We start from the raw sequence: 56174 nt of genomic DNA on the forward strand, positions 1-56174 counted from the left end.
CGCGTGACCTCGTCGACCTCTGGGCCGATTCCGGTGCCGAGAAACGATGTCGCGGCGAGATCGAGCGTCAGTTGCTTCATCGCCGGATAGAACAGCATCGGGCCCGGATTTTCGCGCCACTGGTCCACACGCGCGGCGATGCCGGTGTCGAGCTGCGCAAGATAGTTTTTCATCGGGCCGGCCTTGAACGCCACCGACATGGCGCGCCGATGCAGGCGATGTTCATCGAAATCGAGCAGCATCAGTCCGCGCGGAAACAGCCGTCCAAGAATCGTTTCCCAGCCGTTGGTCGACGAGAACAGCTTGGTCTGGTCCATCAGCATGAACTCGTTGGCTTCCGGGCCGAGCAACGAGACGCTGGTTTCGCCGAGAACCCGCGAGCGATAGATCAGCCCGTATTTGCGGGCCATGGCATCCACTTCGCCTTTCGGATCGGCAAGCACGCTGAGCGTGCGCCCGATCACCGGCCAGCCCTCATCGCCGGGGATATGTGCGAGTTTTGTGCGGTCCACCATGAGAGGCGCTTTGACCGCGGCCGGTGATGTCAGGCTCTGAAGTGACATGAAGTGCTCCCCGGATTTGTCGGAGGACTTGGACGAACCTGCGGCATCATCAATGGTCGGATGAACCGCTGTTTTAAGAATTATCGTCGAGATGGCGAAGGCCGACAACCCTTGAATACCTCTTGTCTCGCCCCGCGCCGATTGTGCAGTGCGGCCAGGCGAGTTTGTCCGGTTTGGACCCGCCAATCCTGTATGTCGTGTTTGAAAACGCTAGCGTTCGCGTGATTTCAAAGTTTTACTGTCGCCACCAAGAAGCCGGCAAACGGCATCCACCAGGGAGAGTGACGATGAACACCAAGGCAACGCTGCTTGGATTTGCGGTTGGGCTGTGCGCGGTCGCAGGCGCCGCATCCGCGGCCGACATGAAAATGATGACCGGTCCGCAAGGCGGCTCGTGGATTCCGCTCGGCGGCCAGCTCAAGGACATGTGGGAGAAGGCCATTCCCGGCCTGAATGTCCAGGCGTTGCCGGGTGCGGGTATCGCCAATGTTCGCGGTGTCGATGAAGGCAAGGCCGATGTCGGCTTTGGCAATTCGATATCGACGGTCGATGGCCTCGCGGGCCGGGCTCCGTTCCCGAAGGCCACCACCAATGTCTGCAACCTCGCGACGCTTTATCCGCAATACTATCAGCTCGTGGTGAATGCCGACGCCGGCGTCTCCAAGATCGCCGACCTCAAGGGCAAGGCGGTCACCACCCAGCAGCGCGGCAACACCGGCGAGTTGATCACCCGGCAACTGCTCGAGGTCAACGGCATCACCTACAACGATGTGAAAGTGTCGTTCGTCGGCTACACCGATTCAGTGAACCAGATGAAGGACGGCAACGCCACGGCGTTCGGCCTCGGTACCCAAATTCCGGCTGGCTCCATCATGGATCTTGCTGCCGCGCGCGACATCAAGATGGTCGATCAGTCCGACAGCTACGAGAAAATGAAGAAGCTCAATCCGGGCTACACCCTGATGACGATTCCAAAGGCGACCTATCCGAAGCAGGATGCCGACGTGAAAGTGATCGGCTATGCGACGCATCTGGTAGTGTCTTGCAAGCTTCCGGCGGACGAAGTCTACACCATGGTCAAGACGCTTGCTGCCAACACCAAGACCATGGCGACCGTAGCGAAAGACATGGCCACGCTGACGCCAGCCGGAATGGCGGTCGACATCGGCATCCCGTTCCATCCCGGTGCAGCCAAGTTCTACAAGGAAGCCGGCATCACCGTGAAGACGAACTGACCGGACTGCCGCCGGCGGCGTGAACGCTGCCGGCGGTTCGCGGCAAGGCATTTCCGGACAGGGCGGACAGGACATGAAACTGGATTTCAGTTACGGCGGCGTCGTGCGCATGGCCACGACTCTCATCTCCGTTGCCATGGTGATCTTCCACGTCTGGGCGATCGTCAACGGCGCGCCGGAGGCGATCGTCTTCCGCGGCACGCATCTGCTGTTCGCGTTGACGCTGCTGTTTCTGATTTACCGCAGTTCAGGAAATGCCAACGGGACGCCGAGCGTGCTCGATCTGCTCCTGCTTGCGCTTGCGATTGCGCCGATCATCTATCTGTTCGCCAATTACGACTACGTCATTAACCGCATCTTCTATGTCGACGATCTGACCACCGCCGACATGGTGATGGGGACGATCATGACGGTGATGGTGCTGGAGGCGGCGCGCCGCGTGATCGGGCTGGCGCTGCCGATCACGGCCGTGGTGTTCATCGTCTATGGGCTGTTCGTCGCCAAGCTCGATCCGATGCGGCTGCTCGACCAGCTTTACATGACGACTGAAGGCATCTTTGGCATTCCGCTCTCGGTCTCGGCGTCCTACGTGCTGATCTTCGTGCTGTTCGGCAGTTTTATGGAGCGCACCGGCACCGGACAGCTATTCATGGATTTTGCCATGAGCCTCACCGGCCACACGGCGGGCGGCCCGGGTAAGGTGTCCTGTGTCAGTTCGGCGCTGTTCGGCACGATCTCCGGCAGCGCGGTCGCCAATGTCATGGTCGATGGACCGATCACCATTCCCCTGATGAAGCGTTCGGGCTTCCCGCCGCATTTCGCGGCGGGTGTCGAGGCCGTTGCCTCAACCGGCGGACAGATCATGCCGCCGATCATGGGCGCCGCCGCGTTCGTGATGGCGGAGTTTCTCGGCGTTTCCTATGGACAGGTGGTGCTCTGGGCGATCATCCCGGCCGTGCTTTATTATGTCGCGTGCTTCTCGGCCGTGCATTTCGAGGCCAAGCGGCGCGGCCTCGTTGGCGTGCCACGCAGCGAATTGCCAAAGCTTGGCGATGTGATGCGTGAGCGCGGGCATCTGTTCCTGCCGGTTCTGGCTATTCTCGTCGTTATGTATTCCGGCTTCAGTTCGCCGCTCGCTGCGCTGGCCGGTACCTTGGCCTGCTTCCCGGTCGCAGCATTGCGCAAATCGACCCGCCATTATGTGACGTTCGAGAACCTGATCGGCGCATGTGTCGATGGCGCACGCAACGCTTTGCCGGTGGCGCTGGCCTGCGCCGCGGCCGGTGTTGTGATTGCGGTGGTGACGCTGTCGGGTCTGGGAATCGTGTTCACCCAGTTTGTCGTGCATTTGTCGCAGAACTATCTGCTGCTCGCGCTGGTCTTCACCATGATTGCAGGCATTGTGCTGGGCATGGGCATGCCCACCACGCCGGCCTACATCATCATGACCGCGCTGCTGGTGCCGGCCATCGTCAAGTTCGGCATTCCGGTCCCCGCCGCGCATATGTTCGCGTTCTATTTCGCAGTGCTGTCGGCGATCACTCCGCCGGTGGCGCTGGCCGTATTCGCTGCCGCCGGGATCGCGCGATCCGATCTCTGGAAGACCGGTCTCGCGGCGGTGCGCATCGCGGCCACCAGCTTCATCGTGCCGTTCATGTTCGTCTATGAGCCCGCGCTGCTGATGATCGGCGACTGGCCGACGATCATCTGGAGCAGCATCACCGCGGGCGTCGGCGTCCTGCTGTTCGCGGCCGGACTGCATGGCTATTTCCTGACACATTCAAAGTACTGGCAAAGCGCGGCGCTGGCGGTGGGAGGTCTCCTGCTGATCGAGCCGGGCCTTGTCACCGACGTCATCGGCGCAACCATCGCCTTGGCGGTGGCTGCAACTCAGCACTATTCCCGCCGCAATGCGCTGGCTCCCGCGCCTGAACTGTCGGCCAGCAAGGTGTCGGACTGAACTATCGCGCGCGGCCGCTCAGGCAAGGCCGATGGTCTTGCCGATCGGCCGCAGGCTTCGCTTGCGCCATCACTCGGAATTCGCCGCGGCTTTCGCCATAGCCCTGACACGGTTACGGAACGATCGCGGTGTTTCCGCAAATACCCGTGCGGCGAGCGCTTGCGCGCGGCCGCGATGAAACTGCTGCCGGGTCTCGATATGCGGTGTCAGGCGTGAGCGCCAGCGGGCCAGCGGCTGGTTCGGCTGTATCAGCAGGCTGAAAGCGACGAGATCGTTGCTCCTGCCAAGCTGGGTGCGAAGTTTCTGCACTTCACCGATGAAGCTATTCCACACCTTCGGCCACAGTGGCGCGATCAGGTCCAGTTGATAACGGAAGGCGACCACGGCTTTGCGGAAGTCATGAATGTCTTCCGGATCGGCGCCGTTCCAGTCGCGCGGGAGACGGCGGCGGGCGCGGCGATATGACCGCGCCAATGCGCCAACGACCTCGTCAAACGGAATCTGCTCGAGCCGCCAGGTCATCGCGCAAGCGGACGCCCGGTCGAGGCCCTCGCGCAGATGTTGAAGAGCCTGCGCATGCAGCCGCTCGGCCTCCGCTGCCCTGCGCGCGTTCTCAAGCCGCTGCGTGAGGGTGGCCCTGGTGCGGTTCGACAGCGGCGGCATCTCGGCCTGTCCCGGCTTTGCGATATCAGCCAGGGCATCGAGAGCGGTCTGCGCGTCGCGGCTGTGGCCGAACTCGCGCGCGAGAAGGCGCGCTTCGTGGCGCAAAGTCACGGTCTCGTCGCCAATCGAATCCTCCAGCAGCCGCAGCAGCGCGCGCCAGCGCTTGAGCGCGACGCGCAATTCGTGGATGGCCGTGCTCGGATTCTCGCCCGTCAGCTTGTCCTGCGCCGCGCGGGCCATGGCCAGGGTGTCATCCGCGATCTGGCGCAGCGGGTGGACCGCCGGCGGCGGTTGCGGGCCATGCATCATCGGCGTCTGTCCGCAACGTATACGCCCACGTTCGGGTCTTCTCCGCTGCACTTCCCTACGCGGGAACGATGGTCTTGCCGATCGGCCACAGCGCGATGGCTCCGAGTTTCAGGTGGGCCCATGCGAACGGAATGCCGATAATTGTAATGGCGAGCAGGAACGCCGTGATCAGATGGCCGATCGCCAGCCACCATCCGGCAAGGATCAGCCAGATCACATTGCCAAGGAATCCGAAAATGCCGGTGCCGAAATCACCCTTCCCGATATAGATTTCGCGAGAGACGGCTTTCTGGCCGAACGGAAACAGGGTGTAGACGGCGATGTTCCAGGCGCCGCGCGCCCATGGAATGCCGATGATGGTGATCGCCATAATGACGGCGGCGACCGCCCAGCCCAGCGCCATCCAGAAACCGCCAAGCACCACCCACAGAACATTGAGCATGAAGGAGACGGGAGACATCAGAACTCCTGTGACGAAACCAGCTTTTGAAAGTATAGCACCTTTGCGGCGACACAGCGGTGAAAACGCCTTGCGCTATATTTACAATAGCCAATCGGATGACGGTGCCCATATAGAGAGGCATCAAGGAGATTCGACATGCTGAAACTGGATTTCGCGGCCGGCCTCGCCGCAGCCGCCATCGCCGCGCTGGCGGTTACCCTCGGCTCCGCGACCCCCGCCCGGGCGGACGCGCCGTTCTGCTCGGAAAATTACAGCCGCACGGGTCTGGGACGGGTCTGCGCCTTTTACACCTATGAACAGTGCCGGATCGCCACCAGCGGGGTCGGCGGCTCGTGCAGCGCGAATGCCTGGTATCAGCCTCGCGAGTATTATGACCCCGCACCGCGCCGTCATCGCAGGCACCGGCATCATCGCTGAGACGGGGTCGGGCGGACGGCTGACGGGTGTGTATGATCGGCGCGGGGGCTCTCCGCGCCGATTTGTTTGTGGCGGCGTTGAACCTGTCTTGCTGACGGCCCGTATTTTTGGAACGCTGGACGGATCGCGCGCTTCCATTGGAGGGCGCCGGAGCACTGGTCATGGACTCTTCGGGACATCAGGTCACAGCGGAGCGGGAGCGCGGGGCGTTCTATAGCGCCATGCCGGTGTTTCGTGGCTTCGCCAATCTGATGGACCCGTTGTTGTACCGGCCGGTGCCCCAGGGCTGGCTGATCGGTGTCGCCGATATCGTCAAGTCCACCGAAGCGATCGCCAACAACCGCTACAAGGCGGTGAACATGGCGGGCGCGGCGGTGATCGCGTCGGTCACCAATGCGCTGGAGAATCGCGATTTTCCGTTCGCCTTCGGCGGCGACGGCGCAAGTTTTGCCGTGTCGCCGCAGGACGCAGAGCTTGCCCGTGACGCGCTGGCGGCGACCGCGACATGGGTGAAGGAAGATCTCGATCTGTCGCTGCGTGTCGCGCTGGTGCCGATCGAGGCGATCCGCGCGCAGGGCCTCGATGTCAAGGTGGCGCGCTATGCGGCCTCGCCGCATGTGTCTTACGCGATGTTTTCCGGCGGCGGGCTGGCCTGGGCGGAGGCTGCGATGAAGCGCGGCGAGTTCACCGTGCCGATGGCCGCGCCGGGCGCGCATCCCGATCTGAGCGGCCTGTCGTGCCGCTTTTCCGAAATGCCGGCGGAGCGCGGGTTGATCCTGTCGCTGCTGATCGTGCCGGGTGCGTCGGCAGACAACGCAGGCTTTCGCCGCCTGATCGAGGAGATCCTTGCGCTGGTCGAGCGAAGTCCAGGTGCGGGACGGCCGGTGCCGTCATCCGGCCCGCGCATGCGCTGGCCCACGCCGGGCGCGGATTTCGAGGCGCTGGCGCAGCGCGGCAAACCGCTGTTCGTCCGCCGTCTCAGAGTACATGCCTTCACGCTGTTTGCGTATCTGCTGTTCCGTCTCAACATTTCCGCAGGCGGCTTCGTGCCTCAGGCCTACATGCAGCAGGTGGTGGAGAATTCGGATTTCCGGAAATACGACGACGGCCTGCGCATGGTGCTCGACTGCAGTCCGGAACTCGCCGATGTGCTGGAAGTCCGTCTGGCGGTCGCGGCTGGCGCGGGCATCGCGCGTTACGGGCTGCACCGGCAGGACGCAGCGATGATGACATGCTTTACCCTCTCGGCGTCGCGGCCGGATCATTTCCATTTTGTCGATGGCGCGCGGGGCGGCTATGCTTCCGCCGCCACGGCGTTGAAAGCCACATTGAACTGAGCAGATCGCGATGCGGCGGATGAGGGCCAGGGGCGGGCGGTTGCGGTATGCCATGCCGCTTGCTGTTGGCATGCTCGCGGCATTGGTATGCCTTGATTCCGCAAGCGCCAGCGACGACGATGATGATGAGCCGGCCAAGCCGAAGCAGCCGAATATCTATCTCGATTATTCCACGGCCTATCTGTCCGTGCCGCCGAACACGCTCGCGATCGGAGTCAGGAGCTTTGTTTCGCCGGTTCCGGTCGCGGCGCAGAGCATTCTTTTGAATGCGCCGCTGACGGTGGACGTCACCGAGCGGCTTTCGATCTACGGCGGCATCAGCGCCAGCACCACGCGCACCGAACTGTCGCCCTGGTCGTCTCTCGCGGTCGATAGCTGGAATGTCGGCTTCAATGCCGATGTGATCCAGCAGAACAGCACCACGGTTACAGTGATCTCGACCCTGACACGCTCGGTCAACAGCGCGCCGGGACTGGCGTCCACCTCGAACCAGACCGTTGTCGAACTGGATTACGGGCTCAACGAGGACCAGACACGAGGCCTGCTCGCGGGAACGCGGCTGACCGCGGTGTGGGTGGATTCGGCGCTTGCGAAAGTCGAGCCGGTCTTCGTCGCCTATCTCGGCGGTTACTATCAATGGGACAATAACTGGAAACTGTCGGGCCGTTTCGGTGTCCAGACCTTTGGCGGCGCCGAGATTGCCGGCGGTCTTATCAGGGCCAAGGCCTTCACCCAGCCAACCATCAGGCTCGATCTCGACCGCATGGACGACAACGACAACCGGCTGTTCGGCGCGTCGCTCGAGGTCGGCTGGACGCCGCAGCCGCTGGTGCAGTTTACGTTACGCACGCCGCTCTATGCGGTACGGAACTAATCGAGGGCTGTGGAGGAAGAAACATGGATATTCACGCAACAAAGCAGCGCCTCGACGTCAAGAATTCGGACGTTTCGGGTTCGGTCTTCGATGATGTCAACATGTCGGGCTGCACGATGCACAACATCAATCTCAGCGGGTTGCGGATCGACTATGCCAATCTGGCCGGTCTGCACGTCAACAACGCGAATATGGCGGGAGCCTCCCTGACGGACTGCCGCATCGAAGGCATGACCATCAACGGCATCAAGGTGGAGGATATGCTGGCAGCCTACAACAAGCAGGCCTGATGCGGCAGGTTGCGGTGACCTGTCCCGCTCTCGACATGCGGTCGCCGCCGGGCGTATTCTTGCTCAATGAGCGGACACAATCACGACGACCATCATCACGACCATGGCGGCCATTCTCATGGTCATGATCATCACCACGATCACGACCATTCCGACCTGTCGGAAACCGAGCTGCGGGTTCGCGCGCTGGAATCCGTGCTGACCGAAAAGGGCTATGTCGATCCCGCCGCGCTCGATGTTCTGATCGAGACCTATGAGACCAAGGTCGGCCCGCGCAACGGCGCGCGGGTGATCGCAAAGGCGTGGTCCGACCCGGCCTACCGTGCACGTCTGCTGAAAGATGCCACGCCCGCCATCGCCGAACTCGGCTATGCCGGACGGCAGGGCGAGCATATCGTCGCGGTCGAGAACACCGCGCAGCGGCACAACATGGTCGTCTGCACCCTGTGCTCCTGCTATCCGTGGTCGGTGCTCGGGTTGCCGCCGGTCTGGTACAAGGCGGCGCCGTACCGGTCGCGCGCGGTGATCGACCCGCGCAGCGTGCTGCGCGATTTCGGTTTCGAGCTTCCGGCCGAGACCGAAATTCGGGTGTGGGATTCCACCGCCGAAATCCGCTATCTCGTGGTGCCGCAGCGGCCCGCCGGCACCGAGGGCTGGAGCGAGGAACAACTCGCCGATCTCGTGACACGCGACAGCATGATCGGCACGGGCTTTCCAAAATCACCGGAAGGCAAGGACGCATGAACGGCGCGCACGACATGGGCGGCGTCGATGGCTTCGGCCCGGTGATCCCGGAGCCGAACGAGCCAGTATTTCATGGCGAATGGGAGCGGCGCGTGCTGGCGGTCACGCTGGCGATGGCGCGGCCCGGCGGCTGGAATATCGACATGTCGCGCTTCGCGCGCGAAGACCGTTCGGCCGCCGATTATCTCAGCAAGAGCTACTACCAGATCTGGCTTGCGGGCCTTGAGCGGCTGATGCAGGAGCGCGGTCTGGTGATGCCCGATGAAATCGAGGCAGGGCATATGTTGCATCCGCCGAAAGCGGGCCTGCCGGTTCTGGCATCCGGCGATGTCGAGGCGATGTTGCGCCGGGGCGCGCCGACCGAACGTGCGGCGGCATCGAGACCATTGTTCGCCATTGGCGAGCGCGTGCGCGCCAGGAATCTGAACCCGCAAGGTCATATCCGCCTGCCGCGTTATGTGCGCGGCCGTGTCGGCGTCGTTGAGCTGCTGCATGGCGCGCATGTCTTCGCCGACAGCAACGCGCGCGGCGAGGGCGAGAATCCGCAGCAGCTTTACACGGTGCGGTTCAGTGCGCGCGAGTTGTGGGGTGACCGCGCCGATCCGACGAGTTCAGTTTCGGTGGATGCCTGGGAATCCTATCTGGAGCGCGCTGAATGACCATCGACCGGCAGGCTGCCTTGCAGGCGACAGCCAGCATTCCAGGGATTCCGCGTGACGGTGAAGGGCCGGTGTTCCGTGAGCCATGGGAAGCGCGTGCTTTCGCCATGGCGCTGGCGCTCCATGCGCGCGGCCTGTTCACCTGGCCGGAATGGGCGGACGCGCTGGCAAACGAGATCAAGCGTGCGCAGGCTGCGGGCGATGCCGATACCGGCGAGACCTATTACCGGCACTGGCTCGCGGCGCTCGAGCATCTGGTGGCGGCAAAGAAAGTCGCGCCCGAAGGCGAGCTTCATCGCTACCGCGATGCATGGGATCGCGCCGCCGACCGCACGCCGCACGGCCAGCCGATCGAGCTCGCCCCTGAGGATTTCGGCTAGCCGAGTCCGCCGTTGAGAAACGGATTGGTGGCCCGCTCATGGCCGAAGTTCGAGCCGGGCCCGTGGCCGCAGATGAAGCCGACATCGTCGCCAAGCGGAAGCAGCTTCTCGTTGATCGAGCGGATCAGCGTGGCGTGATCGCCGCCGGGCAGATCGGTGCGTCCCACCGAGCCGTTGAACAGCACGTCGCCGACAACGGCAAAGCGCATGTCCTTGTTAAAAAACGTCACGCTGCCCGGGGAGTGGCCCGGCGTATGATAGACGTCGAACACGAGGTCGCCGATCCTGAGCTGATCGCCTTCGTTGAGCCAGCGGTCCGGCGCGAAATTGCGCACACCGGTCATGCCGAAATTGGCGCCGCTCGCGACCACATTGTCGAGCAGATACTTGTCGGCTGCATGCGGGCCGACAATCGGCACCTTCAGTTCGTCGCGCAGTTCCGCCGCGCCGCCGACATGGTCGATATGGCCGTGGGTGATCCAGATTTCGTCGACCGTGATGCCGGCCTGCTTGATCGCGGCCAGGATATCCGGAACATCTCCGCCGGGATCAATCACGACCCCGTGCATGGTGGCGGCGTTCCATAGCAGGGTGCAGTTCTGCTGAAACGGGGAAACCGGCACGATCAGGGCGCCAGCCTTGGGAGCTTGCTGTGAGTTGTCTGTCATGCGGCCACAATGCTGATTTTTCGCGCCGCGCCAAGTGGATTTCGCCGTCGGACAGGCAGGTACGCTGATTGGATCAGGCCACGCGCAGGCTGCGCAGCGTCTTGGGCCCCATCTTTTCAAACGGTTCCGGCCGGCCGATGCCGTAGCCTTGCGCGTAATCGACCCCGATCTCGCGCAACGCCGCGATGGTGGCGTCGTTCTCCACGAATTCAGCGACGGTCTGCTTGCCCATGACCTTGCCGATGCGGCAGATCATCTCGACCATGGCGCGGTCGATCGGATCGTCCAGCATGTCCTTGACGAAGCTGCCGTCGATCTTGAGGTAGTTCACCGGCAAGTGCTTCAGATAGCCAAACGACGACATGCCGCTGCCGAAGTCGTCCAGCGAGAAACGGCATCCCAGTTGCTGCAGCACGCCGATGAATCGGTTGGCGTTGTCGAGGTTGGCGATGGCGCTGGTCTCGGTGATCTCGAAACAGATCATCGACGGCGGAATGCCGTATCGCGTGAGCTGCTCGCGGACGTAGTCGACAAATCCCTCGTCGCTGAAGGTCGCGCCTGACAGATTGATGGCGCAGGTTGCGATGGACGGGGCGCCATGACGGATCCGGCTGGCGATGGTCTCGAAAGCGTGCTTCACCACCCAGCGGTCGATCAGCGGCATCAGCCCGTAACGCTCCGCGGCAGGAATGAAATCCCCCGGAGGCACGAGGTTGCCGTCCTTGTCGCGCAGGCGCAGCAACAGTTCGATATGCGTGCCTTCGCATGAGGTCTCATGCAGGGCCGCGATGTTCTGCGCATAGAGGCAGAAACGCTGTTCTTCGAGCGCGTCATGAATGCGCTGGACCCACGCCATTTCGCCGAAGCGATGCAGCAATTCGGTGTCGCTCGGATTGTGGATCTGAATCCGGTTGCGGCCCTTTTCCTTGGCGAGATAGCAGGCGAGGTCGGCGGTGCGCAGGGTCTCGTCCTTGGTGGCGCGGCCGTGAATCTGCACAAGGCCGATGCTGGCCGTGACCGTGAACGAGCGTCCATTCCAGATGAAGTTCAGGTCTTGCACAGCTTGCCGGAGCTTTTCGGCGACAATGGCCGCGCGTTCCAGGTCGCCGTTTTCCAGCAGGATGGCGAATTCGTCGCCGCCGAGGCGGGCCAGCAAATCGTCGACGCGCAAATGCAACTGGAGCACCTCGGCGACCTCGCACAGCAGCTTGTCGCCAGCGGCATGACCGCAGGTGTCGTTGATGATCTTGAACTGGTCGAGGTCGAGGAACATCAGCGCGCGCGGGCTGGTGTCGCCGTGATCCTGGGCCTGCAGTGCCTTTTCAAGGCGGTGTTCAAACTCGCGGCGATTGGCGAGCTTGGTCAGGCTGTCGTGCGAGGCTTGCCACGACAGGCGTGCGATGAACTTCTTCTCGCTTGTCATGTCGTGCAGGACAAGCACTGCGCCGGCCACCGTGCCGTCCTTGTAGAGTGGGGTGCCGGTCATGGAGATGGCGACAGATGTGGAATCCGGCCGTTGCAACAGTTGCGGCCGTGTCGTGGGCGGAAGGTTGCTGCCCTGCAGGATCTGCCGGAATTGGTTCTCGCGCTGCTGGCCGGTTTCTTCATCGAGAATCCGGAACAGCGAGTCGATCGGCAGTCCCCTGGCCGAGAGAGCGCGGCTGGCCACCAGCCGCTCGGCCGCCGGGTTCATGTAGTCCACACGGCCTTCCGCATCGGTGCTGATGACGGCATCGCCGATCGCGGCCAGGGTAATCTGGGCGCGTTCCTTTTCACTGCGAAGAGCATGCACGAACCGGCGCCGCTGCGCCAGGAAGCGGCGGGTCACCACGAGCAGCAAGGCAACCAGCAGACCGGCTGTGAACAGGTTGACGATGGTCAGTGCAAGTTTCACCTGCCGCGAGCCGTTGCCGAGGCTTTTGGCAAAGCTCATCGCCTCCGGTGCGAAGCGGGCGTTGAAGCCATCAATCCGCTCGCGCAACGAGCTCAGTTCCTGTTGCGAAGCGATGGTCCCGTTCTGCTCAAGCTGGATCTGTTTTGCCAGGTCCATGAGGTCGTCAAGCATCGGATCGGTATTCATCCAGTGCCTGATCGCCGTCTTGAACGGCGGCAGTTGACGGAAATAGCGGTACAGCCAGATCAGGCCGTCAATATCCTCGGGATGGTTGCCGCCTTGCAGGAAGCCTGCGCGGGCGGCTTTGATATCCACGGGCTTTTTGTCGAGCGCGACGCGCGCGGCGCGGTCGCCGAGCGGAGCGGCGATGGATTTCTCATACTGCTCGAAATACCGGTCGTCGCCGGTTTCGCCGTAGAGCGTAAGATAGTGAATGGCGTCCTTCTGGCCTTTCGACCACAGGCTTTCGCCGCCGACATAGGCGCGAACCGAGGACAGGACACTGAGGCTGAGGCCGGCGAGGAAGGCTTGCAGCAGGACAATGGCGACGAACGGCGAGACCAGCCGCAGCAGGCGCATTCTGGCAGAGAGAAAATTGAACTTCATCGGACGCTATACGCCCCCCGGCCTGCTCGACGTGAATTCCCTGTTGCGTTTCCATTACCAGTCGCAACCGATGGTTCTGGGCCACCTTGATGCGCAGGTTCCACACTGACGGCATCTGATTAAGGAGCGGCGAATAGCGCGCCTTGCGGTTGCACAACCGGAAGTTTGCGTGAATCGCGGGTAAATATTTCGGGATGCTTTAGAGAAAGCCGCCCCGCCGGCGATGCCGGGCAGGGCGTTCGATTCCAGCTATTCGATAGAAATATCAGCGTCTTGGCCAATGAACGCTGTGTCCACGGCAGGCCGCGTCCTAGCGCTTGAGCTGTGCTTTCAGGGTTTCCTCAACGGCGCGGTCGAACGATGACGTCCTGGCGGGCGCGGCGGCGCGCCGCTTGTCCGCGACGAACGCATCGCGTTTCTGCACCAGGACGGCGAGTTTCTCGTTCAGGGTCTTGCGGGTTTGCGTCTGCCGGTCGAGTTCGGCCTTGCGCTGTTCGGGCGTGAGCTTGCGCAAGTCATCCGGCAGTTCCTCGTCCTTGACGCTGCCGAGAGTGGTGCGCCCCGAAGCGACCGCGCTGACCAGATCGCCGTCGCCCGTCACCGCTTCCGATGACACTTTCGCGCGTTTGTTGAGATAGCTCGCCATATCGGATGCGGAGGCCGGAGCGGCCGCCGCGACCTGCGACAGTTGCCGGGTCTTTTCCTCGACACGCTTTTGCTGTGTCCGCGGCCCGTAGGGAATGACCGTGCCGTTGATGTCCTTCTGCAGGATGATGATGTCGTCATCGTAAGGTGTCTCGATCACCACAAGCTCGCCGCCGTCCTGCGGAATCGGAATAAAGCGGCCGTCACCGAGCTGCGCGATGTCCTGCCAGACGCGCGCGGTGTCGCGCGCGCTGCCGGCGAGTACGGCATTGACCACGATGTCGCGTTGCTTCGCAACCGCAAGTGTTTTCGGATATTTGTTGTCCTGCGCGTAATCCATGTGCGGCGGTGCGTCGCCGACCAGAAACACGATGCGGCGGACATCGCCGCCCTTGCTCCACTGCAGCTTGTTGACCGCAATATCCAGCGCTTCGTTGACGCTTTCCGGCCAGTCGCCCCCGCCCCGCGCCTTCAGGTCGAGCAGGTTGGCGTAGATGTCCTGAATGTCGGTGGTGAGATCGAACGTCCTGGTGACGTATTCGTCCCCGATATCGCGATAGGCGACGAGGCCGATGCGAATGTCCGCGTCAGGATTGGTATCCACCACGCTGGTTGCAATGGACCAGATCTTCCGCTTGGCGCCTTCGAGCAGTCCGCCCATCGAGCCGGTGGTGTCGAGCACAAAGGCGACCTCGACGGTCGGCTTGGCCACGGCCTGCGAAAGCGCCGCGGTGACGGGCAATGCGAGAATGGCGAGCGCGAGCGCGCGGCCGCCGGATGTAAATCGGCCGGTGATGCGTGATGGCATGTCCCCCTCCAAGGGTAAGCGTTATGGCAATTGTTGTTGCTCCCAGCGGAACCCATGGTTCCCGCGCCTCGCGGCGCCTCGGGGTCCGAATTGTGTCCGGGCGTGTACGCTTTTGGGGGCTGAGAGGCTTTTGCTTTTTTGCTACGGTGCGCGGAATCATGCATTCACCAGTCCGCCCACCCGAACTTGCTTTGCGACCGGATCGCCGGCAGTCCGACACTGCGCTTGCAATTGCCCGCGGCACGACGAGATTCCTGAGATCGCTGGATTTTTCCTGTGTCAGCGAACTGACGCTGCCGTCTGGCCGCCGCGCCGATCTGGTGGCGATGAACGCGCGCGGCGAGATCTGGATCGTGGAAATCAAATCATCGGTGGAGGACCTGCGCGCCGATCAAAAATGGCAGGATTACCGGATGCACTGCGATCGGTTGTTCTTCGCTTTCACACAGGACATGCCGTGCGAGCTGTTTCCGCCGGACACCGGACTGATCGTGGCCGACGCTTATGGCGCGTACCTGCATTGCGAGGCGCCGGAGCATCGGCTGCCCGCGGCGACACGCAAATCAATGATCATCGGTTTTGGATTGCTGGCGGCACAGCGCATCGGCCGCCTTGCCGACCCGCAGGGCTATCCCGGCATTGGCGAGTGATCGCCGTTCCGGCCCGGTCGCGGAACGTTCACCACCAGGCTGTCCATCGGCATCAGCGCGCTTTCAAACATGGCGAACGCGATATTTGCGCCGCACACCACGCCTGCGATGTCGGTCTGTGCGGATGGGTGCGCTTCCAGCACATTCAGGAAACTCGGCCAGAATCGTTTTCCGAATCCATGGCGCAGATAGGCCGTCGCATTCATCGCGTCTGAATCGGGATTTTCCGCAAGCCGCGCCAGCATCACCCGCGAACTCATGCGCGAGGCTTCGAGCACATAGACCGCGCCCAGCATCTCTGCCGCCGATTCAAATGAGGGCACAGCTTGCGGATCGCAGGCGATGTTCAGCGCGTCGAGATCGTTTTGAAGGGCAGGCGTGCGGATACGCTGAGGCCAATCCGACAGGATGGTTTCGATGCCGCCTGTTTCCAGTGCAGCTTCAAGCGGAAACAACGCTTCCGCCTGGCTGCGCAGAAAACCTGCATAGTAGACGGGAAAGGTGAGATCGAGATTTGCCAGCGCGGCATCGAGCCGGCGGTGCGAACTGCATGTCGCTTCGCGGATAATGTCCTGGATGGCGACGGCCATGACGGTTTCGCCTTTGATGCTGCGCGATCCTACATCACCACGATTTCGCGCGAGGGAACGAACGGCTCAAGCAGGGTGGTGACATAGTTGCGGGTCACCTGAACGGGATACGCCTCCCGGCGGCGGACAGTAACGCGCGGCGCGCGCAGGCTCGTGCCTTGCGGCCAGTCGATGCGGTAGTCCTCGACCAGACCGAATTGCTTGGTGACTTCGAGACGGGACGAGATTTCGAGATGTCGCGCTTTTCGCATCGGCTGATTGCGGCAGGTGCCGCTCCCTTTCTGATGGTCCTGCGCGGTCAACGCAGGCCCACTCAAAAAGGTTCCGCCGATGTCCCCGCCGGTTAGCGGGGCGCGCGCTTGGCCAGAATCCGCTGCAGCGTCCGGCGATGCATATTCAGGCGGCGCGCCGTCTCCGAGACGTTGCGGTTGCACATTTCATAGATGCGCTGGATGTGTTCCCAGCGCACCCGGTCCGCGGACATCGGATTCTGCGGAAGCTGCGACTTGTCATTGCCGCTCGCAAGCAGGGCCGCGACCACATCATCGGCATCGGCCGGCTTCGAGAGATAATCGACTGCGCCCATCTTCACCGCGGTCACGGCAGTGGCGATGTTGCCGTAGCCCGTCAGCACGATGGCACGGGCATCCGGCCGCTGACGCTTCAGCGCCGAGACAACATCCAGACCGTTGCCGTCGCCGAGCCGCAGGTCGACCACCGCGAAAGCCGGCGGCGTCTGATTGATATGCTGCAGCCCGTCGGACACATTGTCGCAGGTGCTCACGGCAAAGCCGCGGGTTTCCATGGCGCGCGCCAGTCGGTCGAGAAAAGCCTTGTCGTCCTCGACAATCAGCAGAGAACGGTCGGCAATCTCGGTCAATTCGGCAGTTGCGGTCACGGTTTTTCACCTCCTGATGTGCTGCCACAGATATGGCGTGTTATTCGGGCAAAGCCAAGGCCGGAGGTCTTGGCGGGTTCTCAATCATCCTGTTTCGGCGTTTGGGCTGCTGCGACTTAAGGCAGCACTGCTGACGGAATTTCAGAGCTTTCAAAGCTGCTCCTCGGCCAGACGATGGTCACGACGGCGCCGTGGTCCGGGAAGGTGCGGTTGGTGAACGACACCCGTGCTCCGGTCCGCTCCAGCAGGGTGCGGGCGATGAAAACGCCAAGGCCGAGGCCGCCCCCGCTGTCCCCCGAACGGCGGCGCGTCAGATAAGGTTCGCCGATCCGTTTGAGGATGTCCGGTGCGATCCCCGGCCCATCGTCAGAGATGACGATCTCGACAGTGCTTGCATTCCACCACGCATTGACCTCGACGCGCTCGCGCGCGAAATCGACGGCATTTTCCAGAATGTTGCCGACCCCGTACAGGATCGCCGGATTGCGCATCCCGACCGGCTCGGCCTCCTGTGACAGCGCGATGCGCACCTTGATGGCGATGCCGAAATCGCGGTGCGGCGCGACGGTCTCCTCGATCAGTGTCGAGAGCGGCATCTGGTCGAACGGCGCGCCCTGCGACGACAGTTGCGTGATCTTGGCGAGAATTTCGCGGCAGCGCTGCGCCTGTTCGCGCAAGGTGCGCAGATCGGCGCGGGCATGCTCGTCGAGGCCCTTGGCCTCGATCGCCTGTTCAAGTTCGCGCGAAATCAGAAAGATGGTGGATAGTGGTGTTCCAAGTTCATGCGCCGCGGCTGCAGCAAGGCCGTCGATCTGCGTCAGATGCTGTTCGCGAGTCAGCACAAGCTCGGTTGCCGCCAGCGCATCCGCCAGCTTGCGGGCTTCCTCGGTGACCTGAAACGCATAAAGGCTGGTCACGCCGATCGCCAGAACGATCGAGAGCCAGACCGCGATCATGTAGGTTGCCGGCAGGACCAGAGGCTCGTCGCCATTCCATGGCAGCGGCAGATGATAGAAGCCGAGCAGGGAGGCGCATCCGGCGGCGAAGATGCCGAGCGCCAGGGTGATCCGTGTCGGCAACGCCGTGGCGGAGATCAGGACCGGCGCCAGGAAAAGAAATGAAAACGGATTCTGCAAACCGCCGGTCAAAAACAGCAGGGCGGCAAGTTCGGTGATGTTCAGGGTCAAAAGCGCCGCCGCATAGCGCGGCGCCAGCCGATGGACCGGATTGAACCTGATCTGCAGCACCAGATTTAGCAGCGACGACAGGCCGATGATGACCACGCAAGGGATGATCGGGACCTCGAAATCGAGCCCTTCGGACACGATGAAGATCGTCGCCAGTTGTCCGAGCACGGCCAGCCAGCGCAGGCGCAGGATGGTGTCGAGGCGCACATAGCGGCGCGGATGGCGGAAATCGGGCGCGAGCTCGGTCATGCATCCTTCTTAACGTCCGGCCACGCCGATCACAAACGTGGTCATATCACAGCCTTGCACATTCGAGCCTTGCGGAGACAGCGCTTGCGAAGCGGGCACGGTTGGCCCAATGAACCGGTCATGACCGCTCCGCTGCAAGTCCACGATATGCCGCAGGCCGGCTCGATCGCCGCGATTGAGCTCGACCGGCTGGTGAAGGTCTACAAGACCACGCGCGCCGTGGACGGCATCTCGTTCGCCATCCAGCGCGGTTCGGTCACGGGATTGCTGGGCGGCAACGGCGCGGGCAAGACCACCACCATTTCCATGATCATGGGACTGGTGCTTCCGACCTCCGGCCGCGTCAACGTGCTTGGCCATCCGATGCCGGACGAGAGCGCGCAGGTGCTGGGCCGGATGAATTTCGAGAGTCCTTATGTGGACATGCCGGGACGGCTCACCGTGCGGCAGAACCTGAACGTGTTCGGCCGTCTCTATGGCGTTGCAAACCTAAAGGACCGGATCGCTTCGCTCGCGTCCGATCTCGATCTGAATGAGTTTCTCGACCGCCCCAGCGGCAAGCTCTCCGCAGGTCAGAAAACGCGCGTCGCTCTCGCGAAGGCGCTGATCAACGAGCCGGAACTGCTGCTGCTGGACGAGCCGACCGCCTCGCTCGATCCGGACACCGCCGACTGGATTCGCAGCCATCTCGAAACCTACCGCAAGGAACGCGGCGCGACGATCCTTTTGGCCTCGCACAACATGCTGGAGGTCGAGCGGCTCTGCGACCGCGTCATCATCATGAAGCGCGGGCGTATCGAGGACGACGACAGTCCTGCCGGAATTCTCGCCCGCTACAATCGCACCACGCTGGAAGATGTGTTTCTCGATGTCGCGCGCGGCCGCGTGCAGCAGGTGGCCTCATGACCGACATCCAGCTCCATCGCGGCGCGCAGGGGATTGCTCCGCATCGCATCGGCGCGATGATCCTGCGGCATTGGTATCTGCTCACATCATCGTGGCCGCGGCTGCTTGAATTGATCTACTGGCCGGTGCTGCAACTGATCACATGGGGATTCTCGCAGGCCTACATCTCGCAGAACGCCGGCTTCTTCGCCAAGGCCGGCGGCACCTTCATCGGCGCGGTGATCCTGTGGGACATCCTGTTCCGCGGCCAGCTCGGTTTCTCGATGTCGTTTCTGGAAGAGATGTGGTCGAAGAATCTCGGCAACCTGCTGATGAGCCCGCTCAAGGTCAGCGAGTATCTGATCTCGCTGATGGTGATGAGCGTGGTGCGGCTGGCGGTGGGTGTCATTCCGATGGCGGTGCTCGCCATCGCCTTCTTCGGCTTCAACCTGTTCGGCTTCGGCCTCGCGCTGGTGGCGTTCTTCTGCAATCTCATCTTCACGAGCTGGTCGTTCGGGCTGATCTCGTCAGGCCTCGTGCTGCGCAATGGCATGGGCGCGGAAGGGCTGGCCTGGACGCTGATGTTCGCGCTGTTGCCGCTGACCTGTGTCTACTATCCGGTCTCGGTGCTGCCCGAGTGGCTTCAGGTGGTGGCGTGGATGCTGCCGCCAACTTACGTTTTTGAGGGCATGCGGGCCCTGCTGATCGACAAGGTGTTCCGTACCGACCTGATGCTCGAGGCGCTGGCGATCAATGCGGTTCTGTTTATCGCATCGACTGTTGCATTTTTGCTGCTGTTGAAAAGCGCCCGAAAGCACGGATCGCTGGTCCAAAGCGGCGAATAGTCCAGAAAACCGGGGATGCCCGTTAATTAACCGGGTCGCCGGTAAATTGGGCGGATTGACGCTTTGTCGCAGGCCCGACAGTATGCTGCGCCGCAAACCGGGAGCGAGGAGTTACAATGCCGATTGGTGAATTTGGCAGGCCGCCAGAGCTGCCGTCAGAGGTCAGCCCAGCACTGACCACACCCATGTACTGGATGTACGAGATGGGTCAGGCCTCGCTCAATCCGGCGCGGGCCGCGATGGACATGACCAAGCTCATGTTCGAAAACCCCTTCAATCCATGGTCAGGCACCCAGTTCGGCAAGTCGATTGCCGCCTTCTGCGAACTGTTCGAGCGCACCACGCGCCGCTACGGCAAGCCGGAATGGCGTCTGGACGACACCGAAGTCAACGGCGTGCGCGTTCCCGTCGAGATCAAGACGGTGTGGGAAAAGCCGTTCTGCCGGCTGCTCTACTTTGAACGCAAGCTCACCCAGCCGCTGCGCGCGCCGCAGCCGCGCGTGCTGATCGTCGCGCCGATGTCAGGCCACTATGCGACGCTGCTGCGTGGCACCGTGGAAGCGTTCCTGCCCGGCCACGAAGTCTACATCACCGACTGGGCCGATGCCCGCATGGTGCCTGTGGCGCAGGGCCGTTTCGATCTTGAGGACTATGTCGATTACGTCATCGAGATGCTGCACGCGCTTGGCGGCAATGTGCATGTCGTCGCGGTGTGCCAGCCCTCTGTGCCTGTTCTGGCAGCGGTTTCCGTCATGGAAGCCGAGAACGATCCTTATTTCCCGACCTCGATGACTTTGATGGGCGGTCCGATCGACACCCGGCGCAATCCGACCGGTGTGAACGATCTCGCCGAGCAGAAGGGCATCGACTGGTTCCGCAATAACGTCATCACCAAGGTGCCGTTCCCGCATCCGGGCTTCATGCGCGATGTCTATCCGGGCTTCCTGCAGCTCACCGGCTTTGTCAGCATGAACCTCGACCGCCATGTCGATGCGCACAAGAATCTGTTCAGCAATCTGGTGAAGGGCGATGGCGACCTCGTCGACAAGCATGTCGAGTTCTACGACGAATATCTCGCCGTGATGGATCTGACCGCCGAGTTCTATCTGCAGACCGTCGATCTGGTGTTCGTGAAGCACGCTCTTCCGAAGGGCGAGATGAAGCATCGCGGCAAGCCGGTCGATCCGTCGAAGATCAAGCGCGTCGCACTGATGACGGTTGAGGGCGAGAACGACGATATTTCCGGTCTCGGCCAGACCGAAGCGACCCACGGCCTGTGCAGTTCGATTCCGGACGATCGCCGCGTGCATTATGTGCAGAAGGGCGTCGGTCACTACGGTGTGTTCAACGGCTCGCGCTTCAAGTCGGAGATCGTGCCGCGCATCTCCGACTTCATGAAGTCGTCCGCCCACACCAAGCGGACCCTGGCAGCCGCCGAATAGGGCCGTTTTGGCCTTCCGGGGCGGAAAAGCCTGATTTTGCGGGGATTTCGGGCCTGACAGCCCGAGTCCGCGGTCGTCGCGCCCAAGCCATTGAAATCGTGGAAAATTCCGCTGTTAGGAATTGCGGCGGGCGAGTGAATTGACGCGCCTGGTTTTCGCGGCCGGTTTCGCGTTGAAATGAATCATGATTTCATGTTTCCAGGCCCCGGATGTAGGAGGCTAAGTCCCCAAAACTACGATATATTGGGCAAATGATTTGTTTTTGCGCCGATGAATTTCACTGGCGGCGGATATGGCAGAATCCCGGCGAATTCCTGCTCTCCGGACCCGCTGAAATGGCCTTTCGCGCACTTCTTTACCGTCGCCCGACCGAGCCGCGCACGCTCGCGGTGAAAATTGGCTCATCGACTTACACGATTCAACTCAGACGGCATCGCCGCGCGCGCCGCTACACGCTGCGCATCCATCCGAGCAAGCGTGAAGCCGTTCTCACCATGCCTCCGCGCGGAAATCTGTACGAAGCCAAGGACTTCGCGCAACGTCACGGCGCCTGGATCGCTGCGCGTCTCGGCGGGTTGCCCAAGGCCGCGCCGTTTTCGCACGGAACATCGGTGCCGCTGCGCGGCGTTCCACACAAGATCGTGCATCGGGCAGGTGAGCGCGGAACCGTGTGGATGGACATGCGCGACAGCGGCGACAAGATTCTCTGCGTCGCGGGTGATTCCGAATTCATCGGCCGCCGGGTTCACGATTTTCTCAAGCGTGAAGCGCGCCGTGCGCTGACCGACGCGTCGCATCGCCATGCCGAGGTGCTCGGCGTGAAGGTGAAGCGCATCACCATCCGCGATCAGTCGAGCCGATGGGGATCGTGCACGTCGGCGGGAGTGCTGTCATTCTCGTGGCGATTGATCCTCGCGCCTCCCTATGTGCTTGATTATCTTGCCGCACATGAGGTTGCGCATCTTGTGGAGATGAATCACTCGCCGCGTTTCTGGAAGGTCGTTGCCCGGATTTGCCCCGCGACCGAACGCGCCAAGCGATGGCTCGATACCCACGGCAACGATCTGCATCGTTACGGCATCGAAGAGTAGCCACATTTTCCGAAAGAGAGTTGCGAGTCTGATTCAGTAAATCTGAATCAGATTTCATTTTGCGCGATCAGCGCCGTCCGCCGAACACCCGGTCGATCAGCCAGCCATCAAGACCTGCCGCCGCCTCAGGGCGCGTCGAGGTCTGCGTGACGGACGGCCGCGCCTGTTGTGGCTGCGGGTAGGGCGCAGGCGCATTCGGATAGTCCTGAGTGTTCGATGTCTGCGGATAGCTCGGCTGCTGCGCGCCTGCGCGCGGATTGCCGGGAAGCAGGTTCGACAGGAAGCCGCCCGGCGATGAAATGGACATTGGCAGCGGCGCCGGCGCGACATTCTGGTGCGCGGCCTTCATGAAGCGGGTCCAGACTTCCACCGGTAATCCGCCGCCGGTCGCCTTCCTGGTCGGCGAGTTGTCGTCGTTGCCGAGCCAGACGCCGGTGACGAGATTAGCGGTGTAGCCAATAAACCAGGCATCGCGGAAATCCTGACTGGTGCCGGTCTTGCCCGCAGCCTGCCAGCCGGGAATGTCGGCCTTGCGCGCGGTGCCGCTGACCAGCGTCTCATGCATCATCACATTCATCATGCCGACGACGCTCGCGGCGATCACACGGGCCGGCGGATCATTACGCCGCATGTACAGCACCTTGCCCTCGGGCGTGCGAATCTTGTTGACCACATGCGGCGAGATCGCAAATCCACCATTGGCGAACGGCGCATAGGCGCCCACCAGTTCATTGAGCGAAACTTCCGATGTGCCCAGCGAGATCGTCGCGTTGGGCTCAAGCTTCGAGGCGATGCCGAGGCGATGCGCGGTGCGCACCACATTGGCCGGGCCGACTTCAAGGCCAAGCCGCACGGCGACTGTATTGAGCGACATTGACAGCGCCTGCGTCAGCGTGACGGGGCCGAAATATTCGCGGCTGTAGTTCTCCGGCCGCCAGCCTTTGACATCGAGCGGCGCGTCCTGCCGCACGGTGTCGGGCGTCAATCCCGCCTCGATGGCAGTGAGGTAGACGAACGGCTTGAACGCCGAGCCGGGCTGCCGCTTGGCGGTCACCGCGCGGTTGAACTGGCTTTCCGCATAGTTACGCCCACCGACCATGGCGCGCACCGCGCCGTCGGGCGTCATCGCCACCAGTGCGCCCTGCGAGACATTGAACTTCACGCTCTTGGTGGCCAGTTCATCAATGATTGCGGCTTCCGCCACGCTCTGCAGCTTCGGGTCGATCGAGGTTTCCACCACGATGTTCTGGTCGATCTGGCCGACCAGATCGTCCAGCACTTCGCCGATCCAGTCGGCGACATAATTGATGGTGCCTGCGCCGACCGGCCTGACCGCATAGGACGGCTTTTCGATGGCTGCCTTGGCCTGCGCTTCGGTGATGAAATTCGTGTCCGCCATGGCGTTGAGCACGACCTGTGCGCGCTTCTCCGCGCCTTCCGGATTGCGGTTCGGCGCAAGGCGTGACGGCGACTTGACAAGACCGGCCAGCATCGCGGCTTCCGACAGCGAGACATTCTTTGCGGACTTGCCGAAATATTTCTGCGCGGCGGCCTCGACGCCGTAGGCGCCGGAGCCGAAGTAGACGCGGTTGAGATAGAGTTCGAGAATCTCGTTCTTCGAATATTTGCGCTCCAGCCAGAGCGCCAGTTCGACCTCCTGCAGCTTGCGCTGCATGGTGCGCTCCTGGGTCAGGAACAGGTTCTTGGCGAGCTGCTGGCTGAGGGTCGATCCGCCCTGCGAGACGCCGCGATGCATCAGGTTGGCGACTGCGGCGCGCAGGATGCCGGTCGGATCGACACCGAAATGCGAATAGAAGCGGCGGTCCTCGATGGCGATGAAGGCCTTCGGCAGATAGGGCGGCAAGTCCTTCAGCGCGACATTGGCCCCGGGCATTTCGCCGCGCGTGGCGATCACGCTGCCGTCCATGCCTGTGATCTGGATAGTCGGCGGGCGCTTTGGAATTTCGAGCGACTGGATCGCGGGCAGATGCGCGCCGACCCAGACCACGACACCGGCGGCGGCGATCACGGCCCACAGGCCAAGCACCGCGCCCCAGTAGATGAGGCGGCCAAGGCCGGACCGCGAACGGCCACGCGCTTTCGATTTGCTGTCCTTGCGTCCGGCCGAACGGGATTTGCGCGGGCGCTCGCGCGGCATGTCTTCCTCCTCGTCGTCCTCGACGGGGCGGGTTTTGGAGGCGCGGCGCTTGGGCGGAGCGTCGTCGTCGTTCCGTCCGCCGACGCGATCGCGCGGATTGAGACGGACGCTGTCGAGCGATGCGGCGCCGTCGAATTTCGGCTCCCTGCGACCGCTCTGCTTTTTACGTCCTGACGCCATCCAAACCTGTGCCGAAATGCCGGTTGTATAAGGCGTGCAGGCTAGCGATGGCGGTTTAAAGGCGCGTTACACAAAGGTTAATGGGCGTTTAGATGTTCCGCCGCGGCATGCCAGAAATGCGGGTCCAACGCCGTCTTGACCCGCTGGTCCGATCAACAGACTCTGCGCGGAAATCATACATGGGGAGACGCAAATGACCGGTCACATTGATCCAACCAAGGAAGTGTTCGCCGCTTTCCGCGACAACAACCGTCCCGGCCCGATCCACATGCTCAATCTGGTGCGGCTGCATGAACAGGCGCGCTATCCGGACGGCCGCATGGCGACCGGCGCAGAAGCCTATGCCAGCTACGGCCGCGAAAGCGGGCCGGTGTTTACCCGGCTCGGCGGACGGATCGTCTGGCAGGGCAAGTTCGAGCTGATGCTGATCGGCCCGTCATCGGAGCGGTGGGATCATTGCTTCATCGCTGAATATCCGAGCGTCGCGGCCTTTGTCGAAATGATCCGCGACCCGGTGTACCGGGAGGCGGTCAAGCACCGTCAGGCCGCTGTCGAGGACTCGCGGTTGATCCGCACAGCGCCGATGCAGGTCGGCACGACGTTCGGTGAGATTCCCGACTAGCGCACGAGGCAGAGCAGGATCAGGGCAAGTGCCGCGGGCAGAGCCTGCACCAGGACGATCTTCTTGCTGACCGAATAGCCGCCATACAGTCCGGCGACGATCACGCAGAGCAGGAAGAACACCTTGATCTGAAAGCCGAAGACCGGGTTGGGATGGAGCAGGCCCCAGATCAGCCCGGCGGCGAGGAAGCCATTGTAAAGGCCCTGGTTGGCGGCGAGCACCGCCGAAGCCTGCGCCTTTTCAATGGTGTTGCCGAAGGTCGCCAGACCCTTCGGCTTGGTCCAGAGAAACATCTCCAGCACCAGAAAATAAATGTGCAGCGCCGCCACCAGCGCGACCAAAATATTCGCAATCAGGCTCATTGAAATTCCCCCGTTCGACAGGCCGAAGCTAGCAGCAACCGCAGCGGTTGCCGAGGCCCTGATGTTGTCGGAAAACGGAAAGACTTCGCCGGTGTCCTCCGCCATCATGAGACGGTCAGGAATTCACGGAGTCGGACATGGCTGACAGGCAAATCCAGCGTTTTCAATTCGACCGGTTGGAGACGCCGATCGGCACGGCCTTGCTGGTGACGGACGATGAGGGATTTCTGCGTGCGCTCGACTGGAGCGATTACGAAGCGCGGCTGCATCAGTTGCTGCGGCGGCACTACGGCGACTATGTGCTGGACAGGGCCGCCGCGCCGAAAACGATCACGGCTGCGCTCAAAGGCTATTTCGCCGGCGATCTCGATCAATTGAAAGGCATCAAGTGGCGGACCAACGGCTCGGCTTTCCAGCGCAAGGTGTGGCGCGGATTGCAGAACATCCGCGCCGGCAAGACATCGAGTTATGGCGCGTTTGCGCGGCGGCTGAATGTGCCGAAGGCGGCGCGCGCGGTCGGCCTCGCCAATGGCGCCAATCCTGTCAGCGTGGTCGTCCCGTGTCATCGCCTGATCGGCGCCGACGGATCGCTGACCGGCTATGGCGGCGGCTTGCCGCGCAAGCAGTGGCTGCTGGCGCATGAAGGCGCTGCGTTCAAGCGCCTTCCCGAATGAGCGCGGCACGATCCTGCGTCTGAGGGATCGTGCCGGCCGGTATCCGTCAGCTCTGCGCGTTCAGCAGCTTGCCGACAGTGCGGTCGATCTCGTCATACGCGCCTTCGCCCGCATGGCTGTAAACCACGCGGCCGGACTGATCGACGATGTATTGCGCCGGCCAGTACTGGTTGCGCCAGGCATTCCACGTCGCCGAGTTATTGTCCTGTGCCACCGGATAGGTGATGCCGTGACGCTTCAGCGCGGCCTGCACGTTGCTGGTGGAACGCTCGAACGGAAATTCCGGCGTATGCACACCGACGATCACGAGCCCCTTGTCCTTGTACTTGGCATAGAGCTGCGTGACATGCGGCAGCGTGTTGACGCAGTTGACGCAGCCATAGGTCCAGAAATTCACCAGCACGACCTTGCCGCGCAGACCGGCAATGGTCAGCGGTCCTGAGTTCTGCCAGTTGGTCAGGCCGGTGAATTCGGGCGCGGCGGTCCTGGCATCCGCAACCTGGATGGATTGAGCTGTCGGCGATGTGTCATCGCTGCGGCCGGGCAAAGTGGATGCGGCCAGCGCAAGCGCGACAACCGGAAGCGTTGTGAGGAACCGTCGCATGGAAATCTCCTTGTGCGTTACAGGCCGGTCTGGCCATTCGGATAGAACTGGGTGAGCCACGCCACGGCGAGCGTGTCGTACTGGAAGTAGGTCGCGGCGGCGAAGGCGATCACGATCACGCCGAAACCCTGCTGCAGACGCGGTGCGATCCGCGCGAGGCTGCGCACGCGGGCCGTCACCGCCTGGCCGCCATAGGCGATGATGAGCATCGGAATCGCAGCGCCGACGGCATAGGTCACCAGCAGCAGCGAGGCCCACGCGGTGTCCTTCGATGTCGCGATCACGGTAAGGATCGAGCCCAGCACCGGCCCCGCGCAGGGCGTCCACACAAGGCCAAGCGTTGTGCCGAGGATGAAGCCGCCGAGCAGCCCCTGACGATCGCGCGCGGTTGTCTCCTGCGATGTCAAACCGGAAAGCCGGACCGACAGCCACTCAAACGGTGCGGGCCAGATCATCAGCAGGCCGAACACGGCGAGCAGAACGGCGGCGGCATCGCGCAGCACGCTCGGATCGAAATCAAACACGCGCGTGAGCGCGCTCAGTGCCAGCGCAACGATGGAGAATGCGGCGACGAAACCGGCGGCAATAAAGGCCGGACGCAATCGGCTGGTCTGCCCGATGGAGGCGCCGAGCAGGATCGGCAGCACCGGCAGGGTGCAGGGGGCCGCGATGGTGACGACGCCGGCCAGTGCCGCGAGAACAAGATTGAACACGATATCCGTCCGCCGAAATCCTGAAGGTGGCGCGCGCAAGTGCGGCCGCCATTAATGGGTTCGGGAACTGTTCGGAACCGGCTGCGGTGTTGTTACGGGTGACGGCGTCACGAATCCGTGACGCCGCGGCGACCCATCAGAGAGGCCCTAACGAATGAAAAAGCGCACCGGCACGGTGAAGCTGGCGGAGCTTTGCGTCATTTCCGGCGGAAACGATGGCAACGGCTGCGCACGGCGGATCATGGCCATGGTCTCGCCGTCCAGCGCCGCCGAGCCGGACGATTTGGACAGCCGCGCACTCAGCACGCTGCCGGACCGGCTCACCGTGAAGCTCAACATCGCGACGCCTTGCTCACCGGCGGCCTTGGCGCCGGACGGATACTGCTTGAAGCGCTGCAGATGGGCCGAGAGGATGCCGTTATAGCTGGCGCGCGCGGCCTGCGCGGCGCGCGGCGTCGCGGTGGTGCGCGGTGCCGGGTTCTCGGTCGGCTTCTTCGGCTTCTCGACAACCGGCTTCGGCTTTTTCTTCACCGGCTCCGGCTTGGGCTTCGGCTTTTCCGGAGGCGCGACGACCTCCGCCTTTTCCTGCACTGGGGTCGGCGCGATCTGCTCCTCGACCACCTCGGGCTGCTTTTCAGGTTCGGGCGCGGGCGGCTCCGCTTCCTGCATCGTCGGGCCAGGTGCGATGTCCTGCTGCACCGGCTCGGGTGTCTCGGGCGCGGATTCGAGGTCCAGCATGATCGGCTCGGACGCGGTGCCGATCGCGTCCGGCGGCGGCGGCGTGTACAGCACGAAGCCCGCGATCAGCGCCACATGCGTCGCGACGACGATCGCCGCCGCGAGACCCCAGCGGCGGATGTCGGCTTTGTCGGGCGGTCCGTGCAGGACGAGAGTGTTCACGCGAATTCCGTCGGTTCTTGCGTCAGTTTCTTCGTCAGTTTCTTGCGTCGAGCCCGACCAGCGCGACCTTGAGATAGCCCGCGTTGCGCAACAGGTTCATCACATCCATCAGTTCGCCGTAAGGCACGGTCTTGTCGGCGCGCAGAAACACCGGGTCGGATTTCTTGCCGCTGGTGGCGGCATCGAGCGCACCGGCGAGGCCGGTGCGCGGAACGATGTCCTCGCCCACTGCGACCGAGAGGTCCGGCTTCACGGTGATGAACACCGGCTTGTCGGGGCGCGGCGGCGGTGTCGCGGTGGAGGCCGGAAGCTCGACGCCGATATCGACGGTGGCGAGCGGCGCTGCGACCATGAAGATGATGAGAAGAACCAGCATCACGTCGATGAACGGCGTGACATTGATTTCGTGTGTCTCGGCCAGATCGTTATCCGTGCCGATATTTCCACCCAGACGTGCGCCCATGACTTACTCCGCAGCGCGCGCGATGCGCAGTGAGCGGCGACCCTGGTCGCGGCTGATCAGCAGCATTACCTGCGCGGTGGCGTCACCGAGCAGCGCGCGATAGGCGGTGATCATGCGCACGAGATGATTGTAGATCACCACTGCGGGAATGGCGGCGATCAGGCCCATCGCGGTGGCGAGCAGCGCTTCTGCGATGCCGGGGGCGACCACGGCGAGATTGGTGGTGTGCGCTTCGGAAATGCCGATGAACGAATTCATGATGCCCCACACCGTGCCGAACAGGCCGACGAACGGCGCGGTCGCACCGATGGTGGCCAGCATGCCGGTGCCGCGCGAAATCCGGCGTGACATGGCCGCTTCGACGCGGCTGAGGCGCAATTCAACGCGCTCCTTGAAGCCGTCGTCATTGACCGTGTCCGACAGTGCGGCTTCGGCGGCGGCTGACTGCACCAGCTTCGAGACGGCGTCCTTGCCGCTGCGCGCGTCACGCTCGGCTTCCATCAGCGAGATATCGTTGCCGAGCACCTTGATGCGCTTCTTGGCGCGCTTGGTTTCGTGACGCAGCTCCAGCAGTTTGGCGACGCAGATCGTCCAGGTGACCAGCGAAGCGAAGGCGAGGCCGATCATCACGAGTTTGACGACGATGTCGGCGCCCATGAACATGCCCCACGGCGACAGGTTGTGCGGCAGGGCGGGATTTTTCGCAGTCTGTCCGATCACCGAGGGCTGGGCGCTGGAAGATTGGGCTGCGGGTGTCTGAACGGCCGGCTGTTGAGCGACAGGCGCCGGGTTTGCGGGTGTTGCTGCCGATGGCGTTGTTGCTGTCGGCGCGGGAGTTGCCGGCGTCGCAGCAGCGGTCGGCGCTGACGGAGTTGACGTTGGCGGAGTTGGCGCCGGCGAAGCGGGTGCGGTGATGGCGGGCGCCGGTGCGGCGGACGGAGCAGGCGCGGCGGTCTGCGCGAATGCCTGCGCGACCATCAGGGATGTTGCTGCGGCAAGCAAGACCAGTGATCCGGCAGCCTTGTTGGAATTGGTCATGTGCTCTCCGCTTCTTCAAATCGCATGTGCAGCCGACATTGGATCAACGCCGGATGGCTTGCAGTTTTGGCAATGTGGTCGTCGTGCAGTTCGCCCGAGGTTGGCCCGAGATTTAACCTGAAGCGCTCGCCGGCAAGTTCGCGGCGAGGCGCCGCGGCCATCGTTACCAGTCATGGCCTTTGCCGGGAGGCAGGATTGAGCTTCAGAATAGTGCACTGCGAAGTCCTTGTCGCCATCGGGAGACTGGATTTGGCCAAAACTGGAACGATTCCAGATTGATCGGCTCCCGTTCGTTCAGTGCAGCCGATGCTCTGGAACACACTGAAAAACGGCATGAAACACCGAGCCGGTCACTAGAACCTCACATTCGTGAACAGGCGCACGCCGAGACCGGGCTGAAGAACCTCGGCTTTTTTGAATGAAATGTGGTTGCGGATTTGCTCGTTGAGCAGATTGTCGCCGGCGAGGCCGATGGTCATCTCGCGCGGCCCGAAGTCCGCTTTGCTGAACGTATGCGTATAGCTCACCTCTGCCTTGAGCAGATTGTACCCGTCTGTCGGTGTCTCGTTGAGGGCGACGTCGTTCTGCGTGAAGGCATGGAGCAGACCGACGCGCGCATACCATTCGGCGCTGCGCCACCACACGCCGCCGCCCGCGCGCATCGGCGCGATGCGCGGCACATTGGTTCCATCGGTGAAGGTCGCACGCACAATGTCATATTGCCCGTCGACGCCGAACATGCCGTCACCCAGCGGTGTGACATCGAGCTGGGCAAGAACTTCCACGCCCCGGAAAATCGCATCGCGCTGGCCATAGGCGACCTGCGTCAGCGGACCCGCCGCGCCGCATGAGGCAAACGTGTCAGTGCAGAAATTTCCGGTCACCTGCTTGAAGATGAAATCCTGGTAGCGCGTGTAGTACAGGCTGGTCTCGAACCGCAATTGTCCCTTCGCGCGCTTGAGTCCGATCTCCGCCGTCTGCGCGGTCTCGATCTTGAGATTGGGATTGCCGATCACGAAAGTGCCCGATGCGCCATCGGAGCCGCGCGAGAACAATTCGGGTGCCGCGGGCGCGCGCTGCACATATTGCGCGTTGAGTGTCGCGACCATCTCCCACGGCAAATTCTTCAGCAGGCCGAGGCTTGCGCTTTTCGGCGCGAAGGTGCGGCGCGCGGGCTCCTCGGAAAATGTGTTCGGCGGCGGCAGGAAATCGGCGGGGAATGTCGGCGCGAGACCCTTGACGATATGGTTCTCGATGCGCCCCGCGGCCTGCATGCGCAGCGTATCGGTGAACTGGATCTGCTCGAACGCGAAGACCGCCGCGGTGTTGGTGTTGGTCTGGGCCAGCAGGCCGCCGAGACTGCCGTCGGTGCCGAGTTCGCGGTGACCGAACTGCGCGCCCCATGTGCCGCTCAGCGCGCCGAAGCCGGTGGCGACCGCGGCGTGGTCAAGCTCGAAGCGGCCCTCGATCTCGCGGTTCTTGATGATGTTCTTCACCGCATCAACACCGTTGGCATCGAGGCCAAGCTCATTATGCTTGTAGTTGCTCATGCCGAGCGTGAAGCGCACAGCGTCGATTCCGTTGGTCGGTGCGCGCCATTCGCCCTTGCTGGTCCATTTGGTCTGTTCCATGTCGATGCGCGAATTCTGCTGCGCATCGGCCACCCCGGGGATGTGATAGAGACTCGTGATGTGCTGGATCGCGGTGCCGATGAAACCGCCGTCGAAAATGTACGAGCCGCCGACGGATTGCCCTTCGGTGTTGAGCCGTGTGTTGGCCTGAACGCCGCCGGGAATCCGGTAATCGCCCGCGCGCCGTCCGTAAGCGTCGGCGTGGATCGCGACATTGTTGCCGCTGGCGTCAAGGCTGACTGCGCCGTCGAGACCGTTGTCCACGGACGACGCGCCGCCCTTGAAGCGTGCGCTGAAGCCGTCCTCAACCAGCTTTTCCGGAATGCGGTTGTTGGTGGCGCTGACCACGCCGCCGATCGCCTGCGATCCGTAGCGCAGCGTGGCAGGGCCGCGGATCACCTCCACCTTGTCGGCCGCAAGCGGATCGATCGGCACGACATGATCCTGACTGAAGTCGGACGCGTCCTGCGTGCCGATACCGTTCTCCTGAACCCGCACGCGGTAGTCGTCGAGACCTCGGATGTTGGGGCGGCTTGCGCCCGGCGCGAAGGTCGAAGCGGACACGCCGGGCAATCCCGACAGCAGATCGGCGAGAGAGGCCGCGTTGCTGCGCTGGATTTCGCGTCCGGTGAGCGCGCTGGACGATTGATATGTGTCGTCGATGACATTGACCGGGCCGCGCTGCAGGCCGTCGCCGGACGTGTTGGCGGAAGGGGCCGGTGCCGAAACCGCAATCTCCGGAAGGACGTCTTGTGCGAGGGACGGGCTGGCAGCGACGGCCGGGACGCAGATCGCCGCCACCGCCGAAATCAATGATTTCACACGCATTTCACCCCCGAACGCCACACTTGTGGAGAGGTTGATAATGCAAGTGCGAACTATTCGCAACAAGAATTTGCGATTGGTTCTCAACAATGGCTGTCAGGCCCGATCAGTGCAGGCAACATCTGCCGCCGGGGCGAACGATGGTCCGCTCCGGCGATCAACAGCGACTATAGAAGTGTTATTCGGCAGGCGCGCCGCTCACGGCCGCCGGAGATTTCTCTGTGACGGCCGGCGCGCGGTTCTTGATGAGCGCGCGCTGGCGGCGCTGGCGCAGCCAGATCAGGATGCCGGTGACGCCAAGCACCGCCGGCATGATGCCGCTCAGGAACACGATGAAGCGCCAGAGTCCGCCGGAGTGGCTGCCTTCATGCAGCCAGCGAATCCATGAGGCGGTGCGGTCGCCAGAAAGCGGCTGGACAACGCTGACGTCTCCGCTGCGATCGCTGATCAGGATCGTCACCGGCTCGGCGTTGCCCGCTTCGCGCAGGCGCACGCGCCACGCGCCGGTCTGCGGGTTCGGATAGAAGATTGCTTCGACCGCGGAATTCGGCCGCGCGGATGCGGTGGCGAAAATCTCGGCCGGCGCGCGCGCGGTGCTCGCCATGATCGGCGCACGCGGTCCGCCGCGCTGCTGCTCGGTCATCGGTGCGACCGATGACAGGAGGCTGCGCCCCTGCTGCGGCCAAGCCAGATAAATCCCCGTGAGCGAAATCAGCGCCAGAGGAAAGCAGATCCAGAAACCGGTCATGTAGTGCAGGTTGGATGATGTCGCCGGGCTTCGCCGCCATGCAAAGGCACGCGACCACTGTCCGCGCCGCGGCCACCACAGATAGAGGCCGGTCAACGACAGCGTCAGCATCGCAACGCCGGTCCATCCGACGATGCTGCGCCCGTAGTCCGGAATCGTCAGGTTCTCGTGGAACACATGCATGAAGCCGAAAAACGTATTGCGGAAGTTGACGACCGAGAGAACCCGCGCGTCATGACGGTCGATGGTCGCGGTGAGGCGCACCGGGCGCTCGCCTTTCGCCGCAGGGCCGCGCAATGCGATGGTCAACGGAACGCGGTCATCTTCCGGAAAGCCGATGAACATCGGCATGAAGCCATCGCCTGCCGCCTTGCGCGCGTTCGCGACGGCCGCCGTGAGGTCGGTCGGCCTCGCGGGCGCCGTCGCGCCCTTCGGCGTGCTGAGATATTCGCCGATGTCATCGTGATAGACGAGGATCGCGCCGGACAGCGCAACCGGCACGAGCAGAACGAAAAGGGCAATGCCGAGCCACAGATGGATGTTGCGCCAGAGCCGCTTCAGACTTCCGCGCCGATGAGTTGCTGTCGCTGCTGACATTTAGATTCGTTCTAAGGTTGCAGACTGGAGGAATTCCAGAAAGCCGCACCGGCGAGGCGCGTGATCCATTTCTTCTAGTCATACGGGGCACATTGCTGCAATTGCCGAACGCGCCCGCGATGCCAGTTTGCAGAAGTTCTAAATTCAAAGGGTTGCCCTGCGCGGCTGCATTTTTCAAAAGCTGCCCTGAAATCGCCGTTCTCATGAACGCGCGGCAGTGTGATTGCGGGGGCAAGCGATGCGGAACAGGTTCAACAGAGTTATCAAGCCGAAGAAGGCACAGAAGCAGGGTGCGATTGCCGCTTCGGCGCTTCAGGCAGAAGCCGCTCCGCCGTCATCGTCGCCTTTCATCCGCGCCTCGGTGCGCAAGCCCGGCACGGCGATGCTCGGCCTCGCATCGGTGATGCTGGCCACGAATGCCATGGCGCAGGAAGCGCTCCCGACCATCGACGTGCAGGAAACCGCGGGGAATGGTGGCGGCGGCTATCAGGCTTCGGCGCCGCAGGTTTCGCGCATTCCGACTCCGCTGCTCGACACACCGCAGACGGTCAACGTCGTGACCCAGCAGGTGCTGCAGGAACAGCGTCTCACCAGCATGGAAGACGCGCTGCGCACGGTGCCCGGCATCACCTTCTCTGCAGGTGAAGGCGGCAACCAGGGCGACACGCCGATCATCCGCGGCTTTGCGGCAAAGGGCGACATTTTCCGTGATGGCATCCGCGATCCGGGCTGGTACACGCGCGATCTGTTCAACGTCGATCGCGTCGAGGTTTACAAGGGACCGTCGGCATTCGCATTCGGACGCGGGTCGACCGGCGGTGCGATCAACCTTGTCACCAAGCTGCCGACGAATTCGCCGATTCCCTACATCGAAGGTTTTGTCTCCGGCACCACCGCCGGAGGATATCGCACCGAGGTCGATGCGCAGGGCAAGAAGGACAATGTCACCGGCCGCATCGCCGCGATGTATCAGGACATGCCGACACCCGATCGAGACAATGTCGGCGTCAAGCGCTGGGGCGTCGCGCCGTCGATCAAGATCGACCTGAACTCGGAAACCCGAGCGATCGTCAGCTACATTTATCAGGGCGAGGAAAGCGTTCCGGACTACGGCGTGCCGTATCTGCCGGCTCCGGTCCGCAGCCCGACAACGGGTGCGCTGACAAGTCAGGGCTATTACGGCAACGGTCAGGCGACCACGCCGATCCCCGTGCCGCGCAGCAACTGGTACGGTGTTGCGGGCGGGCCTCTGGCGGATGTCGTGAAGACCGATACGCATATCGGGACGATCAAGATCGAGCGCGATCTCGCGCCAGATCTTAAGATCAGCAACGCGACACGATTCATCAGCAACAATCGCTTTGCGATCAACACCGCGCCAAGATCGCTGGGCGATAATACCAATACCCCATTCGCGAATCCGTTGCCGGCCGGCATGTACAACTATCCGGTGGATCAGATGACCATCGGACGCCAGCATTTCCAGATTGAAACCAACAACACGCTGCTGACAAATCAGACCGATATCGGCGGCAAGTTCTATACCGGTTCGCTGCTTCACACATTCTCTGCGGGCTTCGAGGCAACGCGCGAAACGCGCTATCAGCAGCGCGCGCGCGGCGTCGGACCATCGGGCAATGCGTCCAATCTGTGCGATCCCGCCCAGTTGGCTTGCCGGACAAGCGCTTACTATCCCATTGATACGTCGTTCGGCGGCTATTTCGGCGGCTGGAACACCTCGCTGTCGACCGAGACAACGACGATCGCGGCCTATGCCTTCGACCAGATCAAGCTCAATGAGTATTTTGAGGTGCTCGGCTCGATCCGTCAGGATCATTATGTCGCGGAGTTCGGCGATCCCGGCAACGCCACGCCGGCCAACCGGAATCTGTCCCGCACGGACGACATGACGAGCTGGCGCGTCGGCGGCGTATTCCATCCGACAAAGAATTCCAGCGTGTATGCGGCCTACGGTGTGTCGTTCAATCCGTCGGCGGAATTCGGAGTTCTGTCGAGTTCGGTCAACAACACGGCGAGCCCGTTGCTCGATCCCGAGAAGAACAGGACCATCGAAGTCGGCGCCAAGGCTGACTTCCTCAACAACAAGCTCAGTTTGACCGGGGCGATCTTCCGGATCGAGAAAACCAACCTGCGCATTCCGTCCGATCCGTCGAATACGACGGCGGCACTGGTGCTGGATGGCCTTGCCCGCGTCGATGGTATCGAGCTTGGTATCGCGGGTGCGCTTACGGACAAATGGCAGATTTTCGCCGGCTACAGCTATCTGCAGTCGGAGATTGTCAGGACCAGCAATCTCGCCGAACTTGGCCGTGCGCTGCCCAGCACGCCGCATAACAACTTCAACCTGTGGACGAGCTACGCGGTCACGCCGGACCTGACCATCGGCGGCGGCGTGCAGTATCAGGACGATGCGTTCGCCAACACCACCAACACCGCCTACGTGCCGGCGTTCTGGAAGTTCGACGCGATGGCGGCTTACAAGGTCACCAAGAACTCGACGCTGCAGTTGAACGTCTACAATATCGGCGATGCGATGTACTATGCCCAGTACTACGCCGGTCACGCAGTTCCGGCCTCCGGCCGCTATGCGGCGTTGAGCTATCGTATCCGGTTCGAGCCGGATGCCGCGGTCATACCGGCGAAGATCGTCAAGTAACGGCGATCAGAGCTGCGTCCACACTACGGCCGCCCTGAGGGGCGGCCGTTTGCCATGAATGACAGGTCCCCCTGCCCAGGGGCTTTCTGCAAGGGGACTTGGAGCGAAGGCGTTTCGGCGCTAACGCTGGAGCAACGATGGAGCCGACGCCATGATGCTGCACATTCCGAACGTCCTGACCTCCGAGCAGGTCGCGCGCTGCAAGGACGTCATGACCAGGGCCGCCTGGGTCGATGGCAATATCACTGCCGGTCACCAGTCCGGCAAGGTGAAGTTCAATCTGCAACTGCCGGAGCAGTCCGCCGAGGCGCGCGACCTCGGCGACATGGTGCGCACCGCGCTGCTGCGCAATCCACTGTTCATGTCGGCGGTGCTGCCGCTGCAGATCTTCCCGCCGCTGTTCAATCGCTACGATGCCGGCATGACCTTCGGATCGCATATCGACAACGCGATCCGCACCCATTCGCAGCAGCCGGTGCGTATCCGCACCGACGTCTCGACCACGCTGTTTATTTCTTCACCTGAGGATTACGACGGCGGCGAGCTGGTGGTGGAGGACACCTATGGCAGCCACAGCGTCAAGCTGCCCGCGGGCGACGCGATCATCTATCCTGCGACCAGCGTGCATCATGTGACGCCGATCACGCGCGGTTCGCGCATCGCCTCGTTCTTCTGGACCCAGAGCATGATCCGCGATGTCACCCATCGCGCCATGCTGTTCGATCTCGACATGGCGATTATCCGCCTCAACCAGGATGTGCCGGATCATCCGTCGCTGGTGTCGCTGACCGGCTTCTATCACAACATGCTCCGCCAGTGGGCGGAGATGTAACGCTTAAGCCGACTTCGCCTGCGCCGCGATGAAGGCGCGCCAGCCGCCGAACGATGTGATGTCGCGCGCGCCTTCGGTTGCACTGGCCTCGACCAGGAAACCTTTCACGCCCGACCCGCCGGCGAGTGTCACCGTGCCGATCGACAGCGGCGAAGGGATCGCCGCCACGAACGCGCCGAAGGCTTTTGTCGGCAGCGCCCAGACTTCGATAGCGATGGCGGAGCCGGTGCCGGGCGCGACCCGCAGCATTCCCGGTTTGGGCGGCACCGTGCCTTTCAGCGCATAGAGTTTGTAGTCGGGTGCGGTCGAGGTCGCCTCGAGCAGTCTTCCTCCAAGGGACAGCAACTCGTGATTGAGCGCCATGCCCGACAGATGCGCGCCGACAGCGACAATGGCCACTTCATCCTTGCCCGGCTTCTTCGAGACCGGCGCCAGTACCGGCGGCGCCACGCCCCTGGCGCCGGTTTTGAGTCTGGTGTCGGCATGGAATACGCGGCCGATGCTGGCGAGTTTCGCGTCCTGTCCGGCAGGCGCGAGCAACGTGATGCCGAATGGAATGCCGTCCGCGCGCATCGCGGCAGGGATGGCGAGGCCGCACATGTCGAGCAGGTTGACGAAGTTGGTATAGGTGCCGTTGCGGCTGTTCAGTTCGATCGGGTTGGCGAGCACATCCTCGACTGTGTAAGCGGTCGGTGCGGTCGGCAGCACCATGAGATCAATGGACTCGAACGTCGCGCGGCTTTTCTGCCGCATCGCCTCCAGCTTGTAGAGCGCGGCGAATGTATCGGCGGCGGAGATGTTCGCGCCCTTGAGCGTGATCTCGCGCGTGACGGGATGCACGGCGTCGGGATCTTTCGCGAGCAGATCGCGGATCACAAGGTAGCGTTCCGCCACCCATGGTCCTTCATAGAGAAGCTGCGCGGTCTCGTAGAACGGCGCGAGATCGAACTCGATCGGCACCGCGCCGAGCGCGATCAGGCGCGCGACGGCGGCGTCGTAATTCTGCTCCGAGACGGCGTCGCCGAAGAATTTCAACTGTCCCTTGCGCGGAATGCCGATCCGGATGCCGGCAGGGAACGCCGTCACGGGTCCGACGAAGCGATCGCGGGAATACGGATCGGTCGCGTCGTATCCGGCCATCACATCGAGCGCGATCATGGCGTCATCGACATTGAGCGAAAAGATCGAGACGCAATCCAGCGTGCGGCAGGCGGGCAATACGCCCGAGGTCGACATCAGCCCCAAGGAGGGTTTCAGCCCGACAATGTTGTTGAGCATCGCCGGGACACGGCCCGAGCCCGCGGTGTCGGTGCCGAGCGACAGCGGCAAAAGGCCCGCCGACACTGCAACCGCCGAACCCGAACTCGATCCGCCCGGCACGAGGTCGCTGCGCACGGCATTCTTCGGAATGCCGTAAGGCGAGCGGACGCCGACAAGGCCGGTGGCGAACTGATCGAGATTGGTCTTGCCGATCACGATGGCGCCCGCTGCGCGCAGCCGTGCGACGGTGTTGGCGTCCCGCGTCGGCATGTAAGAGAAAGCAGGGCAGGCCGCGGTGGTCGCAAGCCCCGCGACGTCGATATTGTCCTTCACCGCGACCGGCACACCGTAAAGCGGCAGCGAGGTGTCGCCTTTCGCCGCAAGCGCCTCGGCTTCCGCAATGGCTTCGGCTTCATCGCGCAAGCTGATGAAGATGGCGGGATCGCCGTGGTCGCGGATACGCTGGAAGCTGCGCGCAACGGTCTTGGCAGGTGTGGTCGTGCCTGCGCGATGCGCGGCCACGATCTCGGCAACAGTCTCGGTCACAAATCGCTTCCCGTCTTTGTCCTTGAGAGGTTCATTCAGCAGGCACGGCAGCCGGTTTTGACATGGCCGTCATCGCCGCGCCCGAGCGGGCATAGGCGAAGAAGCCTGCCGCCACCAGAGCATAGGCCAGTGCAACGCCGGGAGTCACGGCGATGCCGACGGCAGGGCCGTGCATGAAGCCGAAGAACGTGAGCACCGCGCCGACGGCGGCGAAGGCGGCGGCCTTGATGAAATCGCGCTCGATCACGAACACCGCCATTGCCGCCAGCACAAGGCCCGACAGGATCGAGCCTTCGCCGAGAATTTCGAGGCCATGGTAGAGCACACCGGTGGCCCCTAGCTTGTCCATGCCGACTGCGGCGGCGCTGGTCCCTGCGGCGGTCAGTGCGCCGTCCACCAGTGTCTTGCCCCAGGCGGCGAGATGCGGCGTCAGCGCCAGCACGATGGCGGGCGCATGAGTTGCGGGCGTTGCCTGGAACGCCTGCGCGCCGACCAGCATGCCGATGTAAAGCAGGATCGGCAGGATCGCGACCACAGGCACGAGGTTCAGCAGCAGCGAGATCACACCCAGCCATGCCAGCACGATCACCATCGCGCCGGTCGCGGCGGAATAGCCGATGCGTCCGCCCATCGCCTTCCAGCCGGGATGGCCGATATAGACCGCGTTGATGAAGGGATTGCCCATCAGCGCGCCGATCAGGCTGACGACGCCGTCGGCTGTGAGCACGCGGGTGGTCGGATAGTGGTCGCCGGCCGCTTCCGCGCTTTCCACATTGTCCATCGCCTCGACGAGGTCATAGACGCCGAACGGAATCGCGGTGACCAGGATGATGCCGATGAACTCGAAGCCGGAGAACACATGGCCGATAGCGGGGATCGGCAGCGAGAAGCCGATATTGCTGAACGCCGCGCCGAGTTTCGCCAGACTCATGCCGCCGATGTTGAGGCCGAACAGATTGGAGCCCCACGCGATCGCGGTGCCGACGAAAATGGCGACAAGACCCGCCGGAATATTTTTCGGATACTTCACGCCGCCGAACCAGCTTGCGAGGATCACGGCAAAGCATGTCAGGCCGATCACCGGCGTCATGAACATCTCGAAAGCCGGGCGCATCGAGATGAAGGCGACGGAAACGCCGGCCAGCGTGCCGAGCAGTGCGGCGCGGGGCGTGATGCGCTGGATCCACGGCGCGATGAAGCCGCCGAGCATCAGGATGAAGCTCTGGATGAACACCCAGGTGAGACCCGCTTCCCAGGCCTTGATGGGGTCATTTGTCTTGAGAAGGATCGGCAGCATGATCACAAAGGTGACGATGAACATGTGCGGCACGCTGACGCCGGACGGCAGCGCGCAGACATCGGTGCGTCCGGTCTTTTGCGCGAGGCGATAAGCCAGCCAGGCGTAATACATGGTGGAGAGGAACATCATCAGCCCAAGCGCTGGCAGGATGCGGCCGAACACCAGCGAGTCCGGCATCTTGAGCACGAAGCGCAGCAGCGCCGTCAGCGTCAGCATGTTGACGAGAATGTTGGTGCCGAAGCCGAAGAAGGCATTCCAGTCGCCCGGCGCCCAGAGGATCGGTTTGCCGGAAGTCGCCGTGTCGGATGTGTTCATCGCGCGCCCCTATGCAATCATTTTCGATGGTTCGGAATTGAGTGCCGCCAAAACCTCTGCCGAAGAACTGACCCAGCCGAAGATGCCGCCTTGCGCCTTGATCATGCGCAGGCCCATCTCGTGAAATTCGGGGAAGTAGGAGGCGCAGCAATCCGCCAGCACGACGCAGCGATAACCGCGGTCGTTGGCTTCGCGCACCGTGGTGTTGACGCAGACTTCGGTGGTGACGCCGCAGACCAGAAGGTTTTCGATGCCGCGGGCTTTCAGGATGTCGCCAAGTCCGGTGGCGTAGAACGCGCCCTTGCCCGGCTTGTCGATCACGATCTCGCCCTTGATCGGATAGAGCGGCGGCACGATGTCGTGTCCCGCTTCGCCGCGAATGAGAATCCGTCCCATCGGGCCGGGATCGCCGATCCGCAATGACGGCGCGCCGCGTTCGATCTTGGCGGGCGGCGCATCGGACAGATCCGGCAGGTGGCCTTCGCGGGTGTGAACCACCAGCAGCCCGGCCTTGCGGAATGCCGCGAGCACATCGCCGCACGGCTTCACCGCGCGGGTCAGTTGCGAGACATCGTTGCCGAGCGTTTCGCCGAAGCCGCCGGGCTCGAGGAAGTCGCGCTGCATGTCGATGATCACCAGCGCTGTCTTCGCCCAGACCAGTTCGAGCGGCGCCGGTTCGGCTGCGAGCAAATTTTTGGTCGGTGGCATCGGCATCGCCTTCGTTAACCGTCGTTAACGAAGCAAGCGGTGTGCCATTGTGTACAAACCGAAGGGGTGCCCCCGCTCAGCCCGAATGCGGAAGTGAAACAATGGCTTGTGGCCGTGAAGACGGCCTCGCGGCGAACCCGGATTGGCGGGACGGTTTGGCGCGCCGGCTAAATTTTAGGCGGCGTGCTTCAGCGGGCATGCGTCCTTCCCGGTGATTGACACTTTCCTATCAATCTGCATTATATTGCATTAGTCGCCGGAGAGCGGCACGATATCTGCATTATTATTCTGATCATGCAGCCATCAGGGGAGGGATGCCGATGCCTGCGCTTGCGGGAGCTGCGGCGCTGAGACGTTTTTCGGGTGCGCAGCCGTGACCGCTGCGGCGGCCCATCGTCAGGCCAGCGCGCAGGCGCTGTTCGCGACTCCGAATATCATCGCCGACCGCAAGGCGGATGGCAGCATCTGGCTGAAATCCGCCACGCCTTTGCAGCCGTTCGCGCGCTGCGTCGGCGACTGGCTGGAGCAATGGGCGCGCGAGACGCCGGACACTGTGTTTCTCGCCGAGCGCGCCAGCGCCGATCTGCCGTGGCGCAAGCTGACCTATCGCGAAACGATGCGGCGCATGCGCGCCGTGGCCTCGTGGATTCTGGCACAGGGCATGAGCGCCGAGCGGCCTCTTGTCATTCTCTCTGACAATTCCATCGACCATGCCATCTTCATGCTGGCGGCGATGCATGTGGGCGTGCCGGCTGCGCCGGTGTCGCCGGCCTATTCGCTGATGTCGAAGGACTACGACAAGCTGAAGAGCATGATCGCGCTGCTCGATCCGGGAGCGATCTATGTCTCCAGCGCGACGATGTTCGCCGCCGCGCTGACTGCGATTGCGCCCGCGCATACCGCGATTGTGGTCGCAGGCGATCCGGATGGTTTCGAGGGCGCGATTGCCTTCTCGTCGCTGACCGCTGCGGCGGAAACGCCGGATGTGGCGCGCGCGTTTGCTGGCGTCGGTCACGACACCATCGCCAAGTTTCTGTTTACGTCAGGATCGACCGGTGCGCCGAAGGCGGTGATCAACACCCAGCGCATGCTGACCTCCAATCAGGCGGCGAAGGGGCAGACCTGGCCCTTTCTCAGTGAGACCGGCTTCACCACGCTCGACTGGCTGCCGTGGAGCCACACCTTCGGAGCCAACCACAATTTCAACTGCGTGCTGCGCAATGGCGGCACGCTCTACATCGACAGCGGCAAGCCCGCGCCCGGCTTGTTCGCGCTGTCGCTCGCCAATCTGCGCGATGTGATTCCGACGGTATATTTCAACGTGCCGCGCGGCTACGACATGCTGATCGCGGCGCTGCGCGAGGATGACGACCTGCGGCGGCGTTTCTTCTCGGACGTGAAACTGCTGTTCTACGCGGCGGCGGCTCTGCCGCAGAATCTCTGGGATGCGCTGGAAGCGCTCTCGATCGCGACCGTCGGCCATGCGGTGCCGATGGTGTCGGCCTGGGGATCGACCGAGACCGCGCCGCTCGCCACCGATTGTCATTTTCAGGCGCAGCGCTCCGGCAATATCGGCGTGCCGGTTCCGGGCACCGAGATCAAGCTGGTGCCGACCGGCGACAAGCTGGAAGCGCGGGTGCGCGGGCCCAATGTCACGCCCGGCTACTGGAAAGCGCCGGAGCAGACTGCTAAAGCATTCGATGCCGATGGCTTCTATATGATGGGCGATGCGATGGTCCTTGCGGACAGCGCGCGCCCCGAATTGGGCCTGTTCTTCGATGGCCGCGTCGCCGAGGACTTCAAACTCACATCGGGAACATGGGTCAGCGTCGGCACGCTGCGCATCGCAGGCATCGCTGCGCTTGCGCCAATCGCGCAGGACATCGTGGTCACCGGCCACGACAGGGACGAGGTGCGCTTTCTGGTGTTCCCGAACATTGCGGCCTGCCGCGCGCTGGCGAAACTGCCGGGCGCCGATGTGGCGGATGTCTTGCGCGCGCCCGCGGTGCGTGAAGCGGTGGCGCAGGGCCTGGCACGCCTGAAAGGCAATGGCGGCGGCTCATCGAGTTTCGCCACCCGTGCGCTTCTGCTCGTTGAACTGCCGTCGGTAGATGGCGGCGAGATCACGGACAAGGGCTACATCAACCAGCGCGCGGTGCTGTCGCGCCGTGCGCCGGATATCGAAAGGCTGAATGACAATGGATGCGGCGACTGGATCGGATGTCCGGGCTGAACGGCCGCAGGATATGGACATGGGCTTGGGCATGGAAACCACGAGGCCATGCGCGGTGCAGGCGGGTCCATGTACGCGCTGTGGTGGATGTGCCTTGCGCGCAGCCGTGAAAATGCAAAGCGTGAACAAGTCCGCAAAAGTCTGAACAGAAAACAGAACCGGCTTGAAAAGCCGGATGGCTCGCGAACCAAAACACAAGAACCGGAGGGAACGTCAATGTCCAGGATCATCAAGGTAAGCCGCAGAACGCTGTTGTCCGGCGTGGCCGGGGCCGCCACGCTGGCGGTGACGCCACGCATTTTCAGCCCCGCAATTGCGCAGAACGCACCGCTGAAAGTCGGTCTGATGCTGCCCTATACCGGCACCTTCGCGAAGCTCGGTCAGTTCATCGATAACGGCTTCGAGCTTTACTATCAGCAGAAGGGCCTCAAGCTCGGCGGCCGCGAGGTGCAGTTCATCAAGGTGGACGACGAATCCAAGCCGGAGGCCGCGACCGACAACATGAATCGTCTGGTCGGGCGCGAGAAGGTGGATGTCGTGGTTGGCACCGTGCATTCCGGTGTCGCCATGGCGATGGTGAAGGTGGCGCGCGACACCAAGACCATGCTTATCATTCCGAATGCGGGCGCCAACGACGCCACCGGCGCGCTGTGCGCGCCGAATGTATTCCGCACCTCGTTCTCGAACTGGCAGACGACCTATCCCGCCGGCAAGGTGCTGGTCGATGCCGGCATCAAGAATGTCGTCACCATCACCTGGCGCTACACCGCAGGCGCCGAAATGATCAGCGCGTTCTCGGAAAACTTCACCAAGTCCGGCGGCAAGATCGTCGAGGATCTGACGCTGCCGTTTCCGGAGGTCGAATTCCAGGCGCTGATCACCCGCATCGCTACCCTGAAGCCCGATGCCGTGTTCTCGTTCTTCGCCGGCGGCGGCGCGGTGAAGTTCGTCAAGGATTACGCGGCGGCGGGCCTCAACAAGACCATTCCGCTTTACGGCGCGGGCTTCCTCACCGACGGCACCATCGCGGCGCAGGGCGAGGCCGCCAGCGGCATCAAGACCACGCTGCACTACGCGGACAATCTCGATAACCCGGCGAACCTTGCCTTCCTGAAGGCGTTCAAGGCCAAGACCGGCAACGACGGCGATATCTATGCGGTGCAGGGCTATGATGCCGCGGCGCTGTTCGACATCGGCCTCACGGCGGCTGGCGGCGATGCCAAGGCGCAGGACAAGATGATCGCGGCGATGGGCGCTGCGAAGATCGACAGTCCGCGCGGGCCGTTGTCGTTCAACAAGGCGCACAATCCGATCCAGAACATCTATCTGCGTGAGGTGCGCAACGGCCGCAACGAACTGGTGTCGATTGCGCAGAGCGCGGTCGACGATCCGGCCCGTGGCTGCAAGATGGCGTGAGGCGCGAGCGGATCGGCGCACATAAAAGAGCCACCGGCTCCTCTCCCGATGTCGTCCCCGCCAACGGATCGGCGCGAAGCGCCGTCCGATGACAGGCTCCGGCGGGGACCCATAACTACTATGTTTGATATTTCGCACAGAATCTGCATCAGCATGTTTGCGGAAGGCTCGGATTCAGCGAGTATGGGTCCCCGCCTTCGCGGGGACGACATCGTATGTGTAGTTCATGCCGCTTTTTCTGACGGGACACATTAAATGGACCTCGTAACTTTCGGCGTTCAGCTTCTGAATGCCATTCAGTACGGGATGGTCCTGTTTCTGGTCGCCAGCGGACTGACGCTGGTGTTCGGCATTCTCGGCGTGATCAATCTCGCCCATGGCGCGTTCTATATGCTGGGCGCGTATCTGGCTTACTGGATCGCGGCTTACACCGGCAGCTTCTGGATCGCGGTCTTTGGCGGCGTGGCCATTGCCTTTGTGGTCGGCCTGCTGCTGGAGAATGTTTTCATCCGCAGGCTCTATGGCCGCGATCATCTGGTGCAGGTGCTGCTGTCGTTCGGTCTTATTCTGGTGATCGACGAAGTCCGGCAATTGCTGTTCGGCAAGGATGTCCATTCGGTGCTGCCGCCGGAAGGATTGCGCGGCACGATCCAGCTCACCGACAATCTGTCCTATCCGGTCTATCGGCTGGCGATCTGCGCGTTATGTCTGGTCGCGGCGGCGATCATCTATCTCGTCATCACCCGCACCAAGATCGGCATGATCGTGCGGGCGGGCGCCGAGAACCGCGAAATGACTCGCACCCTCGGCATCAGCTTCGACGCCGTCAATCGTTACGTGTTCGCGGTCGGCATCGCGCTGGCTGCGCTCGGCGGCATCATCGTCGCGCCGGTCTCGACCGTCTATCCCGGCATGGGCGACAGCATGCTCATCCTGTCCTTCGTCGTTGTGGTGCTGGGAGGCATCGGCTCGATCGGCGGCGCGGCCATCGGCGCGCTGCTGATCGGCCTCACCGATACTTTCGGCAAGGTGTTCTTCCCGAGCGTGTCGAGCGTGCTGATCTATGTGCTGATGGCGGCGGTTCTGCTCTGGCGTCCGAACGGCATTCTCGGCCGGCGCGAGGTCTAATCCACATGGCCGAGCAGCATCATCCGCGTCAGTGGTTCGTTCCGGGTATCATCCTGGCGCTCGCCGTCGCGCTGCCATTTGTGGCGCCGACATATTATGTGCAGTTCGCCAGCAAGGCGCTGATCATGGGCGTGCTGGCAATGTCGCTCAATCTGGTGGTCGGCTATGGCGGACTGGTGAGCCTGTGCCATGCGGCGTTCTTTGGTGTCGCGGGCTATGTGCTGGCGCTGGCCTCGCCGAAATATGACCCCGCCTCGCTGTGGTGGACGCTGCCGCTTGCGGTCGCCGCATCGGCCGCCGCGGCGGCGATCATCGGATCGCTGGCGCTGCGCACACGCGGAGTTTACTTCATCATGGTGACGCTGGCGTTCGGCGAAATGCTGTTCTTTCTGTTTCATGACAGCAAGTTCGCCGGCGGCTCCGACGGCGCATTCATTTACAACAAGCCCTCGATAATGCTGGGCAACATCGCGCTGCTCGATCTGGAAAAGCCGCTGACCTACTATTTCGTCGTTCTCGCCGTATTGATCGCGGTCATCGCGTTTCTGACGATGATCGTGCGTTCGCCGTTCGGTCATGCATTGGCGGCGGCCCGCGACAATGAACGCCGCGCCCGCGCGCTCGGCTTTCCGGTTTTTCGCGTGCGGCTGACAGCGTTCGTCATCTCCGGTGCGATAGCAGGTATTGCAGGCTACTTTGCCGCCGCGCAATTCGGCTTTGTCGCGCCGCAGATGCTGGGCTGGCATCTCTCTGCCACTGTGCTGGTGATGGTGCTGATCGGCGGCCAGCGTTCGGTAACGGGACCATTGCTCGGCGCGCTGGTGCTGATCGGGCTGGAGGAAGTGCTGAAAGCGACGACCGAGCACTGGAAACTTGCCGAGGGCCTGATCGTCATCCTGATCGTGCTGGCGCTGCCCAATGGTGTGCGCAATCTGCTCTCCATGGTGCGGGGCGCGCCGCACGAAATCCTCTCCCGCCATGCGAAGAAAGCCGTGACGGAGGCCAATCATGGCTGACCCGGATATTGTGCTCCGCGCCGTCGGCCTGAAGAAGCACTTCGGCGGCCTCGCTGCCGTCTCCGATGTGTCGCTCGATGTTCGTCTCGGTGAAATTCATGCCGTGATCGGACCGAACGGCGCGGGCAAGTCCACGCTGATCAATCTCCTGTCGGGCGATCTCTCGGTGAGCGCCGGCGAGATCATGCTCGGCTCGAGCGATATGACGGGTCTGGGGCCTGACCGGCGCGCCCGCGCGGGGCTTGGCCGCTCCTATCAGAAGACCACGATCTTTCCGCAATTCACCGCGCAGGAAAATGTGCGGCTCGCGGCGCAGGCTCATGCAGCCTCACCGCTGAAGATGTTCGGCGACGTGTTTTCAGATGCCGATATCAACCGCCGGACTCGTGAGGCGCTGGAGCAGGCGGGGTTGACGTCGCGCGCGCAGATGATTGCGACGCATCTGTCTCACGGCGAACAACGCCAGCTCGAAATCGCGATGGTGCTGGCGACGCAGCCGCGCATCATCCTGCTGGATGAGCCGCTGGCGGGCATGGGGCAGGCCGAAGCGCGCAAGGTGGTCGACCTGATTGCCTCGCTGAAAATAGGCCGCGCTGTGCTGGTGGTCGAACACGACATGGATGCGGTGTTTGAGCTCGCCGACCGCCTTACCGTGATGGCGGACGGTCATGTCATCGCCAGCGGCCTGCCGCAGGATGTGCGGGCCGACCCTGCGGTGCGCCTTGCTTATCTCGGCGTTGAGGAGGACGCGATATGAGCGTGCTTCTCGATGTGCAGAAGCTTGAAGCGTTTTACGGCGCGGGGCAGGTGCTGCACGGCGTCGGATTTTCGATCCGCAAGGGCGAACAGGTTGCGCTGCTCGGCCGCAACGGAATGGGCAAGACGACGCTGCTGCGGTCGCTGATGGGTCTGGTCACTGAGCGGCGCGGACAGATCGTGCTCAATGGCCGCGACATCATGCGCGCCGCGCCGGAAAGGATCGCGCGCGCCGGCGTGGCGCTGGTGCCGGAAGGCCGAGGCGTGTTCGGCTCGCTGTCGGTGGTGGAAAATCTCGTCATGGCGGCGCGGCCCGGCATCGACGGGCGCACGGTGTGGACGCTGGAAAAAATCTACGAGCTGTTTCCGCGCCTGCATGCGCGCCGGAGCAACGGCGGGCATCAATTGTCCGGCGGCGAACAGCAGATGCTGACCATCGGCCGCGCGCTGATGACCAATCCCGATCTGATCCTGATTGATGAGGCGACCGAAGGTCTCGCGCCTCTGGTGGCGAAGGACATCTGGAAAACGCTGGGCATCATTCGCGGCGAGGGGGTTGCGACCGTGGTGGTGGACAAGGATTTCCGCGCGCTGTCGCGGATCGCTGACCGGATGGTGATGCTGTCGAAGGGGACTGTGGTGTTCGACGGCACGCCTGCGGAACTGGCGCGCAAGCAGGATCTGCTGGAGCAGCATCTGGGGGTTTGATCGTCATTGCGAGGAGCGGGGCGAAGCAATCCAGCTTTCTGCTCGTCGAAATGGTGGATTGCTTCGCTTCGCTCGCAATGACGAAGTCAATCGCGAACAAATAACCCCGCATCATTCGCCCCGACAACATCCCGCTCCAGCGGCAACGGCCATTGCACCACGAGCTTGCCGATCAGGTCATCCAGGCCATCTTCATCGAAGGCGTCGTAAAACACCGGCGTGTGGGCGCGGGCGATGAAGGCGTGCAGCAGATGCGCGGCGTCGTAGTCGTAAACGATGTCCGTCGGCACGATGCCCTCGCGCCGCATCAGGAAACGGCGGAAGCCGGTCAGCCGCGCATGCGCGCCGTCGAGCGCAGCGAATGACAACACCAGCGTATCGTGGGCGATGCGCGGCCCGTCCTGCATCCTGTCGAGCATCGGCAGGGCGTTGGCGGCGATGACATCGGCAAGGGTACGGAAATCGCCGGAGACATCGTCGGGATGCAGCGTGTTGCGGATCGCGACGATGTTGTTTGCATCGAGCCCGCGTGCCGTGAGCAAATCCCCAAGCGATCTTGCTGTTGAATCTTCTTCAGCAAGTTCGCTGGAAGCCACGCTCATTGCGCGGCGACAACGCGCGGCGCAGCCGTCTTCGCCTGTTTGGCGATCACGGGTGCGACCGTGTCATAAAGACGCGCCGCCGCTTCCTGGATGGTGAGGTCGGCGGTGTCCACCTGTGCGGAGGCGCGCGCATATAGCGGCTCGCGGCTGAGAAGGATGGTGCGCAGCTCCTGCATGTCCGAGCGATCGCTTTCCATCGGCCGCATGTCGCCCTGCTTGCGCACGCGCCCCATGTGTTCTTCCGGCTTGGCGCGCAGCCACACCGTGTAGAACGACGACAGCAAGAGATCGAATGTCACCGGTTCGGAGACGATGCTGCCGCCGGTGGCCAGCACCACAGGCTCGGTGCCGGTCAGCACCTGCGTCAGCGCGGTCTGCTCCATGCGGCGGAAACCTTCCTGGCCGTAGAGCGCCATGATCTCGGCGACGGAGAGACCATTGATCCGCTCGATTTCCTTGTTCAGTTCAACGAAAGGCCAGCCGATGCTCTTCGCCAGCAGCTTGCCGAGGGTGGATTTCCCGGCGCCGCGCAGGCCGATCAGTGCGATGCCCGCGAACTCGCGGCCGTTCCGCGCCGTGCCGTTGCCCGCGAGAATGTCCTTCGCCTGCGCGATCTGCGCCGGCGTCGCGCTGCGGATCAGGTCGCGGATCACCGGCCAGTCCGGCGAGGTCTCCGCGCTCGGGATCAGATCCTCGACCTGCTTGTCCATGGCCGCAGACACACGCCGCAGCAGCACGATGGAGACGTTGCCCTTGCCGCTTTCGAGCTGGGCGATGTAGCGCTCCGAAATCCCCGACGCCTTGGCCAGCACCTTCCGCGACATGCCGCGCATCGCCCGCATGGTGCGGACACGCTGCCCAAGCTGTTCAAGAAACTGGCTTTCCGGTTCTGCCTGCGGGGTCATGCCATCTCAACTCGTGAACCTGAAACATAGTGCCGGAAAAGGTTGACAGCAAGCTCAGGGGGTGACTTTATATGAATTATAATTCTAGAAAAGCTGATCGACAGGGAGATCGTCGTGCGGATTGCGGATGAACCGGACACCCGTCCGGCGTCAAAATCATGGTCGATGTCATGAGCGATTCAGGCGGCGGATACAATGCCGTGACCTATCTGCTCGACCGCAATGTCGATGCAGGACGCGGCGCCAAGGTTGTGTTCCGGGACCCGTTGTCCGAGATCACCTATGGCGAGTTGCAGACCCAGACCCGCAGGCTCGCGAACCTCCTGAAGCGGCTCGATGTCCGCCGGGAAGAGCGGGTCGCGATGATGATGCTCGACACGGTGGATTTTCCCATCGTGTTTCTCGGCAGCATCCGCGCCGGCATCGTGCCGGTACCGCTCAACACGCTGCTGACGCCGGAACAATATGCCTATGTGCTGGCGGATTGCCGCGCGCGGGTTCTTTTCATTTCGGAAGCGCTGCTTCCGGTGGTGAAGGATGTGCTTGGCCGCTTGCCGAATCTGGAGCATGTCGTCGTCTCCGGCGCCAATGCCAACGGATATTTGCTGCTCAGGGACGAGATCGCCAAAGAGAGCGATCAATTTGAAACCGCCGCGACTCATCCGGATGAACCGGCGTTCTGGCTCTATTCGTCGGGTTCGACCGGTATGCCGAAGGGCGTGCGCCATCTGCATTCCAATCTGGAAGCGACGGCGGAAACCTACGCGAAGAAAGTGCTCGGCATTCGCGAGGACGATGTCGGCCTCTCGGCGGCAAAGCTGTTCTTCGCGTATGGCCTCGGCAACGCGCTGACCTTCCCGATGTCGGTGGGCGCGACCACGATCCTCAATCCGGAACGCCCGACGCCGCAGGTGATGTTCGACCTGATCCGCAAGCACGATCCCAGCATTTTCTTCGGCGTGCCGACGCTGTTCGCGGCGATGCTGAACGACGAAGCCTTCAAGAGCGAGCCGCGCACCAAACGTCTGCGGGTCTGCACCTCGGCGGGCGAAGCGTTGCCCGAACTTGTCGGCCAAAGCTGGCAGCAGCGATTCGGCGTCGACATTCTCGATGGTGTCGGCTCTACCGAACTGTTGCACATCTTTCTGTCCAACGCGCCGGGCGACATCAAGTACGGCACATCCGGCAAGCCGGTGCCGGGCTATGCCGTGCGTCTTGTCAATGATGCGGGCGCGGACGTGGCGGACGGCGAGGTTGGCGAGATGATCGTCAATGCGCCCTCCGCAGGTGAAGGCTACTGGAATCAGCGCAGCAAGAGCCGCCAGACTTTTGAAGGCGGCTGGACCCGCACCGGCGACAAATACACGCGCGATGCCGATGGCCGATACACCTACTGCGGCCGTTCCGACGACATGTTCAAGGTGTCGGGCATCTGGGTGTCGCCGTTTGAGGTCGAGAGCGCGCTCATCACGCACCCTTCCGTGGCGGAGGCGGCCGTGGTGCCTGCGGAGGATTCCGAAGGCCTGCTCAAGCCGAAAGCATTCGTGGTGCTGAAGCAGGGCGTGGCGGTGAGCGATCTCAACGGTGCACTGAAAGAGCATGTCAAGCAGAAGATCGGCCCGTGGAAATATCCGCGCTGGATCGAGGTGGTGGAAAGCCTGCCGAAAACCGCGACCGGAAAGATCCAGCGCTTCAAGCTGAGGGATGCAGCGAAGCAATAATTTCGTCATGGCCGGGCTCGTCCCGGTGATGCTGAAGAAGAGGGTCCGGAAGACTGCGCAGGCCTTGCCACACATCCGGTGTCGTCCCCGCGAAGGCGGGGACCCAAAACCACCGGATGTTGTTCGTGGTGCGATGGGAGAGATTGCGTTTTTCTTGGGCGGCTCAGGGATTATGGGTCCCCGCCTTCGCGGGGACGACACAGTGAATGTTGAGGCCTACGATGACACTCCAGCCCACCGGCACGCTGCGCATCGGCGATGCGCAACTCGAATACCGCATGATCGGACCGGCGCCGGATAAAGCGCCGACCATCGTCATGCTGCATGAAGGTCTTGGCTCCGCCGGGCTGTGGGGCGAGTTCCCCGACAAGTTGCAGGCGGCGACCGGCGCGGGCGTGTTCGTCTATTCGCGCGCAGGCTATGGCCGTTCCTCAAAGGCGCAGCTTCCGCGCCCGCTCGATTTCATGGAGATCGAGGCGCTCGATGTGCTGCCGAAGGTGCTCGATGCCATCGGCTTTCGCCGCGGACTTTTGCTCGGCCATTCCGATGGCGCGTCGATCGCCACGCTCTATGCCGGCGGCATTCAGGATCATCGCGTGCGCGGCGTCATCCTGATCGCGCCGCATTTCATGGTCGAGGAGTTCGGTCTCGTGTCGATCAACAAGACGCGGCAGAACTACGACACTGGCGATCTCAAGCCGAAACTCGCGCGCTGGCACGATGACGTCGACAACGCCTTCAATGGCTGGGCGGACGTCTGGCTCGATCCGAAATTCCGCGAATGGGACATTTCGGAATCCCTCGCTTACGTCCGCGTGCCGGTCCAGATCATCCAGGGCACCGAGGATCAGTACGGCACCTTGCGCCACATCGAGATCGCGCAGGAGGAGTGCTACTGCCCGGTGGATGTCACGCTGGTGCCGGTCGCGGGTCACTCCCCGCATCGGGAAGCGGCGGACATCACCCTGAAAGCCGTCGCTGATTTCGCCAACCGCTTGCTGTCCACCCATGGGGAAGGGGTGCTCGGGCGAGCTGCCTGACCATGCAAGAAAATGCATGTTTTTTGGCCCATGGCGCTAGACATGCCTGACGCTCCGCATTATTATGCATTATAATTCAGATTTCAGCCGGATCGAGAGCAGCCAATGGCCCAGGCGGACAGAAAACTCGCCAACAACGCGACCTTCATCGACTTCCAGACCGAGCCCGCAAAATACCGGCACTGGAAGATCGATGTGGCGGGCGATGTCGCCACGCTGACCATGGATGTCGATGAGAACGGCGGCCTGTTCGAGGGCTACCTGCTCAAGCTGAATTCCTACGATCTCGGCGTTGATATCGAACTGGCGGATGCCGTGCAGCGGCTGCGCTTCGAGCATCCGCAGGTGAAGGTGGTGCTGCTGCGCTCGGGCAAGAACCGCGTGTTCTGCGCCGGCGCCAACATCCGCATGCTCGCGGGATCGACCCACGCGCACAAGGTCAACTTCTGCAAGTTCACCAACGAGACCCGCAACGGGCTGGAAGATTCCAGCGAGAATTCCGGCCAGCGGTTCATCTGCGTGGTGAACGGCACCGCGGCGGGCGGCGGCTATGAACTCGCGCTCGCCGCCGATCACATCATCATGGCGGACGACGGGTCCGCAGCGGTTGCGTTGCCCGAAGTGCCGCTGCTGGCGGTGTTGCCGGGCACCGGCGGGCTGACGCGGGTGGTCGACAAGCGCAAGGTCCGCCGCGACCATGCGGATTTCTTCTGCACCATCGAGGAAGGCATCAAGGGCAAGCGCGCCGTGCAGTGGCGGCTGGTGGATGAAATCGTGTCCAACTCGAAACTTGAAGCGAAAGTCGCGGATCGTGCCAGGGAATTCGCCAGCAAATCCGGGCGCAGCGGCGAAGGGCCGGGCATCGCCCTGATGCCGCTCAAGCGCAGTTTCACCGAGGATGGCATTCGCTACGAATTTGTCAGCGTCGATCTCAATCGCGCGGGGCGCATCGCCACCCTCACCATCAAGGCGCCGGAAAGCGCTCCGCCCGCCGATGTCGCGGCCATGACCGCGCAGGGCGCGGCGTTCTGGCCCCTGCAGGTGGCGCGCGAACTCGACGACGCGATCCTGCATCTGCGCATCAACGAACTCGAAATCGCGATGCTGGTGTTCAAGTCGGTGGGCGAGCGCTCCCGCGTGCTGGCCTACGACGAATTTCTCGAAGCCAACAAGGCGAACTGGCTGGTCAACGAGATCCGCCACTACTGGAAGCGCGTGCTCAAGCGCATCGACGTCACCTCGCGCACACTGGTGACGCTGGTCGAGCCCGGCTCATGCTTTGCCGGCACGCTGGCCGAACTCGTGTTCGCGGCGGACCGCTCCTACATGCTGATCGGCGAAAAGCAGGGCGACAACCGCGCGCCGGCGGAGATCGTCCTCAGTTCCGCGAACTTCGGTCCCTATCCCATGAGCCACGGGCTGACGCGGCTGGAATCGCGCTTCCAGGCCGATCCGTCCGACGTTGAAACCGCGAAGGCCCGGATCGGCGAAGCGCTCGATGCCGAGACGGCGGAAGAACTTGGCCTTGTCACCTTCGCGCTCGACGACATCGACTGGGATGATGAAGTGCGGGTGTTCTTCGAGGAGCGCGGCAGTTTCTCGCCGGACAGCCTCACCGGCATGGAAGCGAATCTGCGCTTTGTCGGGCCGGAAACGATGGAATCGAAAATCTTTGCGCGGCTCACGGCGTGGCAGAACTGGATTTTCCAGCGGCCGAATGCGGTCGGCGAGAACGGCGCGCTGCAGCGCTATGGCACCGGCGAGCGTGCGCAATACGACATGACACGGGTTTGAAGTTTAGCCAGCCGCACCAGCGGCCAGCCATCGAGACATAAGTGCGCAACAGGAGCACACCATGAACATCATGAATGTCGACTACACCACCAAGATACCGAACAACGTCAACCTCGCCGAAGACCGTCAGGTGCTGAAAGCGCTGGAGGGCTGGCATCCGGGCTATCTCGACTGGTGGAACGACATGGGCCCGGACGGCTTCCAGGAATCGCTGGTGTACTTGCGCACCGCGATCAGTGTCGATCCGAAGGGCTGGGCCAAGTTCGATTATGTCCGCATGCCGGAATATCGCTGGGGCGTGCTGCTCGCGCCGCAGGATGAGCAGCGCCTTGTCAATTTCGGCCAGCACAAGGGCGAGAAGGCGTGGCAGGAAGTGCCCGGAGAGTATCGCGCGATGCTGCGCCGTCTTGTCGTGATCCAAGGCGACACCGAGCCGGCCTCGGTCGAACAGCAGCGGCATCTCGGGAAGACCGCGCCATCGCTTTACGACATGCGCAACCTGTTTCAGGTCAACGTTGAAGAAGGCCGCCATCTATGGGCGATGGTCTATCTGCTGCAGAAGTATTTCGGCCGTGACGGCCGCGAGGAAGCAGACGATCTGCTGCGCCGCCGCTCCGGCGACGAGGATGCGCCGCGCATGCTCGGCGCGTTCAATGAAGCGACGCCGGACTGGCTGTCGTTCTTCATGTTCACCTTCTTCACCGACCGCGACGGCAAGATGCAGCTCGAGTCGCTGGCGCAGTCGGGCTTCGATCCGCTGTCGCGCACCTGCCGCTTCATGCTGACCGAAGAAGCGCATCACATGTTCGTCGGCGAGACCGGAGTGAGTCGAGTTCTTCAGCGCACCTGCGAGGCGATGAAGGCAGCGGGCATCGAAGATCCGAACGAGATCGAGCGGGTCCGTGCGCTTGGCGTCATCGACCTGCCGACAATGCAAAAGAAGATGAACCTGCACTATTCGCTGTCGCTCGACCTGTTCGGTTCGGAAGTTTCGACCAACGCAGCGAACTTCTACAATGCGGGCCTCAAGGGCCGCTTCCAGGAAACCAAGATCGACGACGATCATCGCCTGACCAATGACATCTACAAGGTGCTCAAGATGGTCGACGGCAAGATCACGCTGGTGGATGAGCCGGCGCTGACCGCGCTCAACATGCGTCTGCGCGACGATTATACCGAGGATTGCGCCAAGGGCGTCGAGCGCTGGAACAAGGTGATCGAAAAGGCGGGCGTGAACTTCCGCCTCGAATTGCCTCATACCGCGTTCCATCGCCAGATCGGTGAATTCGCCAATGTGCAGGCGACGCCGAAGGGCATCATCGTGTCCGACGCCGAATGGGCGAAGGTGCG

Annotated in this window: 52 protein-coding genes (2 of these 52 running past the window's edge); 28 read left to right on the plus strand and 24 right to left on the minus strand. The window is 62.7% G+C overall.

Annotation, left to right across the window (positions count from 1 at the left end):
* Nucleotides 1-563, minus strand: partial view of a cytochrome P450 gene (locus tag HMPREF9696_RS16410; RefSeq protein ID WP_002714159.1) — the beginning only. It extends 820 nt beyond the left edge of the window; the window shows 563 of its 1383 coding nt (coding positions 1-563); its start codon is at nt 561-563; its stop codon lies off the left edge, out of view.
* Nucleotides 564-850: 287 nt separating this feature from the next.
* Between HMPREF9696_RS16410 and HMPREF9696_RS16415 the strand changes: the two genes are divergently transcribed.
* Together HMPREF9696_RS16415 and HMPREF9696_RS16420 are read left to right on the plus strand one after the other, a co-directional pair.
* On the plus strand, nt 851-1798 hold the full coding sequence (locus HMPREF9696_RS16415; RefSeq protein ID WP_002714160.1) for a TAXI family TRAP transporter solute-binding subunit: 948 nt from the start codon (nt 851-853) through the stop codon (nt 1796-1798).
* Between the two features lie 73 nt (nt 1799-1871).
* On the plus strand, nt 1872-3758 hold the full coding sequence (locus HMPREF9696_RS16420; protein WP_002714161.1) for a TRAP transporter permease: 1887 nt from the start codon (nt 1872-1874) through the stop codon (nt 3756-3758).
* 69 nt (nt 3759-3827) lie between these two features.
* On the opposite strand, the gene HMPREF9696_RS16425 is transcribed toward HMPREF9696_RS16420, so the two are convergent.
* Both HMPREF9696_RS16425 and HMPREF9696_RS16430 read right to left on the minus strand, forming a co-directional pair.
* Nucleotides 3828-4730, minus strand: coding sequence for a CHAD domain-containing protein (locus HMPREF9696_RS16425; RefSeq protein ID WP_002714162.1), 903 nt, complete (start codon nt 4728-4730; stop codon nt 3828-3830).
* A 55-nt stretch (nt 4731-4785) separates the two neighbouring features.
* Nucleotides 4786-5190, minus strand: a complete 405-nt coding sequence (locus HMPREF9696_RS16430) for a YccF domain-containing protein (protein ID WP_002714163.1) — start codon at nt 5188-5190, stop codon at nt 4786-4788.
* A 138-nt stretch (nt 5191-5328) separates the two neighbouring features.
* On the opposite strand from HMPREF9696_RS16430, the gene HMPREF9696_RS16435 reads away from it, so the two are divergent.
* The 7 genes from HMPREF9696_RS16435 to HMPREF9696_RS16465 all read left to right on the plus strand — a co-directional run bounded on the left by HMPREF9696_RS16435 (nt 5329) and on the right by HMPREF9696_RS16465 (nt 9894).
* The gene (locus HMPREF9696_RS16435) at nt 5329-5610 is read left to right on the plus strand and encodes a DUF3551 domain-containing protein (RefSeq protein ID WP_002714164.1); all 282 of its coding nucleotides are present in this window, start codon (nt 5329-5331) and stop codon (nt 5608-5610) included.
* Nucleotides 5611-5771: 161 nt separating this feature from the next.
* On the plus strand, nt 5772-6947 hold the full coding sequence (locus HMPREF9696_RS16440; RefSeq protein ID WP_002714165.1) for a DUF3095 domain-containing protein: 1176 nt from the start codon (nt 5772-5774) through the stop codon (nt 6945-6947).
* 52 nt (nt 6948-6999) lie between these two features.
* Nucleotides 7000-7821 (plus strand): hypothetical protein, encoded by an 822-nt coding sequence (locus HMPREF9696_RS16445; RefSeq protein ID WP_040301538.1) that lies wholly within the window; start codon nt 7000-7002, stop codon nt 7819-7821.
* A 23-nt stretch (nt 7822-7844) separates the two neighbouring features.
* Entirely contained in the window at nt 7845-8111 is a 267-nt protein-coding gene (locus tag HMPREF9696_RS16450; RefSeq protein ID WP_002714167.1) for a pentapeptide repeat-containing protein, read from the plus strand.
* A 66-nt stretch (nt 8112-8177) separates the two neighbouring features.
* Nucleotides 8178-8855: a nitrile hydratase subunit alpha gene (nthA, locus tag HMPREF9696_RS16455; protein ID WP_002714168.1), complete on the plus strand. Its 678-nt coding sequence runs from the start codon at nt 8178-8180 to the stop codon at nt 8853-8855.
* Nucleotides 8852-9514, plus strand: a complete 663-nt coding sequence (gene nthB, locus HMPREF9696_RS16460) for a nitrile hydratase subunit beta (protein ID WP_002714169.1) — start codon at nt 8852-8854, stop codon at nt 9512-9514. Before nthA ends, nthB begins: the two co-directional genes overlap by 4 nt.
* On the plus strand, nt 9511-9894 hold the full coding sequence (locus tag HMPREF9696_RS16465; protein WP_002714170.1) for a nitrile hydratase accessory protein: 384 nt from the start codon (nt 9511-9513) through the stop codon (nt 9892-9894). Before nthB ends, HMPREF9696_RS16465 begins: the two co-directional genes overlap by 4 nt.
* Here the strand turns inward: HMPREF9696_RS16465 and HMPREF9696_RS16470 are convergent.
* The 3 genes from HMPREF9696_RS16470 to HMPREF9696_RS16480 all read right to left on the minus strand — a co-directional run bounded on the left by HMPREF9696_RS16470 (nt 9891) and on the right by HMPREF9696_RS16480 (nt 14515).
* Nucleotides 9891-10562, minus strand: coding sequence for an MBL fold metallo-hydrolase (locus tag HMPREF9696_RS16470; protein WP_002714171.1), 672 nt, complete (start codon nt 10560-10562; stop codon nt 9891-9893). The genes HMPREF9696_RS16465 and HMPREF9696_RS16470 overlap by 4 nt on opposite strands.
* A gap of 73 nt (nt 10563-10635) precedes the next feature.
* Nucleotides 10636-13062 carry an EAL domain-containing protein gene (locus tag HMPREF9696_RS16475; protein ID WP_002714172.1) on the minus strand — a complete coding sequence of 809 codons (2427 nt, stop codon included), beginning with the start codon at nt 13060-13062 and terminating at the stop codon, nt 10636-10638.
* Between the two features lie 310 nt (nt 13063-13372).
* A complete protein-coding gene (locus HMPREF9696_RS16480; protein ID WP_002714173.1) occupies nt 13373-14515 on the minus strand; it encodes a vWA domain-containing protein in 1143 nt (380 codons plus the stop codon).
* Between the two features lie 158 nt (nt 14516-14673).
* Between HMPREF9696_RS16480 and HMPREF9696_RS16485 the strand changes: the two genes are divergently transcribed.
* The gene (locus tag HMPREF9696_RS16485; protein WP_040301541.1) at nt 14674-15165 is read left to right on the plus strand and encodes an MmcB family DNA repair protein; all 492 of its coding nucleotides are present in this window, start codon (nt 14674-14676) and stop codon (nt 15163-15165) included.
* Here HMPREF9696_RS16485 and HMPREF9696_RS16490 read toward each other — a convergent pair.
* From HMPREF9696_RS16490 to HMPREF9696_RS16505, 4 genes are all read right to left on the minus strand, one after another.
* Nucleotides 15144-15755 (minus strand): biliverdin-producing heme oxygenase, encoded by a 612-nt coding sequence (locus tag HMPREF9696_RS16490; RefSeq protein ID WP_002714175.1) that lies wholly within the window; start codon nt 15753-15755, stop codon nt 15144-15146. The two genes, HMPREF9696_RS16485 and HMPREF9696_RS16490, sit on opposite strands and share 22 nt — an antisense overlap.
* Before the next feature lie 29 nt (nt 15756-15784).
* A complete protein-coding gene (locus HMPREF9696_RS16495; RefSeq protein ID WP_174309456.1) occupies nt 15785-16006 on the minus strand; it encodes a hypothetical protein in 222 nt (73 codons plus the stop codon).
* Nucleotides 16007-16098: 92 nt separating this feature from the next.
* Nucleotides 16099-16653, minus strand: a complete 555-nt coding sequence (locus HMPREF9696_RS16500; RefSeq protein WP_002714177.1) for an ActR/PrrA/RegA family redox response regulator transcription factor — start codon at nt 16651-16653, stop codon at nt 16099-16101.
* A gap of 116 nt (nt 16654-16769) precedes the next feature.
* Complete coding sequence (locus tag HMPREF9696_RS16505) at nt 16770-18089, minus strand: ActS/PrrB/RegB family redox-sensitive histidine kinase (RefSeq protein ID WP_002714178.1); 1320 nt, start codon at nt 18087-18089, stop codon at nt 16770-16772.
* Between the two features lie 120 nt (nt 18090-18209).
* On the opposite strand from HMPREF9696_RS16505, the gene HMPREF9696_RS16510 reads away from it, so the two are divergent.
* The 4 genes from HMPREF9696_RS16510 to HMPREF9696_RS16525 all read left to right on the plus strand — a co-directional run bounded on the left by HMPREF9696_RS16510 (nt 18210) and on the right by HMPREF9696_RS16525 (nt 22352).
* Nucleotides 18210-18995 carry an ABC transporter ATP-binding protein gene (locus tag HMPREF9696_RS16510; protein WP_051053259.1) on the plus strand — a complete coding sequence of 262 codons (786 nt, stop codon included), beginning with the start codon at nt 18210-18212 and terminating at the stop codon, nt 18993-18995.
* On the plus strand, nt 18992-19819 hold the full coding sequence (locus HMPREF9696_RS16515) for an ABC transporter permease (protein WP_002714180.1): 828 nt from the start codon (nt 18992-18994) through the stop codon (nt 19817-19819). The genes HMPREF9696_RS16510 and HMPREF9696_RS16515 overlap by 4 nt, the downstream gene beginning before the upstream one ends.
* Nucleotides 19820-19935: 116 nt before the next feature.
* A complete protein-coding gene (locus tag HMPREF9696_RS16520; protein ID WP_002714181.1) occupies nt 19936-21261 on the plus strand; it encodes a polyhydroxyalkanoate depolymerase in 1326 nt (441 codons plus the stop codon).
* Nucleotides 21262-21512: 251 nt separating this feature from the next.
* Entirely contained in the window at nt 21513-22352 is an 840-nt protein-coding gene (locus tag HMPREF9696_RS16525; RefSeq protein ID WP_040301543.1) for a M48 family metallopeptidase, read from the plus strand.
* 67 nt (nt 22353-22419) lie between these two features.
* Here the strand turns inward: HMPREF9696_RS16525 and HMPREF9696_RS16530 are convergent, their stop codons facing one another.
* Entirely contained in the window at nt 22420-24690 is a 2271-nt protein-coding gene (locus HMPREF9696_RS16530) for a transglycosylase domain-containing protein (protein WP_002714183.1), read from the minus strand.
* A gap of 193 nt (nt 24691-24883) precedes the next feature.
* On the opposite strand from HMPREF9696_RS16530, the gene HMPREF9696_RS16535 reads away from it, so the two are divergent.
* Nucleotides 24884-25312, plus strand: a complete 429-nt coding sequence (locus HMPREF9696_RS16535) for a DUF1330 domain-containing protein (protein WP_002714184.1) — start codon at nt 24884-24886, stop codon at nt 25310-25312.
* Here HMPREF9696_RS16535 and HMPREF9696_RS16540 read toward each other — a convergent pair.
* Nucleotides 25309-25674, minus strand: a complete 366-nt coding sequence (locus HMPREF9696_RS16540; protein ID WP_210161306.1) for a DUF1304 domain-containing protein — start codon at nt 25672-25674, stop codon at nt 25309-25311. The genes HMPREF9696_RS16535 and HMPREF9696_RS16540 overlap by 4 nt on opposite strands.
* 137 nt (nt 25675-25811) lie before the next feature.
* Here HMPREF9696_RS16540 and HMPREF9696_RS16545 point away from each other — a divergent pair, with 137 nt between their 5' ends.
* Complete coding sequence (locus HMPREF9696_RS16545; protein ID WP_002714186.1) at nt 25812-26348, plus strand: methylated-DNA--[protein]-cysteine S-methyltransferase; 537 nt, start codon at nt 25812-25814, stop codon at nt 26346-26348.
* A 46-nt stretch (nt 26349-26394) separates the two neighbouring features.
* On the opposite strand, the gene HMPREF9696_RS16550 is transcribed toward HMPREF9696_RS16545, so the two are convergent.
* The 7 genes from HMPREF9696_RS16550 to HMPREF9696_RS16580 all read right to left on the minus strand — a co-directional run bounded on the left by HMPREF9696_RS16550 (nt 26395) and on the right by HMPREF9696_RS16580 (nt 33867).
* Nucleotides 26395-26952 (minus strand): thioredoxin family protein, encoded by a 558-nt coding sequence (locus HMPREF9696_RS16550; protein ID WP_002714187.1) that lies wholly within the window; start codon nt 26950-26952, stop codon nt 26395-26397.
* Nucleotides 26953-26969: 17 nt separating this feature from the next.
* Nucleotides 26970-27665, minus strand: a complete 696-nt coding sequence (locus tag HMPREF9696_RS16555; protein ID WP_002714188.1) for a cytochrome c biogenesis CcdA family protein — start codon at nt 27663-27665, stop codon at nt 26970-26972.
* A gap of 147 nt (nt 27666-27812) precedes the next feature.
* Nucleotides 27813-28565 (minus strand): energy transducer TonB family protein, encoded by a 753-nt coding sequence (locus HMPREF9696_RS16560; protein ID WP_002714189.1) that lies wholly within the window; start codon nt 28563-28565, stop codon nt 27813-27815.
* A gap of 34 nt (nt 28566-28599) precedes the next feature.
* The gene (exbD, locus tag HMPREF9696_RS16565; RefSeq protein WP_002714190.1) at nt 28600-29028 is read right to left on the minus strand and encodes a TonB system transport protein ExbD; all 429 of its coding nucleotides are present in this window, start codon (nt 29026-29028) and stop codon (nt 28600-28602) included.
* A gap of 3 nt (nt 29029-29031) precedes the next feature.
* Entirely contained in the window at nt 29032-30066 is a 1035-nt protein-coding gene (gene exbB / locus HMPREF9696_RS16570; protein WP_002714191.1) for a tonB-system energizer ExbB, read from the minus strand.
* Nucleotides 30067-30419: 353 nt separating this feature from the next.
* The gene (locus HMPREF9696_RS16575; protein WP_002714192.1) at nt 30420-32525 is read right to left on the minus strand and encodes a TonB-dependent receptor; all 2106 of its coding nucleotides are present in this window, start codon (nt 32523-32525) and stop codon (nt 30420-30422) included.
* Nucleotides 32526-32700: 175 nt separating this feature from the next.
* A complete protein-coding gene (locus HMPREF9696_RS16580) occupies nt 32701-33867 on the minus strand; it encodes a PepSY-associated TM helix domain-containing protein (protein ID WP_002714193.1) in 1167 nt (388 codons plus the stop codon).
* A 238-nt stretch (nt 33868-34105) separates the two neighbouring features.
* On the opposite strand from HMPREF9696_RS16580, the gene HMPREF9696_RS16585 reads away from it, so the two are divergent.
* A complete protein-coding gene (locus HMPREF9696_RS16585) occupies nt 34106-36544 on the plus strand; it encodes a TonB-dependent receptor (RefSeq protein ID WP_002714194.1) in 2439 nt (812 codons plus the stop codon).
* Between the two features lie 151 nt (nt 36545-36695).
* Entirely contained in the window at nt 36696-37376 is a 681-nt protein-coding gene (locus HMPREF9696_RS16590) for a Fe2+-dependent dioxygenase (protein WP_002714195.1), read from the plus strand.
* A gap of 3 nt (nt 37377-37379) precedes the next feature.
* On the opposite strand, the gene atzF is transcribed toward HMPREF9696_RS16590, so the two are convergent.
* Genes atzF through HMPREF9696_RS16605 form a run of 3 tightly spaced genes read right to left on the minus strand, consistent with a single transcriptional unit; the run spans nt 37380 to nt 41505 of the window.
* Nucleotides 37380-39182 carry an allophanate hydrolase gene (atzF, locus tag HMPREF9696_RS16595; protein ID WP_002714196.1) on the minus strand — a complete coding sequence of 601 codons (1803 nt, stop codon included), beginning with the start codon at nt 39180-39182 and terminating at the stop codon, nt 37380-37382.
* 31 nt (nt 39183-39213) lie between these two features.
* Nucleotides 39214-40797: a hypothetical protein gene (locus tag HMPREF9696_RS16600; protein WP_002714197.1), complete on the minus strand. Its 1584-nt coding sequence runs from the start codon at nt 40795-40797 to the stop codon at nt 39214-39216.
* Between the two features lie 9 nt (nt 40798-40806).
* Entirely contained in the window at nt 40807-41505 is a 699-nt protein-coding gene (locus tag HMPREF9696_RS16605; protein ID WP_002714198.1) for a cysteine hydrolase family protein, read from the minus strand.
* Between the two features lie 373 nt (nt 41506-41878).
* Between HMPREF9696_RS16605 and HMPREF9696_RS16610 the strand changes: the two genes are divergently transcribed.
* From HMPREF9696_RS16610 to HMPREF9696_RS16635, 6 genes are all read left to right on the plus strand, one after another.
* Entirely contained in the window at nt 41879-43738 is a 1860-nt protein-coding gene (locus HMPREF9696_RS16610; protein WP_002714199.1) for a feruloyl-CoA synthase, read from the plus strand.
* Nucleotides 43739-43954: 216 nt separating this feature from the next.
* Nucleotides 43955-45154 (plus strand): ABC transporter substrate-binding protein, encoded by a 1200-nt coding sequence (locus HMPREF9696_RS16615; protein WP_002714200.1) that lies wholly within the window; start codon nt 43955-43957, stop codon nt 45152-45154.
* Nucleotides 45155-45409: 255 nt separating this feature from the next.
* Nucleotides 45410-46282 (plus strand): branched-chain amino acid ABC transporter permease, encoded by an 873-nt coding sequence (locus HMPREF9696_RS16620; protein WP_002714201.1) that lies wholly within the window; start codon nt 45410-45412, stop codon nt 46280-46282.
* A gap of 5 nt (nt 46283-46287) precedes the next feature.
* Nucleotides 46288-47298: a branched-chain amino acid ABC transporter permease gene (locus HMPREF9696_RS16625; protein ID WP_002714202.1), complete on the plus strand. Its 1011-nt coding sequence runs from the start codon at nt 46288-46290 to the stop codon at nt 47296-47298.
* Complete coding sequence (locus HMPREF9696_RS16630; protein WP_002714203.1) at nt 47291-48055, plus strand: ABC transporter ATP-binding protein; 765 nt, start codon at nt 47291-47293, stop codon at nt 48053-48055. The genes HMPREF9696_RS16625 and HMPREF9696_RS16630 overlap by 8 nt, the downstream gene beginning before the upstream one ends.
* Nucleotides 48052-48762, plus strand: a complete 711-nt coding sequence (locus HMPREF9696_RS16635; RefSeq protein ID WP_002714204.1) for an ABC transporter ATP-binding protein — start codon at nt 48052-48054, stop codon at nt 48760-48762. The genes HMPREF9696_RS16630 and HMPREF9696_RS16635 overlap by 4 nt, the downstream gene beginning before the upstream one ends.
* Nucleotides 48763-48848: 86 nt before the next feature.
* On the opposite strand, the gene HMPREF9696_RS16640 is transcribed toward HMPREF9696_RS16635, so the two are convergent.
* A complete protein-coding gene (locus HMPREF9696_RS16640) occupies nt 48849-49364 on the minus strand; it encodes a hypothetical protein (protein WP_002714205.1) in 516 nt (171 codons plus the stop codon).
* Nucleotides 49361-50269, minus strand: coding sequence for a helix-turn-helix transcriptional regulator (locus tag HMPREF9696_RS16645; protein WP_002714206.1), 909 nt, complete (start codon nt 50267-50269; stop codon nt 49361-49363). The genes HMPREF9696_RS16640 and HMPREF9696_RS16645 overlap by 4 nt, the downstream gene beginning before the upstream one ends.
* Nucleotides 50270-50439: 170 nt before the next feature.
* On the opposite strand from HMPREF9696_RS16645, the gene HMPREF9696_RS16650 reads away from it, so the two are divergent.
* From HMPREF9696_RS16650 to boxB, 4 genes are all read left to right on the plus strand, one after another.
* Nucleotides 50440-51990, plus strand: a complete 1551-nt coding sequence (locus HMPREF9696_RS16650; protein WP_040302123.1) for a benzoate-CoA ligase family protein — start codon at nt 50440-50442, stop codon at nt 51988-51990.
* A 221-nt stretch (nt 51991-52211) separates the two neighbouring features.
* Nucleotides 52212-53030: an alpha/beta fold hydrolase gene (locus HMPREF9696_RS16655; protein WP_002714208.1), complete on the plus strand. Its 819-nt coding sequence runs from the start codon at nt 52212-52214 to the stop codon at nt 53028-53030.
* 105 nt (nt 53031-53135) lie between these two features.
* Nucleotides 53136-54824 (plus strand): 2,3-epoxybenzoyl-CoA dihydrolase, encoded by a 1689-nt coding sequence (gene boxC, locus HMPREF9696_RS16660; RefSeq protein ID WP_002714209.1) that lies wholly within the window; start codon nt 53136-53138, stop codon nt 54822-54824.
* Between the two features lie 61 nt (nt 54825-54885).
* On the plus strand, nt 54886-56174 hold the 5' portion of the coding sequence (boxB, locus tag HMPREF9696_RS16665; RefSeq protein ID WP_002714210.1) for a benzoyl-CoA 2,3-epoxidase subunit BoxB. The gene runs 157 nt beyond the window's last position; the window shows 1289 of its 1446 coding nt (coding positions 1-1289); the start codon lies at nt 54886-54888; its stop codon lies beyond the right edge, outside the window.

The organism is Afipia clevelandensis ATCC 49720 (assembly GCF_000336555.1).
Classification (GTDB): domain Bacteria; phylum Pseudomonadota; class Alphaproteobacteria; order Rhizobiales; family Xanthobacteraceae; genus Afipia; species Afipia clevelandensis.

Excerpts from the sequence above, each read along its gene's own strand:
- HMPREF9696_RS16645 (WP_002714206.1), bottom strand. The coding sequence starts at position 50,269 with ATGACCCCGCAGGCAGAACCGGAAAGCCAGTTTCTTGAACAGCTTGGG.
- HMPREF9696_RS16525 (WP_040301543.1), top strand. The coding sequence starts at position 21,513 with ATGATTTGTTTTTGCGCCGATGAATTTCACTGGCGGCGGATATGGCAG.
- HMPREF9696_RS16655 (WP_002714208.1), top strand. The coding sequence starts at position 52,212 with ATGACACTCCAGCCCACCGGCACGCTGCGCATCGGCGATGCGCAACTC.
- HMPREF9696_RS16430 (WP_002714163.1), bottom strand. The coding sequence starts at position 5,190 with ATGTCTCCCGTCTCCTTCATGCTCAATGTTCTGTGGGTGGTGCTTGGC.
- HMPREF9696_RS16520 (WP_002714181.1), top strand. The coding sequence starts at position 19,936 with ATGCCGATTGGTGAATTTGGCAGGCCGCCAGAGCTGCCGTCAGAGGTC.
- HMPREF9696_RS16575 (WP_002714192.1), bottom strand. The coding sequence starts at position 32,525 with ATGCGTGTGAAATCATTGATTTCGGCGGTGGCGGCGATCTGCGTCCCG.
- HMPREF9696_RS16425 (WP_002714162.1), bottom strand. The coding sequence starts at position 4,730 with ATGATGCATGGCCCGCAACCGCCGCCGGCGGTCCACCCGCTGCGCCAG.
- HMPREF9696_RS16590 (WP_002714195.1), top strand. The coding sequence starts at position 36,696 with ATGATGCTGCACATTCCGAACGTCCTGACCTCCGAGCAGGTCGCGCGC.
- HMPREF9696_RS16580 (WP_002714193.1), bottom strand. The coding sequence starts at position 33,867 with ATGTCAGCAGCGACAGCAACTCATCGGCGCGGAAGTCTGAAGCGGCTC.
- HMPREF9696_RS16620 (WP_002714201.1), top strand. The coding sequence starts at position 45,410 with ATGGACCTCGTAACTTTCGGCGTTCAGCTTCTGAATGCCATTCAGTAC.
- HMPREF9696_RS16480 (WP_002714173.1), bottom strand. The coding sequence starts at position 14,515 with ATGCCATCACGCATCACCGGCCGATTTACATCCGGCGGCCGCGCGCTC.
- HMPREF9696_RS16435 (WP_002714164.1), top strand. The coding sequence starts at position 5,329 with ATGCTGAAACTGGATTTCGCGGCCGGCCTCGCCGCAGCCGCCATCGCC.
- HMPREF9696_RS16635 (WP_002714204.1), top strand. The coding sequence starts at position 48,052 with ATGAGCGTGCTTCTCGATGTGCAGAAGCTTGAAGCGTTTTACGGCGCG.
- HMPREF9696_RS16630 (WP_002714203.1), top strand. The coding sequence starts at position 47,291 with ATGGCTGACCCGGATATTGTGCTCCGCGCCGTCGGCCTGAAGAAGCAC.
- HMPREF9696_RS16540 (WP_210161306.1), bottom strand. The coding sequence starts at position 25,674 with ATGAGCCTGATTGCGAATATTTTGGTCGCGCTGGTGGCGGCGCTGCAC.
- exbD (WP_002714190.1), bottom strand. The coding sequence starts at position 29,028 with ATGGGCGCACGTCTGGGTGGAAATATCGGCACGGATAACGATCTGGCC.
- HMPREF9696_RS16510 (WP_051053259.1), top strand. The coding sequence starts at position 18,210 with ATGACCGCTCCGCTGCAAGTCCACGATATGCCGCAGGCCGGCTCGATC.
- HMPREF9696_RS16515 (WP_002714180.1), top strand. The coding sequence starts at position 18,992 with ATGACCGACATCCAGCTCCATCGCGGCGCGCAGGGGATTGCTCCGCAT.
- HMPREF9696_RS16505 (WP_002714178.1), bottom strand. The coding sequence starts at position 18,089 with ATGACCGAGCTCGCGCCCGATTTCCGCCATCCGCGCCGCTATGTGCGC.
- HMPREF9696_RS16615 (WP_002714200.1), top strand. The coding sequence starts at position 43,955 with ATGTCCAGGATCATCAAGGTAAGCCGCAGAACGCTGTTGTCCGGCGTG.
- HMPREF9696_RS16495 (WP_174309456.1), bottom strand. The coding sequence starts at position 16,006 with ATGCGAAAAGCGCGACATCTCGAAATCTCGTCCCGTCTCGAAGTCACC.
- HMPREF9696_RS16470 (WP_002714171.1), bottom strand. The coding sequence starts at position 10,562 with ATGACAGACAACTCACAGCAAGCTCCCAAGGCTGGCGCCCTGATCGTG.
- HMPREF9696_RS16420 (WP_002714161.1), top strand. The coding sequence starts at position 1,872 with ATGAAACTGGATTTCAGTTACGGCGGCGTCGTGCGCATGGCCACGACT.
- HMPREF9696_RS16600 (WP_002714197.1), bottom strand. The coding sequence starts at position 40,797 with ATGAACACATCCGACACGGCGACTTCCGGCAAACCGATCCTCTGGGCG.
- HMPREF9696_RS16490 (WP_002714175.1), bottom strand. The coding sequence starts at position 15,755 with ATGGCCGTCGCCATCCAGGACATTATCCGCGAAGCGACATGCAGTTCG.
- exbB (WP_002714191.1), bottom strand. The coding sequence starts at position 30,066 with ATGACCAATTCCAACAAGGCTGCCGGATCACTGGTCTTGCTTGCCGCA.
- HMPREF9696_RS16530 (WP_002714183.1), bottom strand. The coding sequence starts at position 24,690 with ATGGCGTCAGGACGTAAAAAGCAGAGCGGTCGCAGGGAGCCGAAATTC.
- HMPREF9696_RS16465 (WP_002714170.1), top strand. The coding sequence starts at position 9,511 with ATGACCATCGACCGGCAGGCTGCCTTGCAGGCGACAGCCAGCATTCCA.
- HMPREF9696_RS16475 (WP_002714172.1), bottom strand. The coding sequence starts at position 13,062 with ATGAAGTTCAATTTTCTCTCTGCCAGAATGCGCCTGCTGCGGCTGGTC.
- HMPREF9696_RS16585 (WP_002714194.1), top strand. The coding sequence starts at position 34,106 with ATGCGGAACAGGTTCAACAGAGTTATCAAGCCGAAGAAGGCACAGAAG.
- HMPREF9696_RS16640 (WP_002714205.1), bottom strand. The coding sequence starts at position 49,364 with ATGAGCGTGGCTTCCAGCGAACTTGCTGAAGAAGATTCAACAGCAAGA.
- HMPREF9696_RS16450 (WP_002714167.1), top strand. The coding sequence starts at position 7,845 with ATGGATATTCACGCAACAAAGCAGCGCCTCGACGTCAAGAATTCGGAC.
- nthA (WP_002714168.1), top strand. The coding sequence starts at position 8,178 with ATGAGCGGACACAATCACGACGACCATCATCACGACCATGGCGGCCAT.
- HMPREF9696_RS16650 (WP_040302123.1), top strand. The coding sequence starts at position 50,440 with ATGAGCGATTCAGGCGGCGGATACAATGCCGTGACCTATCTGCTCGAC.
- boxC (WP_002714209.1), top strand. The coding sequence starts at position 53,136 with ATGGCCCAGGCGGACAGAAAACTCGCCAACAACGCGACCTTCATCGAC.
- HMPREF9696_RS16535 (WP_002714184.1), top strand. The coding sequence starts at position 24,884 with ATGACCGGTCACATTGATCCAACCAAGGAAGTGTTCGCCGCTTTCCGC.
- HMPREF9696_RS16550 (WP_002714187.1), bottom strand. The coding sequence starts at position 26,952 with ATGCGACGGTTCCTCACAACGCTTCCGGTTGTCGCGCTTGCGCTGGCC.
- HMPREF9696_RS16415 (WP_002714160.1), top strand. The coding sequence starts at position 851 with ATGAACACCAAGGCAACGCTGCTTGGATTTGCGGTTGGGCTGTGCGCG.
- HMPREF9696_RS16485 (WP_040301541.1), top strand. The coding sequence starts at position 14,674 with ATGCATTCACCAGTCCGCCCACCCGAACTTGCTTTGCGACCGGATCGC.
- HMPREF9696_RS16625 (WP_002714202.1), top strand. The coding sequence starts at position 46,288 with ATGGCCGAGCAGCATCATCCGCGTCAGTGGTTCGTTCCGGGTATCATC.
- nthB (WP_002714169.1), top strand. The coding sequence starts at position 8,852 with ATGAACGGCGCGCACGACATGGGCGGCGTCGATGGCTTCGGCCCGGTG.
- HMPREF9696_RS16605 (WP_002714198.1), bottom strand. The coding sequence starts at position 41,505 with ATGCCACCGACCAAAAATTTGCTCGCAGCCGAACCGGCGCCGCTCGAA.
- HMPREF9696_RS16545 (WP_002714186.1), top strand. The coding sequence starts at position 25,812 with ATGGCTGACAGGCAAATCCAGCGTTTTCAATTCGACCGGTTGGAGACG.
- HMPREF9696_RS16440 (WP_002714165.1), top strand. The coding sequence starts at position 5,772 with ATGGACTCTTCGGGACATCAGGTCACAGCGGAGCGGGAGCGCGGGGCG.
- HMPREF9696_RS16445 (WP_040301538.1), top strand. The coding sequence starts at position 7,000 with ATGCCGCTTGCTGTTGGCATGCTCGCGGCATTGGTATGCCTTGATTCC.